This window comes from Sandaracinobacteroides sp. A072 (assembly GCF_052616365.1).
In genome coordinates this window covers 54950-110303 of sequence record NZ_JBQXGU010000002.1, presented here as the reverse complement: position 1 = coordinate 110303, position 55354 = coordinate 54950, and the positions used below count along the sequence as shown (strand labels likewise).

Annotated in this window: 52 protein-coding genes and 3 tRNA genes (2 of these 55 cut by a window edge); 29 read left to right on the top strand and 26 right to left on the bottom strand. The window is 65.3% G+C overall.

The genetic code is table 11. The annotated features are described in order from the left end of the window. The 4 genes from ACUJ46_RS06525 to glmU all read right to left on the bottom strand — a co-directional run. Nucleotides 1-498: the start of a class II 3-deoxy-7-phosphoheptulonate synthase gene (locus ACUJ46_RS06525; protein WP_445389658.1), read on the bottom strand. Its footprint begins 870 nt before the window's first position; 498 of the gene's 1368 nt are visible here — the first part of the coding sequence; its start codon is at nt 496-498; its stop codon lies beyond the left edge, outside the window. Further along, nucleotides 495-1835: a glutathione-disulfide reductase gene (gorA, locus tag ACUJ46_RS06520; protein WP_445389657.1), complete on the bottom strand. Its 1341-nt coding sequence runs from the start codon at nt 1833-1835 to the stop codon at nt 495-497. The genes ACUJ46_RS06525 and gorA overlap by 4 nt, the downstream gene beginning before the upstream one ends. Before the next feature lie 91 nt (nt 1836-1926). After that, nucleotides 1927-3750 (bottom strand): glutamine--fructose-6-phosphate transaminase (isomerizing), encoded by a 1824-nt coding sequence (gene glmS, locus ACUJ46_RS06515; protein WP_445389656.1) that lies wholly within the window; start codon nt 3748-3750, stop codon nt 1927-1929. 2 nt (nt 3751-3752) lie between these two features. Continuing rightward, nucleotides 3753-5117, bottom strand: a complete 1365-nt coding sequence (glmU, locus tag ACUJ46_RS06510; RefSeq protein ID WP_445389655.1) for a bifunctional UDP-N-acetylglucosamine diphosphorylase/glucosamine-1-phosphate N-acetyltransferase GlmU — start codon at nt 5115-5117, stop codon at nt 3753-3755. 85 nt (nt 5118-5202) lie between these two features. Between glmU and gph the strand changes: the two genes are divergently transcribed. The 4 genes from gph to ACUJ46_RS06490 all read left to right on the top strand — a co-directional run bounded on the left by gph (nt 5203) and on the right by ACUJ46_RS06490 (nt 8870). Continuing rightward, nucleotides 5203-5880, top strand: coding sequence for a phosphoglycolate phosphatase (gph, locus tag ACUJ46_RS06505; RefSeq protein ID WP_445389654.1), 678 nt, complete (start codon nt 5203-5205; stop codon nt 5878-5880). 36 nt (nt 5881-5916) lie between these two features. Then, a complete protein-coding gene (locus ACUJ46_RS06500; RefSeq protein ID WP_445389653.1) occupies nt 5917-6585 on the top strand; it encodes a LolA family protein in 669 nt (222 codons plus the stop codon). Between the two features lie 426 nt (nt 6586-7011). Continuing rightward, nucleotides 7012-7800, top strand: a complete 789-nt coding sequence (locus ACUJ46_RS06495) for an exodeoxyribonuclease III (RefSeq protein WP_445389652.1) — start codon at nt 7012-7014, stop codon at nt 7798-7800. Beyond that, nucleotides 7797-8870, top strand: a complete 1074-nt coding sequence (locus ACUJ46_RS06490) for a GTP cyclohydrolase II (protein WP_445389651.1) — start codon at nt 7797-7799, stop codon at nt 8868-8870. Before ACUJ46_RS06495 ends, ACUJ46_RS06490 begins: the two co-directional genes overlap by 4 nt. Nucleotides 8871-8898: 28 nt before the next feature. Here ACUJ46_RS06490 and ACUJ46_RS06485 read toward each other — a convergent pair whose 3' ends face one another. Next, nucleotides 8899-10971, bottom strand: coding sequence for a hypothetical protein (locus ACUJ46_RS06485; protein ID WP_445389650.1), 2073 nt, complete (start codon nt 10969-10971; stop codon nt 8899-8901). 76 nt (nt 10972-11047) lie between these two features. Between ACUJ46_RS06485 and ACUJ46_RS06480 the strand changes: the two genes are divergently transcribed. Then, complete coding sequence (locus ACUJ46_RS06480) at nt 11048-11581, top strand: L,D-transpeptidase family protein (RefSeq protein WP_445389649.1); 534 nt, start codon at nt 11048-11050, stop codon at nt 11579-11581. Nucleotides 11582-11618: 37 nt separating this feature from the next. After that, nucleotides 11619-11695 (top strand) — tRNA-Arg (locus ACUJ46_RS06475). Here ACUJ46_RS06475 and mobA read toward each other — a convergent pair. Next, complete coding sequence (gene mobA, locus ACUJ46_RS06470) at nt 11666-12298, bottom strand: molybdenum cofactor guanylyltransferase (RefSeq protein WP_445389648.1); 633 nt, start codon at nt 12296-12298, stop codon at nt 11666-11668. The two genes, ACUJ46_RS06475 and mobA, sit on opposite strands and share 30 nt — an antisense overlap. Nucleotides 12299-12418: 120 nt before the next feature. Here mobA and ACUJ46_RS06465 point away from each other — a divergent pair, with 120 nt between their 5' ends. After that, on the top strand, nt 12419-13135 hold the full coding sequence (locus ACUJ46_RS06465) for a nitroreductase (RefSeq protein WP_445389647.1): 717 nt from the start codon (nt 12419-12421) through the stop codon (nt 13133-13135). 43 nt (nt 13136-13178) lie between these two features. Here the strand turns inward: ACUJ46_RS06465 and putP are convergent, their stop codons facing one another. Both putP and ACUJ46_RS06455 read right to left on the bottom strand, forming a co-directional pair. Beyond that, complete coding sequence (gene putP / locus ACUJ46_RS06460) at nt 13179-14687, bottom strand: sodium/proline symporter PutP (RefSeq protein WP_445389646.1); 1509 nt, start codon at nt 14685-14687, stop codon at nt 13179-13181. Between the two features lie 58 nt (nt 14688-14745). After that, a complete protein-coding gene (locus tag ACUJ46_RS06455; protein WP_445389645.1) occupies nt 14746-15522 on the bottom strand; it encodes a pyrroline-5-carboxylate reductase family protein in 777 nt (258 codons plus the stop codon). Between the two features lie 269 nt (nt 15523-15791). On the opposite strand from ACUJ46_RS06455, the gene proB reads away from it, so the two are divergent. Together proB and ACUJ46_RS06445 are read left to right on the top strand one after the other, a co-directional pair. Beyond that, nucleotides 15792-16937 (top strand): glutamate 5-kinase, encoded by a 1146-nt coding sequence (gene proB, locus ACUJ46_RS06450; RefSeq protein WP_445389644.1) that lies wholly within the window; start codon nt 15792-15794, stop codon nt 16935-16937. Between the two features lie 65 nt (nt 16938-17002). Beyond that, on the top strand, nt 17003-17368 hold the full coding sequence (locus tag ACUJ46_RS06445) for a hypothetical protein (RefSeq protein ID WP_445389643.1): 366 nt from the start codon (nt 17003-17005) through the stop codon (nt 17366-17368). Here ACUJ46_RS06445 and ACUJ46_RS06440 read toward each other — a convergent pair. The 3 genes from ACUJ46_RS06440 to ACUJ46_RS06430 form a co-directional block, all read right to left on the bottom strand. After that, a complete protein-coding gene (locus ACUJ46_RS06440) occupies nt 17304-18293 on the bottom strand; it encodes a metal-dependent hydrolase (RefSeq protein ID WP_445389642.1) in 990 nt (329 codons plus the stop codon). The two genes, ACUJ46_RS06445 and ACUJ46_RS06440, sit on opposite strands and share 65 nt — an antisense overlap. Before the next feature lie 344 nt (nt 18294-18637). Further along, nucleotides 18638-19192, bottom strand: coding sequence for a cytochrome b (locus ACUJ46_RS06435; protein ID WP_445389641.1), 555 nt, complete (start codon nt 19190-19192; stop codon nt 18638-18640). Further along, the gene (locus ACUJ46_RS06430; RefSeq protein ID WP_445389640.1) at nt 19192-20244 is read right to left on the bottom strand and encodes a catalase family peroxidase; all 1053 of its coding nucleotides are present in this window, start codon (nt 20242-20244) and stop codon (nt 19192-19194) included. The genes ACUJ46_RS06435 and ACUJ46_RS06430 overlap by 1 nt, the downstream gene beginning before the upstream one ends. A 250-nt stretch (nt 20245-20494) precedes the next feature. Between ACUJ46_RS06430 and guaD the strand changes: the two genes are divergently transcribed. Together guaD and katG are read left to right on the top strand one after the other, a co-directional pair. After that, the gene (guaD, locus tag ACUJ46_RS06425; protein WP_445389639.1) at nt 20495-21829 is read left to right on the top strand and encodes a guanine deaminase; all 1335 of its coding nucleotides are present in this window, start codon (nt 20495-20497) and stop codon (nt 21827-21829) included. 114 nt (nt 21830-21943) lie between these two features. Next, nucleotides 21944-24190, top strand: a complete 2247-nt coding sequence (gene katG, locus ACUJ46_RS06420; RefSeq protein WP_445389638.1) for a catalase/peroxidase HPI — start codon at nt 21944-21946, stop codon at nt 24188-24190. Nucleotides 24191-24267: 77 nt separating this feature from the next. Here katG and ACUJ46_RS06415 read toward each other — a convergent pair whose 3' ends face one another. Next, entirely contained in the window at nt 24268-24657 is a 390-nt protein-coding gene (locus ACUJ46_RS06415) for a c-type cytochrome (protein ID WP_445389637.1), read from the bottom strand. A 175-nt stretch (nt 24658-24832) separates the two neighbouring features. Between ACUJ46_RS06415 and ACUJ46_RS06410 the strand changes: the two genes are divergently transcribed. Both ACUJ46_RS06410 and ACUJ46_RS06405 read left to right on the top strand, forming a co-directional pair. Further along, entirely contained in the window at nt 24833-25237 is a 405-nt protein-coding gene (locus tag ACUJ46_RS06410; RefSeq protein WP_445389636.1) for a c-type cytochrome, read from the top strand. A 198-nt stretch (nt 25238-25435) separates the two neighbouring features. Then, on the top strand, nt 25436-27754 hold the full coding sequence (locus ACUJ46_RS06405; RefSeq protein WP_445389635.1) for a TonB-dependent receptor: 2319 nt from the start codon (nt 25436-25438) through the stop codon (nt 27752-27754). Between the two features lie 74 nt (nt 27755-27828). Here ACUJ46_RS06405 and lptB read toward each other — a convergent pair whose 3' ends face one another. From lptB to ACUJ46_RS06370, 7 genes are all read right to left on the bottom strand, one after another. Further along, nucleotides 27829-28605 carry an LPS export ABC transporter ATP-binding protein gene (gene lptB / locus ACUJ46_RS06400; protein ID WP_445389634.1) on the bottom strand — a complete coding sequence of 259 codons (777 nt, stop codon included), beginning with the start codon at nt 28603-28605 and terminating at the stop codon, nt 27829-27831. Between the two features lie 50 nt (nt 28606-28655). Beyond that, nucleotides 28656-29156 (bottom strand): acyloxyacyl hydrolase, encoded by a 501-nt coding sequence (locus ACUJ46_RS06395; protein ID WP_445389633.1) that lies wholly within the window; start codon nt 29154-29156, stop codon nt 28656-28658. A gap of 26 nt (nt 29157-29182) precedes the next feature. After that, nucleotides 29183-30202 carry an ABC transporter ATP-binding protein gene (locus ACUJ46_RS06390; protein ID WP_445389632.1) on the bottom strand — a complete coding sequence of 340 codons (1020 nt, stop codon included), beginning with the start codon at nt 30200-30202 and terminating at the stop codon, nt 29183-29185. Between the two features lie 10 nt (nt 30203-30212). Beyond that, nucleotides 30213-31796 carry an ABC transporter permease gene (locus tag ACUJ46_RS06385; protein ID WP_445389631.1) on the bottom strand — a complete coding sequence of 528 codons (1584 nt, stop codon included), beginning with the start codon at nt 31794-31796 and terminating at the stop codon, nt 30213-30215. Then, nucleotides 31787-32872, bottom strand: coding sequence for an extracellular solute-binding protein (locus tag ACUJ46_RS06380; protein ID WP_445389630.1), 1086 nt, complete (start codon nt 32870-32872; stop codon nt 31787-31789). Before ACUJ46_RS06380 ends, ACUJ46_RS06385 begins: the two co-directional genes overlap by 10 nt. Nucleotides 32873-33039: 167 nt before the next feature. Further along, nucleotides 33040-33276: a hypothetical protein gene (locus ACUJ46_RS06375; RefSeq protein ID WP_445389629.1), complete on the bottom strand. Its 237-nt coding sequence runs from the start codon at nt 33274-33276 to the stop codon at nt 33040-33042. Between the two features lie 89 nt (nt 33277-33365). Next, nucleotides 33366-34001 (bottom strand): glutathione S-transferase family protein, encoded by a 636-nt coding sequence (locus ACUJ46_RS06370; RefSeq protein WP_445389628.1) that lies wholly within the window; start codon nt 33999-34001, stop codon nt 33366-33368. 175 nt (nt 34002-34176) lie between these two features. Between ACUJ46_RS06370 and ACUJ46_RS06365 the strand changes: the two genes are divergently transcribed. Beyond that, the gene (locus tag ACUJ46_RS06365; protein ID WP_445389627.1) at nt 34177-34578 is read left to right on the top strand and encodes a nuclear transport factor 2 family protein; all 402 of its coding nucleotides are present in this window, start codon (nt 34177-34179) and stop codon (nt 34576-34578) included. Nucleotides 34579-34669: 91 nt separating this feature from the next. Next, on the top strand, nt 34670-35206 hold the full coding sequence (locus tag ACUJ46_RS06360) for a carboxymuconolactone decarboxylase family protein (protein ID WP_445389626.1): 537 nt from the start codon (nt 34670-34672) through the stop codon (nt 35204-35206). Between the two features lie 67 nt (nt 35207-35273). On the opposite strand, the gene ACUJ46_RS06355 is transcribed toward ACUJ46_RS06360, so the two are convergent. After that, the gene (locus tag ACUJ46_RS06355) at nt 35274-36047 is read right to left on the bottom strand and encodes an EthD domain-containing protein (RefSeq protein WP_445389625.1); all 774 of its coding nucleotides are present in this window, start codon (nt 36045-36047) and stop codon (nt 35274-35276) included. A gap of 210 nt (nt 36048-36257) precedes the next feature. Between ACUJ46_RS06355 and ACUJ46_RS06350 the strand changes: the two genes are divergently transcribed. Beyond that, nucleotides 36258-38945, top strand: a complete 2688-nt coding sequence (locus tag ACUJ46_RS06350) for a TonB-dependent receptor (RefSeq protein WP_445389624.1) — start codon at nt 36258-36260, stop codon at nt 38943-38945. 9 nt (nt 38946-38954) lie between these two features. On the opposite strand, the gene ACUJ46_RS06345 is transcribed toward ACUJ46_RS06350, so the two are convergent. Both ACUJ46_RS06345 and ACUJ46_RS06340 read right to left on the bottom strand, forming a co-directional pair. Further along, a complete protein-coding gene (locus ACUJ46_RS06345) occupies nt 38955-39590 on the bottom strand; it encodes a class I SAM-dependent methyltransferase (RefSeq protein ID WP_445389623.1) in 636 nt (211 codons plus the stop codon). A gap of 62 nt (nt 39591-39652) precedes the next feature. Beyond that, nucleotides 39653-41419 (bottom strand): gamma-glutamyltransferase family protein, encoded by a 1767-nt coding sequence (locus ACUJ46_RS06340; RefSeq protein WP_445389622.1) that lies wholly within the window; start codon nt 41417-41419, stop codon nt 39653-39655. A gap of 113 nt (nt 41420-41532) precedes the next feature. On the opposite strand from ACUJ46_RS06340, the gene ACUJ46_RS06335 reads away from it, so the two are divergent. Continuing rightward, nucleotides 41533-42732, top strand: coding sequence for a class I SAM-dependent methyltransferase (locus ACUJ46_RS06335; RefSeq protein ID WP_445389621.1), 1200 nt, complete (start codon nt 41533-41535; stop codon nt 42730-42732). A gap of 18 nt (nt 42733-42750) precedes the next feature. Here ACUJ46_RS06335 and ACUJ46_RS06330 read toward each other — a convergent pair whose 3' ends face one another. After that, nucleotides 42751-43548 (bottom strand): 3-hydroxybutyrate dehydrogenase, encoded by a 798-nt coding sequence (locus tag ACUJ46_RS06330; RefSeq protein WP_445389620.1) that lies wholly within the window; start codon nt 43546-43548, stop codon nt 42751-42753. A gap of 213 nt (nt 43549-43761) precedes the next feature. Here ACUJ46_RS06330 and ACUJ46_RS06325 point away from each other — a divergent pair, with 213 nt between their 5' ends. Further along, nucleotides 43762-45072 carry a polyhydroxyalkanoate depolymerase gene (locus ACUJ46_RS06325; protein WP_445389619.1) on the top strand — a complete coding sequence of 437 codons (1311 nt, stop codon included), beginning with the start codon at nt 43762-43764 and terminating at the stop codon, nt 45070-45072. A gap of 55 nt (nt 45073-45127) precedes the next feature. On the opposite strand, the gene ACUJ46_RS06320 is transcribed toward ACUJ46_RS06325, so the two are convergent. Beyond that, nucleotides 45128-46936: an ABC-F family ATP-binding cassette domain-containing protein gene (locus ACUJ46_RS06320; protein ID WP_445390140.1), complete on the bottom strand. Its 1809-nt coding sequence runs from the start codon at nt 46934-46936 to the stop codon at nt 45128-45130. 172 nt (nt 46937-47108) lie between these two features. Between ACUJ46_RS06320 and ACUJ46_RS06315 the strand changes: the two genes are divergently transcribed. From ACUJ46_RS06315 to ACUJ46_RS06300, 4 genes are all read left to right on the top strand, one after another. Beyond that, nucleotides 47109-47636, top strand: a complete 528-nt coding sequence (locus ACUJ46_RS06315) for a PepSY domain-containing protein (RefSeq protein ID WP_445389618.1) — start codon at nt 47109-47111, stop codon at nt 47634-47636. Between the two features lie 78 nt (nt 47637-47714). Next, nucleotides 47715-48371, top strand: coding sequence for a response regulator transcription factor (locus ACUJ46_RS06310; protein ID WP_445389617.1), 657 nt, complete (start codon nt 47715-47717; stop codon nt 48369-48371). Nucleotides 48372-48423: 52 nt separating this feature from the next. Further along, entirely contained in the window at nt 48424-49815 is a 1392-nt protein-coding gene (locus ACUJ46_RS06305; protein ID WP_445390139.1) for a sensor histidine kinase, read from the top strand. An 84-nt stretch (nt 49816-49899) separates the two neighbouring features. Next, nucleotides 49900-49974, top strand: a tRNA-Thr gene (locus ACUJ46_RS06300). Between the two features lie 77 nt (nt 49975-50051). Here ACUJ46_RS06300 and ACUJ46_RS06295 read toward each other — a convergent pair. Next, nucleotides 50052-50963, bottom strand: coding sequence for a DMT family transporter (locus ACUJ46_RS06295; RefSeq protein WP_445389616.1), 912 nt, complete (start codon nt 50961-50963; stop codon nt 50052-50054). A gap of 38 nt (nt 50964-51001) precedes the next feature. After that, nucleotides 51002-51078: transfer RNA gene (locus ACUJ46_RS06290), tRNA-Pro, on the bottom strand. 127 nt (nt 51079-51205) lie between these two features. Between ACUJ46_RS06290 and ACUJ46_RS06285 the strand changes: the two genes are divergently transcribed. The 7 genes from ACUJ46_RS06285 to rimI all read left to right on the top strand — a co-directional run. Further along, nucleotides 51206-51859 carry a DUF4136 domain-containing protein gene (locus ACUJ46_RS06285; RefSeq protein ID WP_445389615.1) on the top strand — a complete coding sequence of 218 codons (654 nt, stop codon included), beginning with the start codon at nt 51206-51208 and terminating at the stop codon, nt 51857-51859. 61 nt (nt 51860-51920) lie between these two features. After that, nucleotides 51921-52928 carry a hypothetical protein gene (locus ACUJ46_RS06280; protein ID WP_445389614.1) on the top strand — a complete coding sequence of 336 codons (1008 nt, stop codon included), beginning with the start codon at nt 51921-51923 and terminating at the stop codon, nt 52926-52928. Continuing rightward, nucleotides 52925-53392: a universal stress protein gene (locus ACUJ46_RS06275; protein ID WP_445389613.1), complete on the top strand. Its 468-nt coding sequence runs from the start codon at nt 52925-52927 to the stop codon at nt 53390-53392. Before ACUJ46_RS06280 ends, ACUJ46_RS06275 begins: the two co-directional genes overlap by 4 nt. Before the next feature lie 104 nt (nt 53393-53496). Continuing rightward, nucleotides 53497-54051, top strand: a complete 555-nt coding sequence (locus ACUJ46_RS06270; RefSeq protein ID WP_445389612.1) for a NifU family protein — start codon at nt 53497-53499, stop codon at nt 54049-54051. Continuing rightward, a complete protein-coding gene (locus ACUJ46_RS06265; RefSeq protein WP_445389611.1) occupies nt 54051-54674 on the top strand; it encodes a malonic semialdehyde reductase in 624 nt (207 codons plus the stop codon). Before ACUJ46_RS06270 ends, ACUJ46_RS06265 begins: the two co-directional genes overlap by 1 nt. Further along, a complete protein-coding gene (gene tsaB, locus ACUJ46_RS06260) occupies nt 54659-55318 on the top strand; it encodes a tRNA (adenosine(37)-N6)-threonylcarbamoyltransferase complex dimerization subunit type 1 TsaB (RefSeq protein ID WP_445389610.1) in 660 nt (219 codons plus the stop codon). Before ACUJ46_RS06265 ends, tsaB begins: the two co-directional genes overlap by 16 nt. Beyond that, nucleotides 55308-55354, top strand: the start of a protein-coding gene (gene rimI / locus ACUJ46_RS06255; protein ID WP_445389609.1) for a ribosomal protein S18-alanine N-acetyltransferase. 430 nt of this gene lie beyond the right edge of the window; 47 of the gene's 477 nt are visible here — the first part of the coding sequence; it begins with the start codon at nt 55308-55310; its stop codon lies beyond the right edge, outside the window. The genes tsaB and rimI overlap by 11 nt, the downstream gene beginning before the upstream one ends.

The window sequence follows — 55354 nt, the reverse complement described above, 5'->3', positions numbered from 1 at the left end:
CAGGTTCAGCGTAGCGGCCGCCTGCATGTAGGCGCGCTTCTGGCGCTCCGGGTCCGGCATGCGGGCCGCCGCCTCGAAGTTGATGTCGTTCACGATGTCGCCGCGATAGCTGGGCAGCGACACGCCGCCCATTTCCTCGACATCGGAAGAGCGGGGCTTGGCGAACTGGCCGGCCATGCGGCCGACCTTCACCACCGGCATGTGGCTGGCGAAGGTGAGGGTGACAGCCATCTGCAGCAACACGCGGAAGGTGTCGCGGATGTTGTTCGGATGGAATTCGGCGAAGCTTTCGGCGCAGTCCCCGCCCTGGAGCAGGAAGGCGCGCCCGAAGACAACCTCGGACAGTTGGGATTTGAGTTCCCGCGCCTCTCCGGCAAAGACCAGCGGCGGAAAGCTCTTCATCTCGGCTTCGACGGCGGCCGCCTTTGCGGCATCCGGCCATGCGGGCATCTGCCGCGCTTCGGCCTGTCTCCAGCTGTCGGGTGTCCAGTTCTTCATCGCATCAAGACCAGTTCTTCGGACATGGTGGGATGCAGGGCGACCGTCTGGTCGATCTGCGCTTTGGTGAGGCCCGCCTTAACCGCAATTGCCAGCGCCTGCAAAATTTCGGGGGCGTCAGGGCCGATCATGTGCGCGCCAACGACCTGATCGGTAGCGCCATCCACCACCAATTTGTAAAGCGCGCGCTCGTTCCGGCCGGCGAGCACATTTTTCATCGGCCTGAAATCGCTGGTGAAAACCCGCACACTGCCAAGCCGTGTGCGGGCCTCGCTTTCGCTCAGGCCGACACTGGCGAGCGGCGGGTGGCTGAAGACTGCCGCCGGCACGAGATCATGATCCACCCGCCACACCGGGCCGCCGAACAGCCTGTCGGCCAGGGCATGGCCTTCGCGGATGGCGATGGGTGTCAGTTGCAGCCTGTCGGTCACGTCACCCACGGCGTGCAGCCAGGGAAGGGTGGTGGAGCTGTCGGCATCTACCGGAATCGCGCCATTGGGCTTCAGTGCCAGCCCGAGTTCCTCAAGCCCCAGGCCCCGGCTGTTGGGCGTGCGGCCGATCGCCCACAGGATAAGGTCCGCATCGAGGGCCTTGCCGTTGGTGCAGTGCATCCTCAGGCTTCCATCCTCCAGCTTCTCCACCGAGGCGGGTTCGTGGTGGAAGCGGAACTGGATGCCCTTTTCCGTGGATATCGCGACCAGCCTGTCGGCAAGCGAATTGTCCCAGCCGCGCAGCAGCGTGCCCGACCGCACCGCCAGCGTCACCTCGACGCCGAGCTGGTTCAGGATGCCGGCGAATTCATTGGCGATGAAGCCGGCGCCGACGATCAGCGCCCGTTTCGGCAGGGCGTCGAGGTGGAACATCTCGTTCGAGCTGATCCCGAGGTCCGCGCCCGGAATGTCGGGGATGGAGGGGGTTGCGCCGGTTGCCACGAGGATGTTCGCGGCGGTCACCTCCCGGTCACCCACGCGCACCCTGTTGGGGCCGGTGATCGTCGCACGGTCGAGGAAGGTCTCGACGCCATGGCTGTCGAGCGTGGTCTGATAGGCGCTGTTCAGCCGGTCGACGTCGGCCAGCACATTGTCCCTCAGCGTCTGCCAGTCGAAGCTCTTGCTGTCGATGGTCCAGCCGTAGCGGCGGGCATCTTCCAGATCCTCGGCGAAATGGGCGCCGATGACCAGCAGCTTCTTCGGAACGCAGCCGCGGATGACACAAGTGCCACCCACCCGATATTCCTCGGCGATCGCAACACGTGCGCCATGGCCTGCGGCAATGCGGGAGGATCGCACCCCGCCCGAGCCAGCGCCGATCACGAAATAATCATAGTCGAACGTCATCGCTGCCTGCCTTTCGAAGCGGCCTCTTAGGGCCGATGGACCGGCCCTGCCAATGCTCCATTCCGATGGGCGCGGGCCGTGGCCCGCCATCTCATTCCACCGTGACGGATTTCGCGAGGTTTCGGGGCTGGTCCACATCGGTGCCCTTCAGCACCGCCACATGATAGGCCAGAAGCTGGATGGGCACTGCATAGACCAGCGGGGCGATGAGCGGATGGACGCCTGGCATGCTGATCGTCGCCATGCAGCCTTCGCCGGCTTCGGCGACACCTTCGGCATCGGAAATCAGGATCACCTTGCCGCCGCGCGCGCGCACCTCCTGCATGTTCGAGACGGTCTTTTCGAACAGGGGGCCGGACGGCGCCAGCACGATGACCGGCACCTGGTCGTCGATGAGGGCGATGGGGCCATGCTTCATTTCACCAGCGGCATAGGCCTCGGCGTGGATATAGCTGATTTCCTTCAGCTTCAGCGCGCCTTCCATGGCCATCGGGAAATCCGGCCCGCGGCCGAGGTAAAGGACATCGCGCGCCGGCGCGATGAGCGGCGCGATGGCGGCCACGGCCTGCTCCAGATCGAGTGCGGCATTGAGCGCCGCCGGCGCCTCGGCCAGATGCTTCACGATCTCCTGCTCTTCAGTGGGGGAGAGCTTGCCGCGCGCTCGGGCGAGATTGGCGGCAAAGGCCGCAAGCACGGCCAGCTGGCAGGTGAAGGCCTTGGTGGAGGCAACGCCGATCTCGACGCCGGCATGGGTCGGCAGCAAAAGGTCGGCCTCGCGCGCCATCGAGCTTGTCGGAACATTGACCACGCAGGCGATCTTCTGCCCTTCGGCGCGGGCATGGCGCAACGCCGCGAGCGTGTCCGCCGTCTCTCCGGACTGGCTGATGAACAGGGCGAGCCCACCCGGCTTCAGCACCGGATCGCGGTAGCGGAATTCGGATGCGAAATCGATGTCGACGGCCACGCGCGCGAAACGCTCGATCCAGTAGCGGGCGACCATGCCGGCATAATAGCTGGTGCCGCAGGCGACGATCTGCACCCGGTCGATGCCGGCGAAATCGAAATCGGGAATGGGCAGGGCAACCTGGCCCTGCAGCGGCTTCAGATAGGATTGCAGCGTCTGGGCAACGACGAGCGGCTGCTCATAGATCTCCTTCAGCATGTAGTGGCGGTAATTGCCCTTGTCCGTCAGCTGGGCCGAAACGCCCGATTCCACCGCGGGCCGCAGGACCGGCCTGTTCTCGCGGTCGAAGATCTCGACGGAATCCCGACGCAGGACAGCCCAGTCCCCTTCATCCAGATAGGCGATGCGGCGGGTGAGGCCGGCGAGTGCGAGAGCATCGGAGCCAAGATAATTCTCGCCATCCCCGTAGCCGACTGTCAGCGGCGCGCCCAGCCGGGCGCCGATCAGGAGGTCCGGATCCTTGCGGAAGATGAGGGCAAGCGCGAAGGCGCCGTGCAGCATGGGCAGCACGGTGCGTACTGCCTCGACAGGCGTGGCGCCACCTTCCAGTTCGCGCGACACGAGATGGGCGACGACTTCGCTGTCCGTCTGAGAGAGGAAGGTGCGGCCCTCGGCCTGCAGCATGTCGCGCAGGGGTTTGAAATTCTCGATGATGCCATTGTGCACCACGGCCACATCGCCCGCGATATGGGGGTGGGCATTGTCTTCGGTGGGGGCGCCGTGGGTTGCCCAGCGGGTGTGGGCTATACCCACCCGGCCTGGCAGCGGGTCGGCTTCCAGTTTCTGCGCCAGGTTGCGCAGCTTTCCTTCGGCCCGGCGGCGGGCGAAATGCCTGTCCTGAACGGTGCAGACGCCGGCGCTGTCATAGCCGCGATATTCCAGCCGCTGCAGCCCTTCGACAAGCGCGCCGGCAACGTCAGACTTGCCGAGAATTCCAACAATGCCGCACATGGTTAGCGCCTGTCCTTTCTGGCTTTCATCCTGTCGCGGAAACGCGCCGCCCAGCCTTCGCGCCGGGACTGGTCCGCACGGGTGACTTCGAGGGCATCATCCGGCACGTCGCGCGTGATGGCGCTGCCTGCGCCCACGATCGCGCCCGCGCCGATGGTCACCGGCGCCACGAGCGAGCTGTTGGAGCCGATGAAGGCACCTTCGCCGATGATGGTGCGATATTTGAAGAAGCCGTCATAGTTGCAGGTGATGGTGCCTGCGCCGATGTTGGCGTTGGCGCCAACCTCGGCATCGCCAAGATAGGTCAGATGGTTGGCCTTGGCGCCCGGCCCGAGCACGGCCTTCTTCGTTTCCACGAAATTGCCGACCTTGGCGCCAGCGCCGAGCACCGTTCCCGGACGCAGCCGGGCAAAGGGGCCGACTTCGCAGCCATCGCCGATTTCGGCTCCCTCGATATGCGAATGGGCGCGGATCAGGACATTTTCGCCCGCCTTAACCCCGGGGCCGAACACCACGTTCGGCTCGACGAGGCAATCGCGACCGAGTTGGGTGTCATGCGAGAGGAAGACGGTTTCGGGCGCAACCATGGTGACGCCGGCGGCCATGAGTTCGCCCCGGCGGCGCTGCTGGAAGAGCGCTTCGGCCGCGGCAAGTTCGGCCCGGCTGTTGACGCCGATCATCTCGTCGGCGGAGCCTTCGAGGACGGCGGCGCGCAGCCCGGCCGCACGCGCCAGCATCACGATGTCGGGCAGATAATATTCGCCGGCCGCATTGGCGTTGCCGACCATTTTCAGAAGGTCGAACAGATGCCCGGAGCGGACTGCCATCAGGCCGGAATTGCACAGCGTCACCGCCAGTTCGGCATCTGTCGCGTCCTTTGCCTCCACCATCTTCAGGATGGCGCCCTGATCGTCCGCGATCACGCGGCCATAGGCGCCCGGCTCGTCAGGGCGGAAGGCCAGAACGGCGATGGCGGGTGCTTCCGGCCCTTCCAGGGCCTGCACGAGCCTTTCCATGGTGGCGGCTGTAAGCAGCGGCACATCGCCGAAGAGAATGAGGACAATGCCCGAAAAGCCCGAAAGCGCGCCTTCCGCCTGAAGGACGGCATGGCCAGTGCCCAGCTGCGGCGATTGCACGGCGACTGCCACGTCCTGCCCCTCGAGCGCGCGCTCGAGCTGGTCGGCCCTGTCACCCACCACCACCACCCGGCGTTGCGGAGCAAGCGTGTCGAGGCTGGCGAGCAGATGCATCAGCATCGGCCGCCCGCCGATGGGGTGAAGCACCTTGTGCTTTTCGGAGCGCATCCGCGTGCCCTTGCCGGCTGCGAGGATGACGGCTGCAATCGGTGAATGGAGTTCAACTGCCATGTTCTTGCCCTGCCACAGCTTTGCCGGCTGGAAAAGGCGGGAAGGGGCTTGCACATCGCCGGCGTCCGTCTACCTCGGGCTGGACATGGCATTCGATACAATCATTTTCGATCTCGACGGTACGCTCGTTGACACCGCCGGGGATCTGACGGCCAGCCTCAACCATGCCCTGGGCGTGCTCGGCAGGCCCACGGTGCCGCCCGAATCCGTCCGCGCGATGGTCGGTCATGGCGCGCGCAAGCTGCTGGAGCGCGGCCTGGCCGCAACCGGCGCGATGACCGCAGAGCTGGTGGAAGAGGGCGTCGCACCCTTCCTTGCGCATTATTCAGCAAACATCGCCGTTCACAGCCGCCCGTTCGATGGCGTGGAGCGGGCGCTCGACCAGCTTGAGGCGCAGGGCTATCGCCTTGGCATCTGCACCAACAAGCCCGCGCACCTTGCCGAAAGCCTTGTCGCCGAACTTGGCTGGACGCGCCGTTTCCGCGCACTTCTGGGCGCGGATTCACGCCCCTATCGCAAGCCCGACCCGCGCCACCTGACAGATACACTTTCGGAAACCGGCGGGCGTGCGGCCCTGTTCGTGGGCGATTCCCGCACCGACGCCGATACGGCGATCGCCGCCGGCGTGCCGCTCATCCTCGTGTCCTTCGGCTATTCGACCGAACCTGTCGAAGATCTCGGCGCATTGCATGTCATTGGCCATTATGATGATCTTCTGCCATCCGTTGACGCCATCCGGTCCCGTCCATTCAAGGCGGGTTAACGGCCGGATTGCGAAGCAGACCCGATGAAAAACCCGATGAAAAACCCGATCATCGCCCGCACGCTCGTCGCCGCCTCCATGGCCATGGCGATGCTGTCCGCTACGGTCGTCTTTCCGGCGCCTGCAGTGGCGAGCGCCACGGTCACCATAGCAGACGTACAGCGCGCCATGGGGCAGACCAGCAGCATGACGGCGGACTTCACCCAGCGCGCGGCGAATGGCGGCGTGGCGCAGGGCACCATGATCATGAAGCGGCCAGGCCGCATCCGTTTCGACTATGGCGACAAGGCATCCTTCCTTGTCGTGGCGGACGGACGGACGCTTTCCTTTGTGGATTACCAGGTGGCGCAGGTCTCGCAATGGCCTGTGCGCTCGACGCCGCTCGGCGTGCTGCTCGATCCCGAGGCCGATCTGGCAAGGGTTGCGCGCGTGCTGCCTGCCGACAAGTCCCCGCTTCCGGGGCAGGTGGCCGTTCTGGCGCAGGATCCCAAGCGCCCTGACATCGGCCGCATCACCTTCTTCCTGAAACCGGACGGAGCAGCGCCGGGCGGCATGCGGCTCACGGGCTGGCGTGTCGTTGATGCGCAGAACAATCTCACTGTCGTCGAACTCGCCAATGCGAAGTTCAATGTGCCAGTCGCTGATTCGGGCTTCCGTTTCCGCGATCCGCGAAAACGCGCGAGCGTTCCGGGCCGCATGCGCTAAGGCCTGCCACAGGCGCGTGTATGGCGTCATGTTGTGCGGAATTTCGCGGATTTTGCCTGTCTTGCAGCCACTATGGATCGATTCACACCCTAATCCGGCTGCGTCAGGCCGATGAAACGGGCGTTTCCATTTGACAAAATGGCCCATGAGCATGAAATGGAAGCTGTTCAGGAATGAGACAGCCTTCAAAGGCTAATTTCCTGATCAGCGAAGTGATCGCCATCCGGGATTTGCCCCCTGTTACCCGGATGAGACGAAACTTCGTTTTGCGTGACGAACGCATGAACAGGCCCCCGCTCCATGCCCCCGGAGCGGGGGCCGAATTCTTTCTGCGCCATGGCTGGCCATGCCCGGCTTCGCGCCTCGCTCAGACGCCAGTGCAATAACTGCGTGACCTCGGCCCCTTCCTTCGCCTAATCCGCCGCCATGTCTCTTCGTATCGCCAGCTGGAACATCAACAGCGTCCGCGCCCGGCCGCACCTCGTCGAACGCCTGCTCGATGAACAACGGGTCGATATCCTGTGCCTTCAGGAAACCAAGTGCGATGACAACAGCTTCCCCCTCGCGGCGTTCGGCAGGCTTGGTTTCCCGCACGCCCATCTTGCCGGGCAGCGCATGCACCATGGGGTCGCGATCCTGTCACGAATTCCGGTCGAGCCCGTCGCGCGGGAAGACTGGCAGGCCAATGGCGAGGCGCGGCACATCTCGGTGCGCCTGCCGGGCGGCATCATCCTCAACAATGTCTATGTGCCGGCCGGCGGAGACATTCCTGACCGCGACGCCAACCCGAAGTTCGGGCAGAAGCTCGATTTCCTCGCCCGCATGACGGACTGGTCAGGCAGCCTCTCCGAACCCTCCATCCTGCTTGGCGATTTCAACATCGCGCCGCATCCGGAGGATGTCTGGAACCACAAGGCGCTTCTGGATGTCGTGAGCCATACGCCGGTCGAGGTGGAGATCCTGAAAGCGCTTCAGGACAGCCATGGCTGGATGGATATCGGCCGGCATGTCGTGCCGCGCCCCGAACCGCTGTTCACCTGGTGGAGCTATCGCGCGCGGGACTGGGCCGCTTCCAACCGGGGCCGCAGGCTCGACCATGTCTGGTGCTCGCCCGATCTCGCCGGAACGGTCCGCAGCCTTGATACGCTGGTGCCGGCACGCGGGTGGGAACGCCCATCCGACCATGTGCCCCTGATCGCGGAGTTCGACCTGTGACAGCGCCCGATTCCGATCTTGCCATCGCCCGCGCCGTCGACGACCTGCGCCGTGGCGAAATCGTGCGCATTACCGATGGCGCTGCCGGTCTCGACATCCTGTCGGCTGAACTGGCTACGGTTGAAAGCCTCGCCTGCCTGGAAGCCGAAGGCCGCGCCGACCTGCTGCTGACGCCCGAGCGCGCGGCGACCCTGCATATCATGAACCAGCGTCCGGCCGCCGGTGCACAGGCCGTGGCCGTGACCCGCATGCCCTGGCTCGATCTTGTGGCGAGCATCGGCACGGCCGATCCGGCGCGCGATCTGGAGCAGCCTTTCAAGGGCCCTTTCCCCACGCGTGACCTTGGCTCGGATGCACAAGCCGCAGCTGCCGGGCTGGCGCTTGCCAAGCGCGCGATGCTGCTCCCTGCGCTGTTCGCCCGCCCTGTAGCAGGCGATGCGGCAGACCGGATCGTCGCCGATGCCGGGGCCATCCTGTCATGGCGGCGTTCCGAGCGGCTGCGCATTGTCAGCCGGGCGCGCCTTCCGCTTGAGGGCGCGGAAAACACCGAAGTCGTCGCCTTCCGGCCGAGCGATGGCGGGCCGGAGCATCTGGCGCTGCTGATCGGTGAGCCAGGGCCGGAGCCGCTGATCCGCCTGCACAGCGCCTGCCTGACGGGCGATGTGCTGGGCAGCCTGAAATGCGATTGCGGCCCGCAGCTTCGTGCCGCAGTAAAGCGCATCGCCGAAACCGGCGGAATCCTTCTCTACCTCCAGCAGGAAGGGCGGGGCATCGGCCTGCTCAACAAGCTGCGTGCCTATCAGCTGCAGGACCAGGGCTTTGATACGGTCGATGCCAATCTGCGCCTGGGCTTCGGTGCGGAGGAGCGGGATTTCGACCTTGCCGCCGCCATGCTGCGGATGCTGGGTGTAAGCCGGGTAAAGCTCTTGACGAACAACCCCGCGAAATCGGAAGCGCTGGAAGCCGGCGGCGTTACCGTGGCCGGGCTGGTGCAGCACAGCTTTGGCGAAAATCCGCACAACCTCCAGTATCTCGCCACCAAGCGGGACCGGCAGGGCCATCGGCTCTAGGCAGCGCCCCGGCTTTTCCCCTCGGCCATCAGCCCTTCGGGTCCCGCAGCCCGTGATCGGCAATGCCATTGCGGATGGCATCGAGCGCGCCGGCCGCGATCCGTTTCGTGATCGCTCGGCGCGGCCAGGCCAGAAGGCGTGACAGGGTTGCACCGAAGATGTCACGCGCGGCAATCTTCAGGATTGCGTCCACGCGCTCTTCCACAAGATGGGCAATCGAATCCGGGTTGAAGGGGCGCACCCGCTCGTCACCGGGCCAGATGGCCGATGGCTCGACGAGCGAGCGGCGAACGAAGAGCTTGCGCCGTGTCTCGTCCGCGTGCTGTCTGTCCCTGTCTGCATGGGCAAGGGTGGCCATGGCCTCCGCCTGCAACGGAGGGACGATCAGCCGTTCATGCGCGTCTCCGGCTTCGGCTGTCAGCGTCTCGAATCTTACGCGCGCCTGCCCCATGCGCCCGCTCCACCAATTTTCATCGAACAGCGGGTTGCCTGCAGGCAGGGCGAAATAGTTGCGCAGGAAATTTTCCGCGTTGCGGCGACCAAGCAGGAAATCATGATGGCGGTAGCGTCGGTCGAGGAAACCGGCAAAGCCGCCCATCGCGCCGCTTGCAATCGCCGCCTGGCCCAGCGCCGTATCCCCCAGGGCACCGGGGGCGGGCGCCGCGCGCGCCCTCAGGGGGGAAAGCATGAAGCGGCTGTATTCATCGCTGCTGGCGGCCAGTCCCAGATCGTTGGCGTCATAACGCGCCTGGTTGATCCAGGCGCGGGCCAGACGGGGCAGGGCGCCCGCCAGCCCGAGGCGGCCATTGCCGCCACGGTGGCTCTCCACCCGGCCTTCACGCACCGGGTCGGGCGGGGCGGCAGGAAAGGGATCGATGATGAGCAGCGCCTTGCGGGCAAGGTGGCCGCGGCTTTCCATTCGCCCCAGCGGGCCGGTCAGGATGGAGCGGGCGAACTGGAAGGGCTGGTTGTTCATCGTGCCGCCGTCCACCGTGTCGAAGCTGCCGGCCATGCCGCCCATCACGGTGGAAAAGCCAGCGCTCATCCGCGCCGGTTGCAGCCAGGCATCGGGATTTTCGGGCGCCAGGTCCGTGCGCTGCTTCAGGTCGAACCGATAGGCATCCGGATCCTTCCGCAGCCTGAGCGGCGCGAAGGCGACCGGGAAAGCGCCGCTGCCGACTGCGGAATCGGCAAGCGCCCGCCAGGCGGCGGCCCCGCCGGGGTTGATGCCGGCGTCAGCCGTGGGCGGTCCCGTGACGGAAAGATAGCCGCCGGGGGCTTCCTCAGGCGGCAGGGCCGGGCTTTGCGCATGCACGAGGAAGCGCAGGGCGTCGGCGTGGCGCATGGTGGCGAAGCGCGCGCCTTCCAGCCCGTCGAACCGGTAGCAGAAGGGCACGCCATCAAGGTTCGCGACACTGAGCGCGACCGGCAGCGGGTCGGCGAGATAGCGCCGGCGCGCGGGAAAACGTCGCCCTTCCGGCTGCGGGCCGGGCGTGTCGAGCGCGCTGGCGGCGGCTTCCGCCAGACGCTTGCTGTTGAGGAGCGAGGGCAGGGTGGCCAGCGTCACGTCTGCGCCGAGATCATCGGTTTCCAGCATGCCGGCAATGTCCAGCCGGTTCACCCACAGATCGTAGAAGGGGTTGTCGGTGCGGTCGGCATCGGGGCCGGCGATGTTGCCGGGCATGCCCTTTACCGGCAGGAAGCGGCGCTGCACGGCCAGCGCCAGCAGGGCCGAACAGACGCTGCCCGCCGAAGCCCCCGCCACGGCCCGGATGCGGATGGCATGCGGCGGCACCGGCCAGCGGGCGAAATCCGAGCCGAACTGGTGCGCGGCATCTTCCTTGGCCACCTCCCAGTCATCCAGCACCTCGATCAGATAATCGAGTACGCCCGCCGTGTAGGCGCCGGCGGAAATGGCGCCGGCGAGCACCAGGCCGACATCGAAACAGGGCAGGGCGACAGGGCCGTCAGGGCCGTCATAGATGGCGGGTTCCGGGTCTCCGGCTGCCGCCAGGCCGAAGCGCGCGATGTCTGCCGGATAGCCGTCACTGTCCGGGCGGGAGAGATCGACGAAACGGCTCAGCCCGTCGTCCGTGCTCATGGCTCAATGCCCCCTGATCATGGTTAACCCCGTTAACCCTCTTGCGGGAAGGCGACGCCGCGCGCAAGAAAAGCCCATGCTTCAGGCTGATATCGGGTCTTCCACCCTGCATGCCTTCGGGCGCGCCTTTCCTTGCACCCACGGCCGCGCGGGCGCCGTGCCGGCAAATGAGAAGCGCGAGGGCGATGGCGCGTCCCCCATCGGCTGCTGGCCGATCCTGGGTGCGCTTCTCCGCCCGGACCGTGTGCCGCTTTCCGCTTTCGGCGGGCAGGCCCTGAAGCTGCCCTGGCGCTGGCTGCGCCCATGGGACGGATGGAGCGACGATGTGCGCGACCCGGCCTACAACCGGCCGGTGTGCCACCCGCACCCCTTTTCGGCCGAGCGGCTGTGGCGGGAAGACCATGTCTATGACGTGATCCTTTTGCTGGGCCACAACAGCGGGCCGGTGCAGCCGGGGGCCGGCAGCGCGATCTTCTGGCACCTGTCCCGCCCCGATGGCGGGCCGACGGAAGGCTGCATCGCGATCGAGCGTGCAGCGATGCTGGGCCTTTTGCCCCGCCTGGAACCGGGCATGGCGCTGGAAATCCGCGCCGGCGCCGCCAAAGCTTGACAAGCTGCCCCCTTAGCCGTCAGTAGCGCCCTTCGTTGCACCCGTAGCTCAGCTGGATAGAGCGTTGCCCTCCGAAGGCAAAGGTCACACGTTCGAATCGTGTCGGGTGCGCCACTTTTCCCCGTTCATTGCAAGTTTTTCCGCCGCTGCCAGTTCAGCCGGCGTGTTCATGTTGGCGAACGGGTCCGTGGCTGTTTCCCGCCAGTGCACCTCCTTCACCCCCACGCGCTGCGCATAACCGCGCAGGGAATCGCCGCCTTCAGCCCTGTAGCGGGTCAGGCCCGGCAGATCTGTTCTCCAAAGGGTGGCCATGGTCTGCAGGCGCCCGCGGGAGACGGGGATGGCGGCGCCGTGATCCGCCAGTGCGGCCGAAAGAGTTGGCAGCAGCTCGTCTGGCAGGAAGGGAATGTCGCAGCCGATCAGCAGCACGGTGTCGCGGCCCCTTTCCGCGGCGAAGCGGAAGGCGCTGGCCAGGGCCTCTACCGGGCCTGCACCCTGTCGTTCATCGGCAAGGCAGGGCAGGCAGGCCGGGGCATCGGGGAAATGATCCCTTATGGCGATGGCGATTGCATCGCCATGGCGGCGTGCCCAGTCGGCCGCATGGTCGATCAGGCGCTTGCCACCCAGCAGGCGCCCGGCCTTGTGCCCGCCCATGCGCCGCCCTTCGCCCCCGGCGGCGATCACGATGGCGGGCGGGGGCTTTGCCGGCGGTTCCATCTGGTCAGCATAGGCCCGGGCGGGGCTGGCTGTGAAGCGGCTCTCACCAAAGAGCAGAGGTTGCGCCGCGCCATGGTTTCGGGCGAACCCGCTGCATCCGGAAATGACAGGGGCGGGACCATGAGCATCAGCACGGCAGACAGGCAAAATGCAGACAGGGAATGTTACGACAGGGTCGTCATCGGCCGCCGCAGCATCCGCGGCTTCAGGCCCGACCCGGTGCCGAAGGACGTCATCCGCGAACTGCTGGAAGTTGCAATGCGCGCGCCTTCCTCGCTCAACACCCAGCCGTGGAACTTCTATGTCGTCGCGGGCGAACCGCTCGACCGGATCCGCAAGGGCAATACTGAAAACAACCTCGCCGGCATACCGCCCTCGCGCGAGTTCCGTGGCCATGATGGCTATGAAGGCATCCACCGCGACCGGCAGATCGAGATCGCCAAGCAGCTGTTCGGCGCCATGGGCATCGCCCGCGAAGACAAGCCCGCCCGGCAGGACTGGGTGCTGCGCGGTTTCCGCCAGTTCGATGCGCCCGTATCGATCGTGGTGACCTATGACCGCGCCATTCAGGGCAGCGACATCGCCCCCTTCGACTGCGGCGCTGTCACCAACGCCATCGTCAACGCGGCATGGGCTAGGGGGCTGGGCTGCGTGATCAACAGCCAGGGCATCATGCAATCGCCCGTGGTGCGCGAACATGCCGGGATCAGCGATGACCAGGTCATCATGATCTGCATCGCCTTGGGCTACCCGGATGACAGCTTCCCGGCCAACGCTGTCGTCTCGCGCCGCAAGTCGGTGGACGAAGCTGCCGTCTTTGTCGGCTTCGGGGACTGAGCGGTTCGCTGACGGGCCGGTTCGGGGAAAGGCTGGCCCCTGCCTAGAGCAGGGGCTGGGGGGTTTCCTTCAGCACGCGTTCGATGCGGTGGAAATCGGCTTCCACGGCGCTGTCCCGCCGGCTTTCGCGCAGGCTGCCCATGATTGCGGCCACCAGAGCCGCGATGAAGCCAGGCACGATCTCGTAGATGATGGACGACAGGCTCTGCCCATCGACTTTGATCGGCGCATAGAGCCAGAAGAGGACGGTGGCAGCACCGGCGACCATACCGGCAAGCGCGCCGCCCGCTGTCAGCCGTGACCAGTAGAGGCTGAGCAGGATGACCGGGCCAAAGGCGGCGCCGAAACCGGCCCAGGCATTGCCGACGAGCGAGAGGATGTTGCTCGACCGGTCATGCGCCAGGGCAATGGCAACCAGCGCCACGGCAAGGACCGAGAGCCGGCCCACCATCACCAGTTCGCTCTGGCCGGCATCGCGCCGGACGAAGGTGCGGTAGAAATCCTCTGTCAGCGAACTGGAGGAGACCAGCAGCTGCGAGGAAATCGTGCTCATGATGGCGGCTAGGATGGCGGCCAGCAGAAAGCCCGCAATGAGCGGGTGGAAGAGGATCTGCGAGAGCAGGATGAAGATTGTCTCCGGGTCGGCGACGTCAAGCGCATTGGCATGGGCATAGGCTGCCCCCACGAGGCCCACGAGTACCGCGCCGATCACCGTGACGAGCATCCATCCCATGCCGATGTAGCGGGTGGTCGCCACATCCTTCAGCGAGCGCACGGCCATGAATCGCACGATGATGTGGGGCTGGCCGAAATAGCCCAGACCCCAGGCAAGGCTGGAGACGAGGCCCAGCGCCGTGACACCCGTGAACCAGCTGGTCAGTGCGGGATTGGCCGCTTCCATCGCGGCGCGGCTGCCATCCCAGCCACCCAGAACGTCGATCGCAACCAGCGGCACCAGCACCAGCGCCACGAGCATGATGCAGCCCTGCACGAAATCCGTGAGGCTGACAGCGAGGAAGCCGCCGAACAGCGTGTAGGCGACGACGACGCCGGCCGTGACATAAAGTCCGGTTTCATAATCCAGCCCGAAGGAGGCTTCGAAAAGCTTGCCCCCGGCAACAATCCCGGCCGAGGTGTAGAGAGTGAAGAAGATGACGATGACAAGCGACGACAACACCCTGAGCGCCCGCCCGCGCCCCTTGAACCGCTTGGCGAGAAAATCGGGAATGGTGATCGCATCATCGGCCATTTCCGTGAACAGGCGCAGGCGCGGCGCAACGAAACGATAGTTGAGATAGGCGCCCACCACGAGGCCCACGGCAATCCAGGCAGCCCCCAGGCCCGCGAGAAAGACCGCGCCGGGCAGGCCCATCAGCATCCATCCGCTCATGTCGGACGCGCCGGCTGAAAGTGCAGCGACTGCCGGCGGCAGTTGCCGCCCGCCCAGCATATATTCCGAAACATCGCTGGTGGACGTGCGATAGGCATAAAGTCCGATCGCCAGCATCAGGATGAAGTAAAGGCCAAGGGAAACCAGGGCTGCGGTGTGCATCGATTATTCCTGCGAAGGGGTGTCAGGCGTCCGGCACGAAGCCATGGCGCCGCAGCATTCAGCGCAATTCGATGGCGCGGGCGTAGGCTGCATTCACCGTGGCTGAAAGCCGTTCGTCAAGGCCGCCGTCTGCGTTCAGGGCCTTCAGCCCCGCTTCCGTGGTGCCATTCTTGCTGGTGACGGAATTGCGCAGCTCTTCCAGGGAAAGGTCGCTGCCCTGGGCCATGGCGATGCTGCCGGCCAGTGTCTGCAGCACCAGTTCGCGCGCGACTTCAGGGGAAAAGCCGAGTGCATTGGCAGCGGCGACATAGCTGCGCGCCAGTTCGAACACATAGCCCGGCCCGGAGCCGGCAACGGCAGTCAGCCGGTCGAGGCTGTCTTCATCCGGCACGCGGACAACCGTGCCGGCCTGGCGCATCAGCGCCTCGGCGCTGGCGCACATCGCCTCGGTCGCGTCCGCGCTGGGGCAAAGCCCGCTGACGCCCTGCCCGATGGCGGCGGGCAGGTTGGGCATCACCCGGATGACAGGCTTGCCACCGGAAAGCCCCGCCAGCCGCCCGATGCTGAACCCGGCCGCGATGGACAGGAAAAAACCGCCCGGCGCGAGCCGGCCGACATGGGCCGGCAGAACCTCTTCGATCATCTGCGGCTTGATGGCGATGACGATGATGTCGAACAACCTGTCGCCAACTGTGCTGTCATTCTTCAGCAGGGTGACGCCTTCGGGAACGGCAGGCGCGAAAGGGTCGATCACGGTGAAGTCGCCAGGCCCGCGTGCCCACTGGGAGAGCAGGGCGCCCCCCATCTTGCCGCAGCCGATAATCAAAACCTGCATATGGGTCTTCCGTGCAATTTCATCGATGAATTGCCCGCGCATCCCTCAAAGATGGCGGGTCGCCGCGACGGGATAGCAGCATAATCCAGTTTTTTGAACCCATGGACCAGAAGGCTGCTCCTGCTCCCGATCTTGCATGCGGATCATGGTCATCATGTATGGCTCAATTGCGCAGTCTTGTCCCTCAGGCCCGCGATGACACTGGTGCCGGGGTTGAATATCCGTCCTTGTCTCTTTAAATCCACGCGCATTGCATGAAAGGAAATTGAATGTCGAAGGCCAAGCGCGTTGTCGTGAAGGTCGGCTCGAGCCTGCTTGCCAATCCGGAACTGCTCACCCCCCGCTGGGGTTTCATGCAGCGCCTCCTCGAGGATATCGCCCGCCTGCGGAAAGACGGCTATCAGGTCATCCTCTGTTCTTCCGGCGCGGTTGCCCTGGGGCTCAACATGATCGGCGCCACCCCGGAAGAGGCCGGCCTTGCCGACAAGCAGGCCGCCGCCGCCTGCGGCATGCCCCTGCTGCTGAATGCCTACAAGCAGCTTGCCCGCGAATATCGCTATGACATCGCCCAGATCCTCGTGACCCTGGATGATTTCGAGGATCGTCGCCGCTTCCTCAACACCAAGAACACGGTGCAGCGGCTGCTCGATGCCGGCATCATGCCCATCGTCAACGAGAATGACACCATCACTACCGAGGAGATCCGCGTCGGCGACAATGACCGCCTTGCGGCCAAGGTGGCGCAGATGGTCGGCGCGCGGGAGCTCGTCATCCTCACCAGTGTCGATGGCCTCTATGACCGCGACCCGTCGGAAGAGGGCGCGCGGCTCGTGGAAGTGGTGGAGGACGTGAGCGAGTATCTGTCCGTCACGGCCGGAACCAGCACGCTGGGAAGCGGCGGCATGCTCACCAAGATGCAGGCTGCCAACATGGCCCAGCATGCCGGCTGCACGACCTTCATCGCCAATGGCGAAGCCGATGATCCGATCAGTTCTGTGTTGAGGGGCGATCGACTCTGCACGCGCTGCCTTGCGTTCAAGGACACGGCTTCGGACTGGGTCGTCTGGCTGACGAACAGGCTCCAGGTGGCTGGCAGCATCGTCGTGTCCAGCTCGGTTGCCGATGGGCTGGGCAGCGACGGGCGCGGCGTGCTTCGCCAGGATGTGGTCGAGGTGAACGGGCCCTATTACCGGGGCGATGTTCTTCACATCTATGACGATAGCGGCAAGGAGCTTGCCCGCGGCCTCACCGATTTCAGTTCGGAGGAAACGGGGCTTCTGGTGCGCAACCCGGAAACGTCCCCGCGGGAACTGCTGGGTTACCAGACATCCGGCGTGCTGATCAAACCGGCGAACCTGATCCTTCTGGATGAACGCCACATCGCCTGGGACATGCCGGAATCAACCGACCGCTAGAGCTGGACGCAGGCCGGCGCGATCTGGCTGTCGCGCTGGCCTCGGCTTGCTGCTAGGCTTTTTTCATGAAGATCCTTGTGCTTGCCACGCCACCGCTTGCCCTTCTTCTTGCAGGCGGCGAATTCGCCCGCTGGTGGGGCGACCCGCGAATCGTGCCCATGGCGTTCGATGAACTGGCCGTTGCCCTTGCCCTGCTGGCGGCGAGCTTCGCGCCCCATGGCTGGCGGCCCCCGGTGCTGACGGCTGCGTGGGCCTTGTATACGGGCCTCATGCTGGGGCTTCTGGTGCCTACGCTCGATCATCTGCTGCATGGCCCGCCGAAAGAAAGCGCGGTCTTCTATGCCGTCATCCTGTCGGTGATGCTGCTCATCGGGGTGCTGGCGACGGCGCTTGGCCTTCGGGCCTGCCGGGCACGACAGCGCGGACGGTAAACGGCGGGTCTTCCGGCCTGCGGCTGTAGCGCGCATCGCCAAGGATCACTTCAGTTGCGCCGGCATCTTCCTTCACGCGGGCGAAGGGAAAGCGCGACCAGATGAGGAAATCCGCCATCTCCTTGTTCGTTTCCGCCGCGCGCGCGATGGCCGGGTGGTCCATACCGGTCGGGATGGGCGTGCCTTGCAGGCTGAGGCGGGGAAGGGGGGACCAGCGCACCTCGCCGAAGCCGTAGCTGCCCTGCAGTTCATAGAGGATTTCACGCCGGAACGGGTCAACCGGGACAGGGCTGGCCAGAACCCGTTGCGGCGTTCCAAGGCCCTGCGCGCTGATCGCGGCGGTTGCATGCTGTTCGGCCCAGCGCCCGGCCATGGCCATGGCGCCGGTGTAGGCCGTGATCGCCGCAAGCGCGAGGATCGCCGGGCGGCGCACGCCCGGCCTGTCGCGCCGTTCGCGCCGCCGCGACAGCCAGACACCGATTGCCAATACGCTCCACATCCACACATCGACGATGAAGAGCACGTCGCCATAGAACCAGCGTTCGGAGAAGGGCATCAGGCAGCGGATGCCATAGACGTTCAGATAATCGAGCAGCGGGTGCGAGAGGATGCCGATATAGGCAAGCGCCAGAACCCAGCCGAAACGGACGGGCAGGCGGCCGGGCGGGCGCGTGCCACGGCGTGTCTGCCAGCGATCGAAGAGCTGAATGGCAAGTGCAAGCAGGACCGGCAGGATCACGAGGGCCAGTGGCCCATGTGTCCACCCGCGCCGCCAGGCGAGATTTTCCCCGATGAAAAGGCCCAGCACGTCGATGTCGGGCAGGTTGGCCGCGATCATCAGCGTCGCCATGCCAAGGCCTGTCTTGCGTTTCAGCCCGGCCTGGCCAAGGGCAGCGCCCGCCAGCGTATGTGCCAGATTATCCATGCCAGTCTTTCTGTCCGGACCTCCGGCCTGGCGTTCAGCCAGCCCGGGCGGCCTTCATGGCAGCAGCAGCCAGATGCTGAAACCTGACCATATCAGCGTAGTGCATTGGAGCCATGCATTGTTCGCACTTGCACAAAAACCCTGCCGATATATCTAGGTCCTGTTGCTGCCTTGCAGCGCACTTCGGCGCTCCTCTCTCTCCTCCCCTGGAACGCCGGAGGGTCAACCGCCACTCTCCTCCCTCCCTCGGGGGTTGACCGGAATTCGGGCCAGGGTCGAGCTTGCTCCCCTGGCCCTTTTTTTGCCCCGATCCTGGCCTTTGGAATGAATACGGCCCTTGGCCTTCAGCGCCCGCGTCTTCCCAGCATGCTGCCGAGCACATTGTCCCCACGCACCAGCCCATGGTGGAGGGCCGCGGAAAGATGAATGAGGACAAGGCCGAACAGGCCCCAGGCGAAAAGCCCGTGCAGATCGCGGAACAGGCCGTAAAGCGCGATACCCTCCGGCGCGATCGCGGGAAGCGTGAAGAGCCCGAAGGGCCGGACGGCAAGCCCAGCCGCCCCCTGCATGGCCCAGCCCGAAAGCGGAACGGCAAGCATCAGGCCATAAAGCAGCCAGTGCGTGGCCCGTGCCGCAAGTTTCTGCGCCCCGGAAAGGCCGGCGGGCAGGGCAGGGGCCTTGAAGCGGACCCTGTTGGCAAGCCGCAGGATGACAAGCAGCAGGGCCAGGGCGCCAAAGGACTTGTGGAGGCCGATTGCCGCAGTTCGCCATTCGGCAAGGCTCGACACCATTGCAACGCCCAGAAAGAGCATCGAGAGGATGAGGGCCGCCATCGCCCAGTGCAGAAGCCGGGCGGATGCAGGATAGACCTGTGCGATGCTTTCAGTCTGTGCCCGCATCATTCTGCTCCTGCCAGCTGTTCGCGCGCCCGGCGCCGTTGCGATTCCGCATAGGCGGCACCGCGGGCATGAAGGATCGGGTCATGGCCCGGCTTTATCCCGTCCGGCAGGACCACCGGGTCGAAATTGAGCCCACCGCATGCGCCGCCCGCCTGCGGTTCCCAGCCCCCTATCTCGATGGTTCCGGCAACCACGGTCTGCCTGTCGGCGGGCCACAGTGCCGTCACATCATCGACAGGATCTCCGGAGCCGGCAAAGGTGAAGACGAGATCATAGACCACCGGGCCGCTATCAAGGCGGGTGGCGAATTCGCGTTGCAGGGCATCGGGGTGCGGATCCTGCAGCGGCGGGCCGGCAGGCGCCTGCGGGGCCGCCGCCCAGCGCACGGCGCGCTCGCGGCCGCTGTCGTTCACGAGGTGGAAGATGTTGATGCTGTGATATCGTTCTGTCGCGAGGCTTCCTGTCGGCTTGTAGCCGGCCTGCCAGGCAAGGAAGTTTGCGCTTTCCGGGTGGGATTTCATGAACGCCATGATACGCGCCATGTCCGGCTTGCCGGTCGCCGGGTCCGGCTGCATCGCCGCAAGCTGGGCGTGGAAGGCTTCAGGTGTCCGAACCGGCAGCACTGGCGGCGTGTTCATGGCTGTCCGCCATTGCTGGCCCCCGGGCAGGCTGAAGGCGAGCGCAAGGCTCCTGACCGGGGATTGGAGATCGGGTGCGGTGGGGTTGTTGCCGCCAGTCGAATAGCGGCCGATGAAGGCCGTGGCGCCGGGTTTGAAGATTGCAGCACTGCTGTAGGGCTGAAGCGCACCGGTCGAACGGAACTGGCCCGACACGCAGAACCCCTTGGCATGGGCGCGCCGGAACCCTTCATGCGGTTCGGGGCCTTGCATCAGGTCGATGATGTCGGCGGGTTTCAGCCGCCCGGGCCCGATGCGGCCGGACGCGACAAGGAAGGCGACCAGAAGGGCGCCTGCCAGGATGGCGATGAAGGCGTAGGCGGGAAAAGTCTTCCGTGCCGGCCGCGCGCCCGCATGTGGGTCTGTGTCTTGCATGGACGGAAGCTGCGGCGGGCGTAACGGACCGTCCAGCCCCTTCGATGAAGAGGGTGGGGCAGCGTGGATTCCGCCTGGCGCGATGCCGTGCGGTGCGTCTTCGGCGCCTTCCCGGCCGGAGGGCTTGAAAGAAGTATCAATCAAGGCAAGAACATGGCTTGCCAGTCGCGGGCGGTGACAGCCAGCCAGGCCGTCGCCCCGTCGGGGATGGAGGCGCGGTGCGAACCGAACAATCGGAAGGTGCAGCAAAATGTCACAGCAGGCCATGCCCGCACCGGAGCATCGGCTTTCCGCCGTTCGCGGGCGCCTGCTCTGGCTGCGCCACGATCCTTTCCTCGATGATCCGGGAACCGCTCTTGCCGAAGAGGAGGATGGCCTCATCCTCATGGCGGGCGGGAAAATCCAGGACGTGGGGTCGCATGCCGCCCTTGTGTCGCGTCTTCCGCCCGGCACGCCCGTGGATCACCATTCCGGCAAGCTGATCGTCCCGGGTTTCATCGACCTTCATGTTCATTATTCCCAGGTTGGCATCATCGGCGCAGCCGGACACCGGCTGCTCGACTGGCTTGGACAGACGACCTTTCCGGCCGAAATGGCGTTTGTCGATCCTGCCCACGCCCGGGCGGTCGCAGCCTTCTTCTGCGATCAGCTCATCCGGCACGGAACGACCACCGCGCTTGTCTTCACCACGGTCCACCCGCACGCGACCGATGCGCTGTTCGAGGCGGCCATGGCGCGCTCTATGCGGATGGTCGCGGGCAAGGTGATGATGGACAGGAACGCGCCCGCTTCGCTTCTCGATACCGCCCGCATGGCCCATGACGACAGCCTGGCCCTCATCGACCGGTGGGACGGCATGGGCAGGCTGCACTATGCCATCACGCCACGCTTCGCGCCCACCAGCACGCCTGAGCAACTGGAGGCGGCGGGCGCGCTCAGGAAGCGCTTTCCGCATCTTCATGTTCATACGCATCTGGCCGAAACGCTGGACGAGACAGCGTGGGTCCGCAGCCTGTTTCCCGACAGGGCGTGCTATCTCGATGTCTATGACCATTACGGCCTTGTCGGGCCACGCTCGGTCTTTGCCCATGGCATCCATCTCGACGAGGGCGAATTCCGGCGGCTTTTCGAAAGCGGGGCGGCTGTAGCCCATTGCCCCACATCGAACCTGTTTCTAGGCAGTGGCATCTTCCGCCTTGCCGCTGCCCGGGCGCGCAACCGCCCGGTCCAGGTCGGCCTCGGCACGGACGTGGGGGCGGGCACCAGCCTTTCCATGCTCGCCACCGCTGGCGAAGCCTATAAGGTGGCCCAGCTTGCCGGCCATCTGCTCAGCCCTGCCGAGGCCCTCTATCTCGCTACCCTCGGGCCAGCCCGCGCACTGGGCCTCGATGATCGAATCGGTCGCCTCGCACCCGGCCACGATGCCGATTTCGTCGTGCTCAACCCGGCGGCAACGCCCCTTTTGGCCATGCGCTGCCAGCAGGCCGGAAGCAGCGCTGATCTTCTCTCGGCGCTGTTCACGCTTGGCGATGATCGCGCCATCGCGGCGACCTATGTGGCCGGCAGCAGAATGGCTCCTTCATGAGCAGGATCAATAACCCTGAACGATAAAATTGCTTTCCATGGCAAAAGGGGTGCAAGCTATCGGCAAGCAAGAAACTCCCGGGACTTCACCGGATTGATCATGAGGAGGGTGTTTATGCACAACAAGAGACTGATGCTCGTGGCGCTGCTTGCAAGCGCGCTCACGCCGCTGGCACTGGCTGCGCCGGCTGCTGCCGAAACCACGATGACGGATGGTTCGGGATCTGCCGCCCGCACCATGACCAACCAGGACTGGTGGCCGGAACGCCTCGACCTGCGCCCGCTGCGCCAGCATGCACCGGCATCCAACCCCTATGGCGCCGATTTCGACTATGCCGAGGCCTTCTCCAAGCTCGATCTTGCGGCTGTGAAGAAGGACATCGAAGCCCTGATGACCACCTCGCAGGACTGGTGGCCGGCAGATTATGGGCATTACGGCCCCTTCTTCATCCGCATGGCCTGGCACAGTGCCGGCACCTACCGCACGGCTGACGGCCGGGGCGGCGGCGATGGCGGACAGCAGCGCTTCGAGCCGCTCAACAGCTGGCCCGACAACGTCAGCCTCGACAAGGCGCGCCGCCTGCTGTGGCCCATCAAGCAGAAATATGGCCGCAGCATTTCCTGGGCCGATCTCATCGCGCTGACCGGCAATGTCGCGCTTGAATCCATGGGCTTCAAGACCTTCGGGTTCGCCGGTGGCCGCGTGGACGACTGGGAAGCCGACATGGTCTACTGGGGCCCGGAAACCAAGTGGCTGGAAGACAAGCGCTACAGCGGTGACCGCAAGCTCGAGAACCCGCTGGCTGCCGTGCAGATGGGCCTCATCTACGTGAACCCGGAAGGCCCGAACGGCAACCCGGACCCGATCGCAGCCGCGAAGGATATCCGCGAAACCTTCGGCCGCATGGCCATGAACGACGAGGAAACGGTCGCGCTGATCGCGGGCGGTCACACCTTCGGCAAGGCGCATGGCGCCCACAAGCCCGATGACTGCCTTGGCGCGGACCCGGCGTCCAGCGGCGTCGAGGCGCAAGGCCTTGGCTGGGCGAACAAGTGCGGCAAGGGCAATGCCGAAGACACGATCACCAGCGGCCTCGAAGGCGCCTGGTCGGCAAACCCGATCGCCTGGACCACCCAGTATCTCGACAATCTCTTCGCCTTCGACTGGGTGCAGACACGCAGCCCGGCCGGTGCGATACAGTGGGTGCCGAGCGACCCCAATGCAGCCAACATGGTGCCCGACGCGCACCTGGCCGACAAGCGCCACGCCCCCATCATGTTCACGACCGACCTGTCGATGAAGATGGACCCGGCCTATCGCAAGATCTCGGAGCGCTTCCGCGACAACCCCGAGGAATTCGCTGATGCGTTCGCCCGCGCCTGGTTCAAGCTGATCCACCGCGACATGGGCCCGCGTGCCCGCTACCTCGGTGCCGAAGCGCCAGGGGAAGACCTGATCTGGCAGGATCCTATCCCTACCGTCGATCATGAGCTGGTGAACGCGCAGGATGTGGCGACACTCAAGTCCCGTATCCTGGCATCCGGCCTCACCGGCCCTGAACTGGTGCGGGCGGCCTGGGCTTCGGCTGCCAGCTTCCGTGGCACCGACATGCGTGGCGGCTCCAACGGCGGGCGCGTCGCCCTGTCGCCGCAGAAGGACTGGGCCGTGAACGACCCGGCCGAATTGCAGAAGGTGCTGAAGCGGCTCGAGACCGTCCAGCGGGACTTCAACCGCGCCCAGTCGGGCGGCAAGAAGATCTCCATGGCCGACCTCATCGTGCTTGGCGGTGCCGCCGCCATCGAGCAGGCCGCGAAGAAGGCCGGGCATGATGTCACCGTGCCGTTCACGCCGGGCCGCATGGATGCGTCGCAGGCGCAGACCGATGTCGCTTCCTTCGAGCCGCTCGAGCCGGTCGCCGACGGGTTCCGCAATTATTTCGGCAAGGAAAACCGTCTTTCACCGGCGGAAATGCTGGTCGAGCGGGCAAGCCTGCTGACCCTGACCGTGCCGGAAATGACGGTGCTGGTGGGCGGGATGCGGGCGCTTGACGCCAATGCCGGCAAGGCGGCCCATGGCGTCTTCACCAGCCGCCCCGGCACGCTGAGCAATGACTTCTTCGTCAACCTGCTCGACATGTCGACCAAATGGTCGAAGTCTGCGAAGGCCGAAGGAGTCTATGAAGGCATTGACCGCAAGACGGGCAAGCTGAAGTGGACGGCGACCCCGGTCGACCTCGTGTTCGGTTCCAACTCGGAACTGCGCGCCGTGTCGGAAGTCTATGGCGCCGTCGATGGCCAGGAGAAGTTCGTGAAGGACTTCGTGAACGCCTGGACGAAGGTCATGAACCTCGGCCGCTACTGATCCCGACCCGGGGCCGGCGACGGCCTGATAGAGAAAGGGCGGCGCACGATGCGCCGCCCTTTTTCCTTCTGGGCCGCTTATTTCAGCGTCATCAGATAGTCGATGACCTGCTTGCGGCGTTCGGGGTCGGCGATGCCGCCAAAGGGCATGCGCGTTCCGGGAACCAGTTTCGCCGGCCCGCTCAGCCATTGATCCAGTGTGCCGGCATCCCAGGTCAGGCCGGAATCGGTCAGTGCCTTGCTGTATTTGTAATCGGGCAGGCTCGCGGCCTTGCGGCCGGCAACAGTGGCAAGGCTGGGGCCGAAGGCATTGCGCCCCTGTTCGACCGTGTGGCAGGCAAGACACTGTGCGAATGCGGCAGGGCGGGCAGGGGCCTTGGCACTCTCGTCATTGGCAAGAGCGGGCATGCCACCCATCAGTCCCGCCGCCATCACGCCGGGCAGCAGGGTTCTCTTCACGGATTGCATCGACAAACTCTCCATCATCCCGGATTCATATTGTGGCCGGACTTTAGGGGTGCTGAACAACCGCCGCCACTTGTCCGTGCGCGGGTATGAGGGGAAAGCGACCCGACGGGCCGGGACTGCGGCTATTGGCCACGCAGTGACTTGGAGGCTAGGGTAGCCCTGAAAGGAAAGCCTCTTGAAAAGCCTGTCCGCCGGGCATCTTGCCGCCATGGCGCTCATCATGATTTCAGCAACACCCGGCATGGCAACGGACGAGGGTGTCGCAGAATCCGCGCTGATCGATGCCGGAAAGCGCCATTTCATCCGCTGCGTCGCCTGCCACACGATGAAGGCCGATGCGCCGCCCATGACCGGGCCGCATCTGGAGGGCATCGTCGGCCGCAGGGTTGCCTCGGTGGAAGGCTTTGCCTATACGGAACAACTGCGTGCGCTCGATTTCAATTGGACGGAAGAGCAGCTCGACCAGTGGCTGGAAAAGCCGCACGACCTTGTGCCCGGCATGTGCATGCCCTTCATGGGCCTGCGGAAACCCGAGGACCGGAAGGCCTTCATCGCCTGGCTGAAGTCCGGCCAGCCCTGAAGCGCCCACCGGCGCGAATTTCACCGTTTCGGACGCTTTGCTGCCTGACTGACGTGGCATGTTGACGCAAATTTTAGATTGGTGCGTCCCATGAGCAACAGCTGTTGCTTTTACGTTTGACATGAAATGGCTTCTTCGCCACCTGCCGGCGCAATTGCACGTTCCGTTGCAATAACACATCAACCTTGGGAGAAACTGATGCGTTCCGTCAGCCTTTCGTCGCGCGATCTCGTACGCGCGCTTCTTGCCTCCGCCGCCGTCGTGGCGACTGCACCGCTTCAGGCGCAGGGTGCTCAGGAGGCCGTTTCGACCGGCCTTGGCGACATTGTCGTGACCGCCCAGCGCCGCGCGGAAAACCTGCAGGACGTCCCTGTCGCCATCACGGCCGCAACGGCCGAAACCCTCGCGTCCGCCCGCGTCGAGAACATCTCGAACATCCAGAACATCTCGCCCAGCATCCAGTTCCGGGTCACCAACATCTCGACCTCCTCGGCGAACGTGATGATCCGCGGCCTTGGCACCACCGGCAACAGCCGCAGCTTCGAAGGCGCCGTCGGCATCTTCATCGATGGCGTCTATCGCACCCGCGCCGCCGCCGCGCTCCAGAACTTCGTCGATATCGACAGCCTGCAGGTTCTGCGCGGCCCGCAGGGCACGCTGTTCGGCAAGAACACCTCTGCCGGTGCGGTCATCCTCACCTCCACGGCGCCGTCGCTGCTCGACACCGAAGGCAATTTCGAGATCGGCTACGGCAATTACGACACCTTCACGGCCAAGGGCGCCGTCAGCGTTCCGCTCGCCGATACGGCAGCCCTGCGCGTTTCGGGCCTCTATTCCAAGCGTGACGGTTTCTACACCGACGCGCAGACCGGAAACAGCCTGAACAATGACGAAACCTATGCCTTCAAGGGCCAGCTTCTCGTCGAGCCTGCCGATGGCGTTTCCGTCCGCCTGATCGGGGACTTCTCGCGCGGTGAAGGCAATTGCTGCTACGCCACCTCCAACTACATCGATGGCCCGACCCAGCCGCTCGTCGATGCACTGACCCAGGCCCTCGGCCTGAAGCTCCCGTCGACCAAGCTCTCCGATTTCGAGCAGACGCTCAACCGTGAAGGCAACCAGATCATCAAGGACTATGGCGGGACGCTTCTCGTCGATGTCGAGATCGGTGGCGACACGCTGAAGTCGGTGACGGCGCTTCGCGAATTCAGCGTCGGCCAGTATGATGTCGATCCGGATTTCTCGGGCGCCGACATCTTCACCCTGAGCGAGAGCTTCCAAAGCCGCTTCTTCTCGCAGGAACTGACCTACAACGGCCGCATCGAATCCATCGACGCCAACTATGTTCTCGGTGCCTTCTTCTCCGACGAGAAGCTGGACATGACCCGCGATCTCGGCTGGAAATCGCAGGGCCAGGCCTATTGGGATGCTGTGCTGAGCGCCCAGGGCATTCCGGCGGGCGCGCTTGACGCCTCCGAAGGTCCGACCGCGAACGAAGTCATGGGCGGCAAGGCCCGTTCCTATGCGGGCTTCGCCCACATCAACGCCAACCTGACGGAACAGTGGAGCGTGATTGCCGGTATCCGCTATTCCATCGAGGAAAAGAGCGGCTTCTTCCGCAACAGCTTCTATCGCCCGGCACCGAACGAGGTGTTCAAGGCGCTCGGCATCCAGCCGGGGCCGGCCTATTCCGCCAAGCAGACCGACCGCGCGCTGAGCGGAACCCTTGGTGTCCAGTATCGCCCGACCGACGAGTCGATGGTCTACCTGACCTACAACCGCGGCTTCAAGGCGGGCGGGGTCAACATCGACGCCAACGCCGGCGGGACCGTGGCGAACAACCCGGCGCTGACTCCGGGCGCCGTGCCGCTCGATCCGCGCTATGCTCCGGAAACGGTCAACGCCTTCGAGCTTGGCGCCAAGGTCGACTATCTCGATGGTCGTGCACGCACCAACGTCGCCGTCTTCTACAACGACATCTCGGACCTGCAGGTGGCGCAGTTCGTCGGCCTGCAGTTCACCGTTCTGAATGCGAAGTCGGCTTCGACCTACGGCCTTGAGCTGGAAAACCTGTTCCAGCTGACCGACAGCCTGACGCTGGGCCTTGACGGCACCTGGCTGCCGCATGCCCGCTACGACGAAGATGCGCAGCTGGCAGCGGTTCTGTCGGACTCGCGCTTCCGCTACGCGCCGAAGTTCGCAGGCAACGCCACGCTGAACCTCGATCAGCCGCTCGACGACGACCTCACCCTCAATGCCCGTGCGCAATATCAGTTCAGCACCTCGCAGCTGATCGACAATGCGTCCATGGCGGACCGGGGCGATGTCGGCATCGTCAACGCGAACCTTGGCCTGAAGTCGGAGCGTCTTGGCCTCCACCTCGAAGCCTGGGTGCAGAACCTGTTCGACAAGACCTATGCGAACGTGGCCTTCGCCACTCCGCTGCAGACGGGTGACAGCAACGCCTATCTGGCGCCGCCGCGGACCTTCGGCGTCACGCTGCGTGGCCGCTTCTGAGGAAGCAGCGCTTTCGCGAAACGGGAAAGGGGGGCTTCGGCCCCCCTTTTTTGTGCCCGGCCTCCGGTGCGGCGTCAGTCCTCGAACATTTCGCCGAGGTAGAGGTCATGCACACGGCTGTCGGCCAGCATTTCCGGGCCTGTCCCCTCGAAGATCAGCACGCCTTCGGAAAGGACATAGGCGCGGTCGATGATCTGCAGCATCTCGTGGACATTCTGATCGGCGATGAGCACGCCGACCCCCAGGTCGCGCAGCGTGGCAACCATGGTGCGGGTGGTGATGATCGAAAGCGGATCAATGCCGGCGAAAGGCTCGTCCAGCAGGACGAAGGATGGCGAGACGGCCATGGCGCGCGCGATTTCGCAGCGCCGGCGCTCTCCGCCGGAAAGGCGCGGAGCAGGAGTGTCGCGCAGGTGATCGATGCGGAATTGCTGCATCAGCGTCTCGAGCCGCGTTGCGCGTTTTTCAGGGTCCGGCTCGTGCAGTTCCAGCACCATGGCGATGTTGCCGGCAACAGTCAGTCCCTGGAAGATGGAAGTTTCCTGCGGCAGAAGCGTGACGCCCAGGCGCGCGCGTTCAGCCGGCATGCGGCCCGTTATGTCCGCGCCGTTCAGTTCGACATGGCCGCTGTCCAGCGAGAGCATGCCCATCAGGGCACGGAAGCAATGGGTCTTGCCGGCGCCGCTGCGCCCGAACAGGCCGACGATCTCGCCGGGCCGCAGGTGCATTGTCACCGATTGCAGAACACGCTGCCGCCCATAGGCCTTGCACAGGCAAGTCGCCTGCAGGCCTCTGTTCAGGCCGCCCGAAATGGCGGGCGCGGCATTGCCCGGGTACGGTCTGCTGGCCATGCCATGTCCTTAAAGCCATTCGCCCCTCCAGGCGAGTGGAGGTCCCCGATTCAGTTCCTCGCCTTCGGCCGCCACAGGATGCGCAGGCCCCAGCTGTCCAGCCCCCGGTTCTGGCTGCTGAACAGCGTGGCATGGCTGAGGTGGATCCAGGACGCCTCGACCGCAAAGGTGTCGGAAAGTCGCCAGCCGAAAGCCAGTTCCGGTTCGAAGAGCACGCGCGAGCCAAGGTCGACGCGCAAATTTTCGCGCGTGGCGTAGGACGGCCCGTTGTGGATGGCGATGCCGATCCCCGGGCGCGCATAGAGTGTGCGCCCGAAGGTCCAGTTGAGGCCAGCGGCGGCATAATCCGTCTGCCCCTGAAGGCCGACGGACAGCAGAAGATGCGGCGACGGGCTGCCAACGGCGGATAGGGCCTGTATGGGCCGTCCTATCCAGCCCGCCTTCAGATCCTGCCCCTTTTCGAACCCGGTCTGGGCAAGCACGATGTCATGCTCGTAAAGGCCGATCCAGACCTGTTCGGCTGACAGGGGCGCCGGGAATGCAAGCAGCATGACGAGCATTGCAGGCGCCAGGGGCCTCATGCCGGCACCACCGTCACCAGTTCCGGATCCATTGCGATGCGTACTTCGCCATCGCGCGTTTCCGGCGCGGTGGCACTCCACATTTCAAAGCTTGTGCCGCCGGCTTCGAGATGGACGAGATGGTGCGGCCCGAGAAAGCGCACGGAAAGAATGCGCGCCGCCCCGCCTTCGGCTGACTGGCGAAGGCCCTGCGGCCTGATCACGGCCACGGCGGGGCCATCGGCAAGGCCGGGGGCTGCCAGCCGGCCAAAGGGCGTTTCCGCCGTCCCGTTGCGGACGATGACGGGCAGGGCGTTCACTTCCCCGGTGAGGCGGGCAGCGGTGAGGGAGACGGGGGCGCGATAACAGTCTTCGGCCGGGCCTTGCTGCAGGATCCGCCCGCCTGCCATCAGCACCAGATGATCGCCGATCAGCATCGCTTCCTGCGGATCATGGGTCACGACAAGGACCGCCGCACCCGCATCGGCAACGACGGACAGCACGGTTGCACGGATATCGGAGCGCAGATGACGGTCAAGGCCGGAAAAGGGCTCGTCCATCAGCACCACGGCCGGCTGCCGGGCGAGGGCGCGCGCTATGGCGACGCGCTGCTGTTCGCCGCCGGAAAGCGTGTGCGGAAAAGCGCGCGCCCTGTGACCAAGGCGGAAATGCTCCAGCAGGCCGGCGACGCGCGCATCCCGGTCCGGCCTTTCCAGCCCCTTGAGGCCGAAGCCGATGTTGGAAACGACATCCAGGTGGGGAAAGAGGGCGTAATCCTGAAAGACAAGGCCGATGCCGCGTGCTTCCGGGGGAATCCGGAAACCCGGTGCCGAAAGCCTGTCTTCGCCAAGGGCGATCTCGCCCGCATCTGGCTGTTCCAGCCCCGAGATCAGCCTGAGAAGCGTGCTCTTGCCGCAACCGGATGGACCAAGCAGGCAGGTGACGGTGCCCGGCTGCAGCGTGAAGCTCGCGGACTCGACGGCGCGGGTAGCGCCATAGGCCTTGGTGACGGAGCGGACGGTAAGGCTGGGCAGCATCGGCAGTGGCTTAGGAGCCGGGCCTCGAGAGTGCAATCTCGCGGGTGAGCCACATGACCGCTGGCAGCGACAGGCAGAGGATCAGCAAGGATGGCCAGCCAGCCTGGGCAAGCCTTTCATCCAGCGCATAGTTGCTGGCGATGACAGCGAGCGTGTCGAAGTTGAAGGGCCTGAGGATGAGGGTGGCGGGCAGTTCCTTCAGTATGTCGATGAAGACTATGAGACCGGCGGTCAGCATGGTGCCGCGCGCCACGGGTAGTTGCACGGCAAGCGCCGCCCCGCTTTCGCCACGGCCAAGACTGCGGGCAGCATTCAGCATCGAGGGGGAGACCTTGGCCAGCCCTGCGTCGATCGGTTCGAGGGCGGCTGCCATCAGCCGTGCGGCATAGGCATAGACGAGAAGGACGATACCGCCCACAAGCCCGGAGCCGCCGGACCAGACAAGGGTGGCGGGCGCAAGCAGTCCGATCGCCATGGCAGCGCCGGGTGTCGCATAGCCAAGGCTTGAAAGACGCGAGGCAAGCGGGAAGCCGCGCGCGCCAAGGGCCAGCACCGTTGCAAGCGCCACGGTTACGATCGACCCTACCATTCCCAGCGCAAGCGAGTTCAGCCCCGCGCGCACCAGCCTCTGCATTTCCGGCACCACATCGAGAGAAGACAGGAAAAGCCAGCCCACCGGCAGAAGCAGCCCCATCGTCACGAGCGCAAGGCAGAAGAAGGCGGCTGCAAGGCCGGGCAGAAGCGAAAGGCGTGTCACGGGAAGGGGGCGCCAGCGGGCCTTGCCGCCTTCGTGGCTGCTGCCGCGCCGCCCCTGCCGTTCGATCCAGAGGAGCAGGGCGGCGGCTGCCAGAAGCGGCAGGGCAAAACGGGCGGCGCTGGCGGTGGAACCGAAGACCGACCATGCCCGTACGACCCCTGTCGTCAATGTCTGGACTGAAAGGAACTGGACCGCGCCATAATCGGCCAGCGTTTCCATGACCACCAGCGCAACGCCGGCCGCAAGCGCCGGCCGGGCCACGGGCAAGGCCACCGTGCGAAAGGCCCGCCAGCGCGAGGCACCCAGCATGCGGGCGGCTTCCAGCGCATCGACCGACTGGTTGAGGAAGGCCGCGCGCATGGCGAGATAGACATAGGGGTAAAAGGCCGCCCCCAGAACGAACACCGCGCCCGGCATGCCATGCATGTTGAACGGAAGGTCGAAGCCGGCGCGCGCCCTGAGCGCCATGCGCAGATCGCCGGCGACATCGAAGAGATCGGCATAGGCATAGGCCAGAACGAAGGCGGGCGCTGCCAGCGGCATGGCCAGCGCCCAGGAAAAGACCCTGCGGCCGGGAAATTCATGCATCACCACAAGCCAGGCGGCCATGGTGCCAAGAACCATGGTGACCATGCCGACGAGCAGCGCCAGCACGGCCGATGTTCCGGCATAGCGCAGCACATCGGCGTAGGGGATCGCAGCGGCACCGGGCGACAGCCCCGCCAGCACGAGGCCCAGAAGCGGCGCAATCGCAATGAGGGCGGCCGCCCCCGCAAGGATCGGGAGCGGCCGCAGATTGCCAGACGCGAAAGCGGGCGCGCTTGCGGTCAGCGCCACCCGGCCTTGCTCATCATCGACTGGGCTTCGGGCTGGCGCGCGGCGAAGGCCGCCGCCGACATCGGATGCGCGGTGAAAGCCGCATAGGCGTCGACCGGTGGCGGCGGGGGCACATCCGGCGAAACCGGGAATTCATTGTTCGATGCCGCCACATGGGTCTGGGATTCCGGCGAGGCAAGGAATTCCAGAAGCCGGATGGCATTGGCCTTGTTGGGCGCATTGGCGGCAACCCCGCCGCCCGAAATGTTCACATGCGCGCCCTTGCCATCGAGGCTGGGGAAGGCGAGCGAAACCTTCGTGGTGACGGCCTTGTCCGATTCATTGTCGCCGCTTGCCATGCGGATGAAATAATAGCTGTTCGTGATCGCCACTTCGCACACGCCGGCAGCAACGGCGCGGATCTGGTCGCGGTCTCCGCCCTGCGGCGGGCGCGCCATGTTGGCGACGATGCCGCGCACCCAGGTGTCGGCCTTTTCCGGCCCCCAGGCCTCGATCAGCGCACCGACCAGCGAGAGGTTGTAGACGCTGTCGGACGAGCGGACGCACAGCCTGCCCTTGAAACGGGGGCCGGCAAGTTTCTCGTAGCTGTCCACATCCTCGGGTTTCACCTTGGCGCTGTCATAGGCGACGATGCGTGCCCGGCGGGAAAGGCCATACCATTTGCCCGAAGGCTCGCGCAGGTTTTCCGGGATGCGCGCATCCAGCACGGCCGACTGGACAGGCAGGAAAAGGCCAGCCTGATCGGCACGCCACAGGGCGCCGGCATCTGCCGCGATGAAGACATCGGCCGGGCTGTTCGCGCCCTCGCTGCGCATGCGGGCGACCAGTTCGTCGGGCTTGCCCTCGATCCGGTTGATGCGGATGCCCGTTTCCTGCGTGAAGCGTTCGTAAAGCGGCAGGTCACTGTCATAGTGGCGCGCGGTGTAGAGATTGACCACGCCAGTTTCGGTCGTTGCCGCATCCGCACCATCGCTCTTGTCGCTGCCTGCCCCCTGGCCGGAGCAGGCAGAAAGCAGGCCAAACGCCGCAACGCCTGCAAGCATGGATATGATCCGCATCGCCCTGGTTTCCGTCACAGGCCTTCTCCTTCGCAGGCCGCCAGTTCACTTGCTCGCGCCTGATAATGGTTCGCAACAGCGTCTCTCTAGACGAAGGCTGCTGCGCCGGTCCAGCCCTGATTTGGGCCGGACCGGGGAAGGGCGGCTATTCTTCCCGGCAGGGCGCCGGAAAAGGCACGGCAGGCTCAGACGGCCTTTGTCAGCTTCCGGTAGGCGGCCTTCAGTTCATCGGCCAGAATATCAAGGGTGGCGCGGATATTCTCCTCGCTTTCCTTCAGGCCTGCGCGGGCGGAGAAATTCTCCCACTTCTGCTCGAGCTTGTCCCACTCTTCCCGCGCTTCCATGCTGCCCAGATGCGCCTTGACCTTTGCCTCGTCCCGCAGGCGTTCCAGTTCGGCGCGAAGTTCGTCAAGGCTGCTCATGAACGTCTCTCCATCTGCAAGCGTGATGTGGCGCATGCATTGCCACATCCCGCAGGCTCGCACGGCTTTGCCCGGCCGGCAACCCCTGCTCAGTCGAGTAGGAGCTTCATGCCAGGATCGCCCTTTTCCATCGCGCGGCGATAGGCCGGCCGCGCGGCGACACGCCGGAGATAGGCGCGGATATTGGGATAGGGCGTGAAATCGCGCGGGATGAAGTTGCGCATTGTCGTCAGCGCAAAGACCATCATGATGTCGGCCGCGCTGAATGTCTCGCCCGCGAACCAGGGCGCCTCGCCCAGCCGTTTTTCCACCAGCGCATGCGCCCTGTCGCTGCGCGCGCGCACGAGCGGCATGGCGGCATCGCCGGCGCCAAGGATGCCGGCAATCAGTTCGCCCATGCCGCTGGCCACCATCGAGGCGTTGGAAAAATGGAACCAGAAGAGATAATCCGGAAAGGCCGGATCATCCTGCCCGACCCGCAGGCGGCCATCACCATGGCGCGCGATGATATATTCGACGATGGCCCCCGATTCCGCGAGGCAGATATCGCCATCGGTGATGATGGGGGCCGTTTCCAGCGGGTGGAGGGCCTTGTAGTCCGCCGGTGCAAGCCGCGTGACCGGATCGCGTTCATAATGCTTCAGCGCATAGTCGATCCCCAGTTCCTCGCACAGCCAGACGATGCGTTCGGACGCGGAAACGCCAAGATGGTGAACCGTGAGCATGGCTTCTTCCCCCTTCCGGCCCGACACGGTGCCGCGCCGCTTGCATCTTACCGGCTAGCCGCATTTGCGGGCCGCCGCATGCCCCCAATGCTCGCAGGGGGGCAGGGGCGTGCGGCCGGGCTAGACTTGGCGAAAGGCCGATATCGTCGCATTCGAGGAAAGGGAGAACCGCGTGATGACAAACCCCAATCTGGAACGCTGGCATGCGTTCATGAAAAGCCATGACAAACAGGCCCTGTGGGACATGCTGCACCCCGATGCCGTGTTCGAAAGCCCGGTCGTGCACACGCCGCAGCGCGGCCGCGAGATCGTCTTCAAATATCTCACCAGCGCCGGGAATGTGCTGGGCGGGGAAGGTTTCCGCTATGTGGGCGAATGGCATGGCGACAACAGCGCCATCCTGGAGTTCGTGCAGGAAATCGAGGGGATCAGCGTCAACGGCATCGACATGATCACCTGGAACGACGCAGGGCAGATCACGAATTTCAAGGTCATGGTCCGCCCGCTGAAGGCGATCAACCTCGTGCACCGACTGATGGGGGAAATGCTGCAGAAGGCGGCCGCTTCACCGGGCTGATCCTGCCGCTCTTGCGAGCCTCTTGCATTGAGGGGGTGGCAGGGCATTGCGGACAAGGCAGTCTGAAACCTCAAGAGGAGGGAGAAACGCCATGTCCCGCATGCCACTCGTAGAGCCTGAAGCCTTGCCGCCCTATCTGAAGGCTATCCATGACGCGACGCCAGAAGACAATTGGCTTGCCCGCAACTTCGCCCGCGCCTTCGGGCCGAACCCGGCGCTGGTGGAATCCTACCAGTCCTTCTACCTGCCCTGGCATACGGGCGGGGCCGGCGTGGTTGAACCGCGGCTGAAGGAACTGGTGCGTCTGCGCATCGCAACGCTGAATGGCTGCGTGCTGTGCAAGTCCGTCCGCATGGCGCCCGAAACGGTTACGGAAAGCGAAGCCGCCAGCGGTGTCGACCATCCGGAAGCCGCGAATTTCACGCCGCGTGAGCGGGCCGCCATCCGCTTTGCGGAAAAGATGGCGGTCGATCATCATAATATCGGCGATGATGATGTGGCCGAAATGCGCCGCCATTTTTCCGATGCCGAATTTCTGGAACTGGCGATGATGGCTGGCCAGTATATCGGCTTCGGCCGGGTGCTCGCCCTGCTGCAACTGGAAGTGGCGAGCTGCCCGATCGACTGATGTGACGCACTGATGTGACGCCATGTGCCGTGCCGGCCGCGCCTTGCCCAGGCGCGGCCGGAAGGCATCATTTCACATGATCGAAGACCAGATGCTCGCGCGTCAGGAAGCAGTGCGAGCGGCCCATGTCGACAAAGCGGCGCTCATCTTCCACCAGCTCCATGGCGGCTGCCTGCTGCTCCGCCGTGTGGCCGCTGGCTTCGAGATCGGCCAGCGACCTGACCCACACCTCGGTTATTCCGTCGAATGGCTGGATATAGCCGCCGGCCTGGCGGAAGCCTTCGTTCACATCGGGCGCGATTGCGTGGCTTTGCACATAGCGGGCCATCAGCAGCCTTTCCGCGTGGCTTTTGACCAGCGGGCCATGATCCTTCAGCCAGGTGGCGTGGCATTGCGCCACGGACATCTCCGGCCGGCGGGCAAGCAGATAGGTGACCTTCACAGCCTCCGGCCCCGGTCCCTTTCCACCCGTGCGGTCGAAGATCTCATGCTCTTCCGTCAGAAACACGCTCGATCCTGAAAAATCGATGAAGCGCTCCTCGTCCGCGCGCAATATCTGCCCCGCCTCGGCCCCTTCGGGCGTTGCATAGGCCGCCTGCATCGCTTCGAGGGAATCCCACCAGACTTCGGTGACGCCATCCACCGGCGGCAGCATGCCGCGAACGGCGCGCATCGCCTCGTTGGCGGGATGGTCGATCGGGTGGCTCTGCACATAGCGCCGGGCGGCGATGGCGCTGGCCTGCTTCGCCACCAGCGGGCCGTGGGTATCGCGCCAATAGGTCGCGAAATCCTCCGCAGAAAGCCCCTGCCGGCGCCGGATCACATAGACGAGCTTTATCATGCCTTCTCCCCATTCTTTCCTTTCCGGCAAGTCTCGGCCAGAGGGGGCGGCCTTGCCAGCTGGAAGATGAAGCAGGTGAGGATGCGTGACATGTGGTGAAGGTCTTGCGCCGAGGCTCTTGCGCCGAGGGATTTCATCGGCTTGTCGCGTAAAGATGCCATGGCCCCGGGGGGAACCCGGATCGAACCACCCCGGTCGAGAGGATGAAGGATGCGGCGACTGTCTCTTGCAGCCCTGCTGGCAACTGCCAGTGTGCCGGTACTGGCTGCTGGCGGGCAGGATTCTGCACCCGTTCCGCCTGTCGAGGATGAAGCGCTGGGAGCGGAAATCATCGTGCTCGGCGGGCGGCCGCGCGGCGCCGTCATCGGCGCGATCGAACCCGAGCTCCAGCTGGACGAGGCGGATATCGAGGCGACCGGCGCGTCGAGCCTCGCCGATCTTCTGGGCGAGCTCGCGCCGCAGACACGAAGCGGGCGCGGGCGCGGCGGGGAGGCGCCTGTCGTTCTGGTCAACGGCAAGCGTGTGTCCGGCTTTTCCGAAATACGAACCATTCCGCCCGAGGCTGTCGAGCGGGTGGACATCCTGCCCGAGGAAGTCTCCCTCAGCTATGGCTACCGGGCCGACCAGCGTGTGATCAACTTCGTGCTGAAGGAGCGGTTCCGCTCGGTCACGGCGGAAATCGAAGGCGGCGGCCCGACGGCCGGGGGCAGGGGAGAGGCCGAGTTCGATCTCAACCTGCTGCGCCTTGCCGGCGACAGCCGCATCCTGGTCGATGCAAGCCATGTCCGCCGCTCGCAGCTTCTGGAAAGCGCACGCAACATCACGCAGGCGCAACCATCCCGACCCTATGCGCTGGCTGGCAACATCATTGCCGCGACCGATGGCGCCGAGATCGACCCGGCGCTCAGCGCGCTTGCCGGAACGCCGGTGCTGGTCGCTGCCGTCCCGGCAACGGCGGCAGCGGGCGCGCCGGCGCTTGTGGATTTCCTGGCCGGCGCCAACAACCCCGCCCTTGCCGATACCGGCCTCTGGCGCACCCTGCTGCCGGAGCAACGCGAAACGTCGCTGGGCGCCAATGTCAGCACCGCGCTCACCGAGTCCATACAGGCCAGTTTCAGCGCGCGGCTCGAGTGGACGGAAAGCGACCGCAGGCTGGGCCTTGCCGGCGTCACCCTCGACCTGCCGGCGGCAAACCCCTTTTCCCCCTTCGCAGGCAATGTGCAGTTGCTTCGCCATTCGGAAGCTGCAGGCGCGCTCATGGGCAGGAGCCGGAACATGAGCCTCGACCTTGCTGCAACCGTCAATGGCGACATCTCGATCGGCGACGGGCTGTGGCGCTGGATCGCGACCGGCGGCCACAACCGCAGCGTTGCGCGATCGACGACGGATCGCAGGCTCGACGTAACGGCCTCGCAGGCACGAATCCTTGCGGGCGACCCGCTCTTCAACCCCTTCGATCCCGATGCCGTGGCAGGCGAGATCGGGCAGGACCGGGCGCGTTCGGTCAGGGATTTCAGCCGCATCGAGCTGGTGGCGAACGGGCAGTTGCTGGAGCTGCCGGCCGGGCCGGTCGCGATGAGCGTGCAGGCCGGGGCGGACAGGCAGGGCTTCGACAGCGACACTTTCATTGCCGGTGTCGCGCGTGAAGTCTCGCTCGAACGGAACCGGCTGAGCGGGCAGGCCAGTCTCGACCTGCCGGTTGCGAGCCGCCGGCGCGATGTCCTGCCCTATCTCGGCGAGCTGGCACTCAATCTCAACGCATCCGTGAACGAACTGTCCGACTTCGGGACGCTTTCCAGCCTGGGCGGCGGCGTCAGCTGGCGGCCCGTCGATGCGCTGCGGCTGAGCGCCAATGTAACGGTCGAGGATGGGGCGCCGAGCGTTCAGCAACTGGGCAACCCCACGATCATCACGCCCAATGTGCGGGTGTTCGATTTCCTGCGCGGCGAAACGGTCGACATCAGCCGGCTCGATGGCGGCAACCCTGGCCTGATGGCAGACAGGCGCCGTGTCTTGAAACTGGGCGCGAACCTCAAGCCTCTGCCGGAAAAAGATCTCAGCCTGTCGGCCGACTATGTCGACAGTCGGATCACCGGCCCGATTGCGGCCTTCCCGACGGCGACTGCGGAACTGGAGGCCGCGTTTCCCGAGCGATTCCTGCGCGATGCCGATGGCAGGCTGGTGCAGATCGACAACCGCCCTGTCAATTTCGAACGCTCCGACAGGCGCGAACTGCGCTGGGGCCTCAGCTATTCCGGGCAACTGAAGCCGAGCCGGGCCGAGCAGGCCGCGATGGAACGCCGCCGAGCGGCAGCGGCAGCCGGCAATGGCGGCGGGGAAACGGCCGGCCGCCCGTCCGGCCCGCCCCCGGGCGCGCGCGGAAGTCGCGGGGGTGGCAGGTCATCCGGCCGGGCCACGCTTTCCCTGTTTCACACCGTAAAGCTTGCCGAGACCATCCTCATCCGTGACTCTGTTCCGAAGCTTGATCTCCTCGGCGGGTCGGCGACGGGCAGCAGCGGTGGCGTCAGCCGCCACGAGGTCGAGATGCGGGCCGGCCTGTTTCGCAATGGTGTGGGCGGCAGGCTTTCCGCGAACTGGAAAAGCGCGACGGACGTCCGTGTTGATCCGCGCGGCGCGCCATCGCCCGATGATCTGCGCTTCTCGGACCTTGCCACCTTCAACCTGCGGCTGTTCGCCAACCTTGGCCAGCAGCAGAGCCTGGTTGCAAAGGCCCCCTGGCTGAAGGGCGCCCGCATTTCCATCGGCATCGACAATCTGTTCGACAGCCGGCAGGACGTGCGCGACAGGCTCGGCAATGTGCCGATCGGCTATCAGGCGGACCTTCTTGACCCGGTCGGACGCCGCATCGAGATCAGCTTCCGCAAGATCTTCCTCTAGGCAGCCAGCTCAGGCCCGCGCGCCCGGCGTCGCCACGCCCCATTCCACCCAGCCGGCAAAGCGGGGGGATTTTTCCATGAACTGGCCATGGCGTTCGGCAACCCTGAACCCTGCCGCTTCCACGGCATCGGTCACGGGGCGGGAAAGATGGCAGCCGCCGGCAATGCGCTTCCAGACAGGCTCGATCCGCCGCTGCCAGCGCTGCACGGCGGCATCGGGCGCGAGGCCATGCTCCAGGAACAGCAGCCGCCCGTCGGGCTTGAGCACGCGCGCGGCTTCCTTCAGCGCCTGCTGCTGGTCCTGCACGGAGCAGAGGGTGAAAGTGGTGACCACGGTATCGAAGCTGCCGCTGGCAAAGGGCAGTTCCTCCGCACGGCCGCGCTCCAGTCTCACAAAGGTCCTGTCCGCCTCGGACTGATGCGCGCGCGCCTCGGCGATCATCTCCTCGGACGGGTCGATGCCGGTAACGGATTCGACCTTGCCGCGATCGTAGAAGGGCAGGTTGATGCCGCCACCGGCGCCCAGTTCGAGCACCTTGCCGCTGGCGTCAGGCACCACGAATGACCGGCATTTCATGATCGGCGGCTGCGTGCAGGCATAGCCCAGCAGCTTCGGCACCACATGCCTGTCCCACCAGTTGCTCATTGTCCCTCCCTCGTTTGTGACGGAGCATGCACCGGAGCCGCCTGGTCCTCAATAGCCCGTAATCAATAGCCCAACGCCATGCCGTCCTTCCGGGCTTCGGTCGCGCCCCACCAGATGCGGTTCGCGCTGTCCCACATCACGGCCTGATAGCCGCCGACATCCTGATGGGTTTCGAGGATCTGATGGCCTCGGGCACGCAAGGCGGCGCGGGTTTCGGCCCCGATATGGCTTTCAAGGAAGATGCCGGGGGTGGTTTCGCGGCCTTCGCCCGGATCGGGGCTGCCGAGATGGCGCACGCGCGGCGCGTCGCCTGCCGCCTGCAGGTTGAGGCCGAGATCGACGAGATTGACCATGACCTGCACCTGACCCTGCGGCTGCATGGTGCCGCCCATCACGCCGAACGCGAGGAATGGCTCATCCCCCCTGGTGATCATGCCGGGAATGATGGTGTGGAAGGGGCGCTTGCCCGGTTCGATCCGGTTCGCGGCCTTCGGGTCAAGGGAGAATTGCGCGCCACGGTTCTGGAGCATGAAGCCCCAGGTTCCGCGGCCATTCTCCACCGGGTCCTTGCGCGGAATTACCACGCCCGAGCCCATGCCGCGATAGTTGGACTGGATGAGGGACACCATCATGCCTCTCGAATCCGCCGTCGCGAGATAGGTGGTGTCGCTATGCTCTTCCGGGTCTCCGGGCGGCACGTCATCCGGAAGGGCGCGGTCCATGTCGATCATGGCGGCGCGGCGGGCGATATAGGCATCATCCAGCAGCGCCCCGACAGGCACCTTCACGCGGCGCGGATCGGCCAGATAGCGGGCGCGGTCAGCGAAGGCGAGCTTCTTGGCCTCCACCAGCACATGCAGCCGGTCAGCCTCCAACAGGTCGGCCATCGGGAAGCGCTCGACAAGGCGGGCAATCTGCAACGTCGCGAGTCCCTGCGTGGCGGGCGGAATCTGCCACAGGCGCACATCGCGATAGGGGGCGGAAATCGGTTCGACCCATTCGGCCTTCATGGCGGCGAGATCGCCTGCCGAAAGGGTGCGGCCATGGCTGCGGAAATGGCCTTCCAGATCACGCGCGAAGGCCCCGCGGTAAAAAGCCCCGGCGCCACCCGTGGCAATAGCCTCCAGCGTGGCGGCAAGGTCGGGGTTGGTGAAAATCTGGCCTTCGCGCGGCGCCGAGCCGGAAGGCGCATAGAGGCTGAAGGCGTGGCCGGCGGCCTGGATGGCCGCGCGGTTTTCCTCGAACCGGCGGACATTGCCGGCCCAGCCGCGTGCAATCACCGGCGTCAGCGGGAAGCCTTCGCGCGCAATACGGATCGCCGGTTCCAGCACCTTTGAAAGCGGAAGCCTGCCGTAGCGGCTGTGCAGGGCCTCCCATCCGGCGACTGCGCCCGGAACGGTCACGGCATCCATGCCCCAGGGGTTCATCAGCCCGCCCGGGTTGCGCTTTCTCAAGGCCTTCACGTCAAGCCGGGCTGGTGCGAAGCCCGAGGCATCGAGACCGACGACCTTGCGCGTTCCAGGATCCCAGACAAGGGCGAAGAGATCGCCGCCGATTCCATTGCCCGTCGGCTCGACCAGGCCAAGAACGGCATTGGCGGCGATTGCCGCATCGACGGCCGAACCGCCGGCGCGCAGGATGTCGACGGCAGCCTGTGTCGCCAGTGGCTGGGCGGTGGCCGCCATCCCGTTGCGGGCGGGAACGGCCGACCGGCCCTGATAGGCTGGATCGCCCGGCCGGTCGGCGGCAAGTGCTGCAGACGGCATGCCGAGGGCGGGCAGGCAAAGGGCTATCAGGCTGGCGGCAAGGAAGCGGGCAGGGCGTTTCATCGGGCAGGGTCCTCCTCTGGTTTACCTGAAGCATGTTCCGGCGCGGGGGAAAACGGGAAAGCCATGATGGGCTTGCGATTTCTTGCCCACATGCGACAATCGCGCCCATGCACATGCTCGACAGACTTCTCAGCCGTGCCGTCACGAAGGGCGCGCTCGAAATCACCGAGGCCAATGGCAAGGTGCACAGATATGGCGATATGGCGGCTGAGCCTGTCCGCGTGCGCCTGAAGGATGCAGCGACGGCGCGCAGGATCGGCGCGAACCCGGGCCTCGGGGCAGGCGAGGCTTATATGGATGGCCGGCTGACGGTCGAAGGCGGGGACATTCTCGACCTGCTCGACATCGTGACGGGCAATCTCCGCTGGGACCGCTCGAACAGCCTCAGAGTCAGCCTGTGGGGGCAGGCGCGCATCGCGGCAAAACTGAGCGAACTGAACGAGCGCCGGCGGGCGAAGCGCAACGTCGCCCATCATTATGACCTGGACGATCGCCTCTACGATCTCTTCCTCGACCCGGAGCGCCAGTATAGCTGCGCCTATTTCCGCCCCGGAAACGATGGGCCGGATTCCGACCTCGATCAGGCCCAGCGCGACAAGCTGGACCACATCACCCGCAAGCTCGACCTGAAGCCTGGCATGCGCGTGCTCGACATCGGCTGCGGCTGGGGCGGGCTGGCGCGCCATATCCACCGCGTCTCGGGTGCGGATGTGCTGGGGATCACGCTGTCGGAAGAGCAGCTGGCCTATGCACGCCGCAAGGCTGCGGAACTGGGCATGGAGGGCAAGGTCCGGCACGAGCTGACCGATTACCGCGACGTGACCGGACGGTTCGACCGCATCGTGTCCGTCGGCATGTTCGAGCATGTCGGCCGCCCGAATTATCGAACCTATTTCGACTGCGTTGCCGATCTGCTGACCGAGGACGGGCTGGCCCTCATCCACAGCATCGGCCGCATGGGCGGGCCGGGCGCGACCGACCCGTGGACCGCGAAATACATCTTTCCCGGCGGCTATACGCCGGCGCTGTCCGAGATCATGCCCCATATCGAGCGCGCCTTCCTGTGGACGACGGACATCGAGGTCTGGCGGCTGCACTACATGAAGACGCTGGAACACTGGCTTGCCCGATGCCGCGCCCGCCGCGACGAGATCGTCGCCCTTTATGACGAGCGCTTCTTCCGCATGTGGGAATACTACCTCGGCGCTTCGATCATGGCCTTCCGGAACGACGATCATGCCGTCTTCCAGATCCAGCTGGCGCGCCGCCGGGACGGCGCGCCGCTGACACGGGAGTATCTCTACTGCAGCTGAGGGCTGCCGGGCAGTGGCTCAGCGCGCCGTCCAGCCGCCATCGATCGACAGGGCGGAGCCAGTGACGCTGCCGCCGGCTTCAGAGCAGAGGAAGAGCACCAGTTCGCCGACATGGGCAGGCTGGACGAAGCGCCTGGAGGGCTGGGCCGCAAGGATGATGTTGCGGACGACATCCTCCTCGCTCATGTCGTTCACGCGGGCCTGATCGGCGATCTGGCCCTTCACCAGCGGTGTCTCGACATAGCCGGGGCAGATGGCGTTCGCGGTGATCCCGGTTTCGGCAAGCTCGAGCGCGACCGATTTCGTCATGCCGACGACCCCGTGCTTGGCCGCGACATAGGCGGACTTGAAGGGCGAGGCGACGAGGCCGTGCGCCGAGGCGATGTTGATGATGCGCCCCCAGCCTGTTGCCTTCATCGACGGGAGGGCTGCCTTGATGGTGTGGAAATTGCTGTTGAGGTTGATGGCGATGATCGCGTCCCAGCGGTCCTCGGGGAATTCGTCGATCGCGGCGACATGCTGGATTCCAGCGTTGTTGACCAATATGTCGAGCCCGCCAAGACCGGCCTGCACATCATGGACGAAAGCCTGCGCCGCCTTGCCGTCGGCAAGATCGGCGCCGGCGAAGATCGCGCGCGCGCCATGGGCGGAAACTGCTTCGAGTGCCGGCCCATGGTCTCCGAAGCCGTTGATGGCGACATCCGCGCCGGCACGGGCCAGCGCTTCGGCAATGGCCAGCCCGATCCCGCTGGTAGACCCGGTAACGGCGGCCCGGCGGCCCGCAAGAGGCCTGCTGGAGGTGGAATCGGCGGTCATGGGCAATCTCCTGTGCTTCCGGGAGCATCATAGGGCCTGGCGGGCGGCCGGGAAGAAGGCCGTTACACCGCAGTGCAAAAAAATATGGACAAGGCGCAATCCGGTTCTAGCGTTGCACTGCACAAGATGCGCGCGACGACGCCCGCCACCCCGTGTCAACGTGACGGGTATCGCCGCTGCAAGAAAAATGAAACATGCGCAAAGGCTTCCTAGATGCTGTATACCACCTATGAAATGACAAGGGGATGGCTGGCTGGTGCGAGTGCGGCCGCGCGACTCGGTTCTGAATGGGTTGGTGCCATGGCTGGCCCACTTTCCTACATAGGCCTGGGCGAAAAGGCCGCCGCCGCCCTCGATGTCTTCTCGCATGCAACCGCGCCTTACGGAAAACCCGCCTTCGGCCTGTCGGCCACAGTGATCGACGGCAAGCTTGTTCCCGTTCACGAGGAAATCGTTTCCCGCAAGCCGTTCGGCCAGCTGAAGCGTTTCGTGCGCGAAGGCGCTTCCCCGACAGATCCGCGCCTGCTGATCGTGGCCCCGATGTCAGGTCATTATGCAACCCTGCTGCGCGGTACGGTCGAGCGGATGCTGCCGAACCATGATGTCTACATCACCGACTGGCGGGACGCGCGGCAGGCCCCGCTTTCGGAAGGGCAATTCAACCTCGAGGATTATGTCGACTATGTGATCGACTGGCTGCGCGCCCTCACGCCCGAAGGTGGCGAACGGGTGCATGTGCTGGCGGTGTGCCAGCCTTCGGTGCCCGTCTATGCGGCAGCGGCCCTGATGTCTGCCCGGATGGATCCAGCCCGTCCGGCAACGCTCACCATGATGGGTGGCCCGATCGACACGCGCCGCGCGCCGACGGTTGTGAACCAACTGGCCATGGAGCGTCCGCACGCATGGTATGAGCATATGGTGATCGCGACCGTGCCGCACTATTATCCGGGCGCCGGTCGCCGGGTCTATCCGGGCTTCCTGCAGCTTTCGGGCTTCATGTCGATGAACCTTGGCAACCACATGATGAGCCACTGGCGCATGTTCCGGCATCTGGTGGAGGGCGACGGCGAAAGCGCTGATGCAACCAAGACCTTCTACGAGGAATATCGGGCCGTCTGCGACATGACCGCCGAATTCTATCTGCAGACGGTCGACTGGGTGTTCCAGCGCCATCTGCTGCCGAAGGGTGAAATGCACATCCGGGGCGAGCGGGTGGACCCCGGCGCCATCACCGACATCGACATTTTCGCAATCGAGGGCGAGCGGGACGATATTTCCGGCATCGGCCAGACGAAGGCGGCGCTTGATCTCGCGGGGAACCTGGATGCCGCGCGCAAGCATTATTTCCTTGTTCCCGGCGTCGGCCATTACGGCATCTTCAACGGCCGCAAATGGCGCGAGGTGATCGCGCCTGAAGTCGAGCATTTCATCCGCGAGCGCTGCCCCTCGGCCAGGATGCACGGCGAAGGCCTGCACCTGCCGCATGTGGACATGGAGCCGGCCGAAGGCGTGGAATTCGCCTGAGGGCAGGGAAGGGGCGAGCGCCGCAGGGCGCCTGCCCCTTCCTTCCCCGTCCGGTTCAGCTGTCGAGGGCCTCGGCCTTTTCGGCGACTTCGAGCCAGCGCTCCTCGGTTTTTGCCAATTCGCTGCGCAGTGTGTCGAGTTCGGCCGTCCGCCTGTCGAAGCGGGCCTTGTCGCGCGTGTAAAGGGCCGGGTCCGCCAGTTCGGCTTCGGCAGCGGCGATCTCTGCCTCAAGTCGCGCGATTTCGCCGGGCAGGCGATCGAGGTCATGCTGGTCCTTGAAGCTCAGCTTGCGGGCCGCGCGCGCCGGTAAGGTTTTTTCGGCCGCTGGCGCGGGCTTGCGTTCCTGCGCTCGCGCCTGCGTGCGGGACCGTGATTGGGCCCTTGCCCGGCGCAGCTCTTCCAGTTCGCGGTATCCGCCTGCCACGATGTCCACATGGCCGCTTCCGTCGAGGCCCAGTGTCATGGTGGTGGTGCGGTCGAGAAAGTCGCGATCGTGGCTCACGATGAGCACGGTGCCGTCATAGTCGGAGATCACTTCCTGCAGCAGGTCCAGCGTCTCCAGGTCCAGGTCGTTGGTTGGTTCGTCCAGAACCAGCAGGTTGGATTCCCGGGCGAATTCCCGCGCCAGAAGCAGCCTTGAGCGTTCGCCCCCTGAAAAGGTTCCGATCCGTGCGTCGGCAACGCCGGGCGAAAAGAGAAACTCCTTCAGATAGCCCTGCACATGCTTTTTCGTGCCGCGCACCGTGACCCAGTCACCGCCGTCGGCCAGCACGTCGCGCACGCGCTTTGCCGGGTCCATCAGCTTTCGCTGCTGGTCGATGGTGATGCCGTTCAGGGTCTTCGCGCGCGTGATCCTGCCGGAATCCGGCTCCAGTTCCCCTGTCAGCAGCTTCAGAAGGGTGGTCTTGCCGGCACCATTGGGGCCGACGATGCCGATCCTGTCCCCGCGCTGGATGCGGATGGAAAAATCGCGGATGATCGCCCTGTCACCGAAGCTTTTCGAAATGGCTTCCGCTTCGATCACCATCTTCGATTTCACATCGTCGGTGGCGATGGCGAGCTTTGCCGTGCCCTGCACGCCCAGCATGGCGCGGCGTTCCGCGCGCATCTGGCCCAGACGCTCAAGCCGGCCCTGGTTGCGTCGTCGTCGCGCCGTCACGCCACGCTGCAGCCAGTGCAGTTCCTGCGCGATCCTGGTGTCGAGCTTTTCGGTGGCGCGGGTTTCCTCTGCAAGCACCTGTTCCATCCAGGCCTCGAAGCCGCCGAAGCCGATTTCCTGCCGGCGCACGCTGCCACGATCCAGCCAGAGGCAGGCGCGCGTGAGCCGGGTGAGGAAGGTGCGGTCGTGGCTGATGACGATGAAGGCGCCGGTATAGCGGTTGAGCCAGGATTCCAGCCAGTCGATGGCTTCGAGATCGAGGTGGTTCGTCGGCTCATCGAGAAGCAGCAGGTCGGGCTCGGATGCCAGCGCCCGCGCGAGGGCGGCGCGGCGGCGCTCCCCGCCGGATGCCGTTTCGGCCGTGATCGACAGGTCGAGGCCAAGCTGGCTTGCGATGGCCTCCACTTCGTGCCGGGGTGGGGCATCCGGGCCGGAAAGGGCGAAATCGAGGAGGGTTTCATATCCGGCAACGGGCGGATCCTGCGGCAGCAGCACGATGCGCGCACCCGGCTGGGCCGAGCGACGCCCGCGATCCTGTTCGAGGGTGCCGGCAATCAGGCGCAGAAGCGTTGTCTTGCCGGCGCCGTTACGGCCGATCAGGGCGATTCTGTCCTTCTGGCCGATGAAGAGCGAAAGCCCTTCGAACAGCCATCCGTCACCTTGCCTTAGGGCGATGTCTTCGAGAGAAACCAGTGGTGCAGCCATGGTGGAAGCGCTTGCCATGGCGCCGGATGCGAGGCAACGGAATGGAATAAGGAAAAAGATCAAAGGCCCGTCATGCCTGGCATGATCGGGCAGGAACGGGCGCAGACATGACCGGCATCGATGTTCAGAACGCGTTCACGGCCACGAGGCTAATTCCTCGCCTGAAGGCAGCATGATGAACCATAGCAACAGGATATCCAGCCCACGCGGCACAGCAGCCAGCCGGATCGCGGCCCTCGCGATCCTGATTGCATCGGCGCTGCCCCTGTCGGCGACCATTGCCGCGCCGATGGCGGGCCAGGTGAATGCCGCTCTTCAGGATGACGGCCAGCTTTGGCTGGGCAACGCGCGGACGGATGGTTTCAATGCGGTCCCACCGGGCTGGCAGGGCGATGTGTTCGCGCAGGCGCGCATGTCTGGTGACGAGCGCGCGGAGCGGCGCCAGCGCATGCCCCGGACCCACCAGCCACGCCCGGTTTCCGATCAGGAACATGCCTGGCAGCGCCGCGAATCCGGGCAGAATCTTCCCTTCAGCGAACTCATGCGCCGTGCCCATGCAGTCGGCCGTGGTGAATATCTGGGCTCCGAGCCGGACATTTCCAGCAACCTCTACCGCTTCAAGTTCATGCGCCCGGGCGGCAATGTCGTCTGGGTCGATGTGGACGGCCGCACCGGCCGCGTCCTTGCCGAGCGTGACTGACACCCGCCTGTGGCAAGACCGATCGGCCAAACCGAAACGGCCCATTGATACCTGTCTGACGAGGAGGTTCCCGATACAATGCGTATTCTGATCGTCGAGGATGAGCCGAACCTTTCCCGCCAGCTTCGACAGACGCTGGAAGGCGCAGGCTATGCCGTGGACAGTGCCGCCGACGGCGAGGAAGGGCAGTTCCTTGGCGAGACGGAAAGCTATGACGCCGTGATCCTTGACCTCGGCCTTCCCGAAGTGGATGGCCTTACGGTGCTCGACCGGTGGCGCAAGGCGGGGCACAAGATGCCGGTGCTGGTGCTGACCGCGCGCGACAGCTGGTCCGACAAGGTTGCCGGCCTCGATGCAGGCGCCGATGATTATCTGGCCAAGCCCTTCCAGTCGGAAGAGCTGATCGCACGGCTTCGCGCGCTCATCCGCCGGGCAAGCGGCAATGCCACTTCGGAACTGATGGCAGGCGATGTCCGGCTCGATACGCGTTCGGGCCGCGTGACCCTGGCCGGAGAGCCGGTGAAGCTCACGGCGCAGGAATACAAGCTCTTGTCCTATCTGATGCACCACAAGGGCAAGGTAGTATCGCGCACCGAGCTTATCGAGCATATCTACGATCAGGATTTCGATCGCGATTCGAACACGATCGAGGTCTTCATCACGCGTATCCGGAAAAAGCTCGGTGCAGACCTCATCACCACCATCCGCGGACTCGGATACAGCCTCGAAGGCTGACGTGGTGGCACGCCCCGCGCGGGGGCTGCGCGTGCCGGCCACAAGGCTGCTGATGCCGGGCTCGATCACGAACCGCATCCTGGCGCTCGCGGTGCTGTGGATCGCGGCCCTTCTGCTTCTTGGAGGCATAGCGCTGGACAGGATCGTGACTGGCACCATCCAGCGCAATTTCGATGAGCAGCTCGCCACGACCCTGCCGGCCATGATCGGGGCAGCCGAGCTCGACCCCTTCGGCGAAGTGCGCTTCAATCGCGCCCCCGTGGATCCCCGCTTCAACGAGCCCTATTCCGGCTTCTACTGGCAGGTGAGTGCGCGCGGCCACATGGATTTCCGCTCGCGCTCCCTCTGGGACAGGCAGCTGCCGCTCGATCTCGACCGTTCCTGCATCGAGCCATGCCTTTCCAGGCTTTCCGCCTACCCGCAGGAAACCCTGCGCCTGATCGAGCGGGACGTGCGCATTCCAGGCTCGCCCGGCGTGTGGCGCTTTGCCGCCGCCCAGACGACCGGGCAACTCGACGCCCAGATCCGGACTGTGCGCACCACGCTCTGGTGGTCGCTTGGCGCACTTGGCGCGGGGCTGTTTGCTCTGGCCGTTCTGCAGGCGACCTTCGGGCTGATGCCGCTGAAACGCATGTCTTCGGCGATGGCGGCGATCCGCGCGGGCACGGCCACGCGTGCGCCGACGGAAAATGTGCCGCCGGAAATCGCGCCACTGGTGCAGGAACTGAACGCGCTGCTCGATCATAATGAGGAGGCCGCCGAATCCGCCCGCATGCATGCCGGAAACCTTGCCCATGCGCTGAAGACGCCGATGAGCGTGCTGATGAACGAGGCGGCGGCGAACAGCCCCGATCTTGCGAAGACGGTGGTGCGCGAACTGTCGACCATGCGCCGCCATGTGGACCACCATCTGGCCCGCGCCCGCGCCATGGGGCGGCGCACGCAGGCAACCGCCCGGGCAGACGTGTTCCCGGCACTGGAGCGGCTGGTGTCCGCCATCGAGCGTATCTATGCCGACCGCCCCGTGGTGATCGACCTTGCCGGTGACCGCAGCGTGGTTTTCCGGGGCGAGCGGCAGGATCTGGAGGAAATGGCCGGCAATCTCATCGACAATGCCGCGAAATATGGCGGCGGCCGCGTCTTCGTGACCGTGGCGCGCGGGGAGGGCGCCAAAGACGGCATGCTGACCATCACCGTCGAAGACGACGGCAGCGGCATTCCGGCCCGGCTGCGGGAAGGGCTGTTCGAGCGCGGCGCCCGCCTCGATACGGAAAAGCCCGGCACCGGCCTTGGCCTTGCCATCGTGCGCGACGTTGCCGCCATCTATGGCGGCTCCGTCAGCATGGCCGAAAGCGAGGATCTGGGCGGGCTGATGGCGATACTGACCCTTCCGGCCTGCCCCATGGATGCATCCCCCGCTGCAACTTCGCGCCGCAACGCTTGACTTCGACGCCCGGCTGATGCATCCGCGCCGCCACCGCAGCGGACGCCCCCCGGGCAGCCAGGCTTGCGGGCATTGTCATGGTGTGCTGCCGTAGCTCAGTGGTAGAGCGCATCCTTGGTAAGGCTGAGGTCGGGAGTTCAATCCTCCCCGGCAGCACCATGACACTCCCCCGATTTCCAGATGCTGATTTTATATGGCTCACATGCGCCACGGGTGGGAAGATCCGCGCGCCCTTGTCAGCCGCGCATGGTCTTCCGCACAGCCAGTGCCGTCAGCGCGATTCCACCCATGATCAAGGCCATGCCCGTGGCGTGGTGCGTTTCCAGCCTTTCACCCAGGACGGTCGCGGCAAGAAAGGCCCCCAGGAGCGGCATGAGGCTGATCGTCTGCCCCGCCGGGCCGGGCCCGATGCGGGCAACGGCCGCATTGTAGAGAAAATAGGCAAGGACCGAGGGAAAGACCGCGACATAGCCGAAGGCGAGCAGCGTGCCGGGCTTCCAGATGATGGCCTTGCCGGACAGGGCCTCGGCCATGGCCAGTGGCGCCATGGCGACAGCCCCGATCAGGAAGGTGGTGAACAGAAAGGCCAGCGGATGGACCGGCGGGGTCTTGCGCAGGAAACTGGTATAGAGCGCCCAGGCCATGCAACCGGCCAGAACCAGCCCGTCTCCCTGGCCGAATCGCAGCCCGGCAAGGGCTGACAGATCCCCCCGGAAGAGGATGACGGCAACGCCCGCCATCGACAGCAGGACCCCGAGGATCTGGGCGACGGGCGCCCTGTCCCGGAAGAAGATGGCGCCGAATGCCAGCACCAGCGGCGGGATGAGGGCCTGGAGCAGAAGCCCGTTGGTGGCGCTGGTGTGCTGAAGGCCGGAATAGAGCAGGGCATTGAAGGCCGCGACACCGACAAGCCCGAGGAAAAGCAGCGGCCGCCAGCCAGCCTTCAGTGCCACCAGATCGGCCTTCACATGACGCAGGGCCAGCGGCGCGAGGATGAGAAGCGCGCCAGCCCAGCGGACAAAGGCGAGGGTGAAGGGCGGGATGTCATCGCGCACGGCGCGCCCGACAAGGGCATTTCCCGACCAGAAGAGCATCACGATCGCCAGCATGGCAAAGGCGCGTGCGCTGCTATCGGGGCGAAGGGGCATCCGGCTACTCCGGGCCGGCACGGGAGCCGGGCTTCATTTGGTCGGGGAGACAGGATTCGAACCTGCGACCCTCTGCTCCCAAAGCAGATGCGCTACCAGGCTGCGCCACTCCCCGATGTGGCGGCGCATAGACGCAGGAGACGCAAACGGCAAGCGCGCGGATGCCGGGCCGGTGAAATCGAAAGCTGCGGTTCACGAACTTCATGCTAGGATGAGACGTTAATTCAGCAGGAAGCCCGTAAATGCGTCGACTCATCCAGACTGGCACTCCTTCCCGCACGGTGAAGATCATGGCGGCCTTTGCCAGCCTTTCGCTTCTCGCTGCCTGCGCCACGCCGTTCGAGGCGCGGGTGCAAAGCTTTCAGCAGATGCCGCCGATCCAGGGGCAGAGCTTCGTGGTGCAGCCGGCCGATGAAAGCCGCGCGGGCAGCCTGGAGTTCCAGTCCTATGCCGGGCTTGTGTCGGAAGAATTGCGGCGCATCGGCTTTCAGCCTGCGGCAAGTGCTGCGGGCGCTCAGCTTCAGGTCATGATCGATTACGGGTCTGGCCCGGGCCGCGAGCGCCTTGCCACACGACCGGGTACGTCATCCTGGGGCTGGTATGGCCGGGGCTGGTACAGTCGTAACCCGCTGTGGTGGGGCAGCTTCTACGATCCTTTCTGGGGCTCGGCCTGGGATCGGCAGGAAGTCTACAGCTTCACCGTCTTCCCCGCCTATCTGGAGGTGGACATATTGCGTGCGCAAGACAAGCTGCCCCTGTTCGAGGGGCGGGCCGAAACCACGACGCGCGTGAATGATCTGCCGGCGACCATGCCGAAGCTGGTGCGCGCGCTGTTCACCGATTTCCCCGGCGGCACCTCGCGCAGCCGCGTCGTGCAGGTGCCCGCGGAGAAATAGCCAGCGCAGATGCGCCCTATCGCAACTGGACCATGCAGGCAGGGCCGTCTAAGCCATCTGCATGGGAATTGACCGATTCCGGCGCGGCATGATGCCCTCCGCCAGCACGCCGGGCAGCGGAGCGGGGCAGAATGGCGGCCAGCCTTCAGTGCAGGACGATGCGGCAGGCCCCCGGCCCGGCGCGGGCGGCCAGCCCGTCCCTGCGCGCCTGTCTGGCCTGCCTCCGCCGATCCGGCTACTCCTCGTCCTGCTGGCGCTTCTGTTCTGCTGGTATGCCGTGCTTGGCGGCATTCTGGGCGGCATTCATGCCAACAGCGGGTTGAGGCCTTCGGGGCAGCAATTACCGACCGGCGGATCGGTCAGCATCGGCATGGCGGCCGCACTTTTGCAGAACCAGGTGGAAGAGCGGTCCTTCACCCCCAATGATCCCATCTTCTATCCCACCGGTCTGGCGCGGCGCACGCCCGCCTTCCAGTCCGCCATCATCGAGACGGTGGGCGCAGCGGTTGTGGCAATCAACAGCCAGGGGGATGCGCCCGCACTGAGGGAAGCGACGCATCAGCTTGGCACACCGGTCGACCAGTGGTGGCTGCGGCCGGGCTGGCCCCCGGCGGGCTTGCCGGCTGAACATCATTACCGCACGGCCCGCCGGGCGCTCGAGCTTCACAACGCGGCCATTGCGTCCGCTCCGCGCGTTCCGGCCACCCAGCGCCTGGCGCCTGCCTCGCGCGAGGCCCTTGGCGCGCTTCTCGACAGGATCGAAGCCGAAGCCGAAAGGGGCGACCTCGTGATCAAGGCGCAAGGTGGCGAACGGCCGGCTGTCCGCCTTGCAGCAGCCCGTGGCACGGCCCATGCCGCGGCCATGCTTCTGCGCGGCATCCGCGAGGACAATGCACTTGCCGTGCGGCAATCGGGCAGAGCGGCCCGCTGGGGTGCCGCGCTCGATGCGCTGGATACGGCCGCTGCCCTCGACCCTTTGCTGAGCGGGCGGGATGACCTCATCGTGATGGGCTATCAGCTGCTCATCGCGTCACAGGCCCTTAGGGACATTCTGGGGGAACAGGCATGAACGGCAATGCGGAAACATTCCTCGTCGTGATTGACGATACGCCTGAATGCGCCAAGGCCGTGCGCTTTGCGGCCCTGCGCGCTCAACGCACCGGTGCCCGTGTCGAGCTTCTGCATGTGCTGAAGCCGACCCAGTTTCAGCAATGGGGCGGCGTCCAGGACGCCATGGACGCCGAAGCCGAGGAACTGGCGCGCACCCTGCTGCGTGAGCGCGCGGACGAAGTTGAAAGCATGACGGGCCAGCGCCCCTCGTGCCGGCTGGTGAAGGGCAAGGGCCCGGATGCCGTGCTGGAGGTGGTGCAGAATGACCGCTCGATCCGGGCGCTGGTGCTTGCCGCTGCGGCAAAGGGGCGGCCGGGGCCGCTGGTCAGCTTCTTCGCCGGGGAGCAGGCCGGCAGCCTGCCTTGCATGGTGATGATCGTGCCCGGCGGCATCAGCGATGCCGATCTCGACCGCCTGACCTGAGCTGCTTGACCGGCCACCAGACCTGAGACCGGGCTTGAAATTCGACTTGTGCGGTCTTGATTGCATCGCGCGCAAAGGCCATGTCGCCCAGCAAGGAGTAAGCCATGCTGATCGAGACTGAACGCACACCCAATCCCGCCACGCTGAAATTCCTGCCCGGCCGGCCGGTTCTGCCGGGCGAGGGCGCCGATTTCGAGTCCCCCGAAGAAGCGGTACGCTCCCCGCTCGCCCGCGCGCTCTTTTCCATTGGCGATGTCGAGCGGGTCTATTTCGGATCGGATTTCGTGAGCGTCACCAAGGCGCCCGGCAGCGCCGACTGGGTCGACCTCAAGGCGGATGTTCTCGGCATCATCATGGATCATTTCGCAAGCGGCGCACCCATTCTGCTTTCGGATGCCGGCGAAAGCGAAACCTTCGACGACCCGGCTGATGCCGAGATCGTGGCGCAGATCCGCGAGCTGATCGACACGCGGGTCAGGCCGGCCGTCGCCAATGACGGCGGCGATATCGTCTATCGCGGCTTTCAGCAGGGCATCGTCTATCTCCACATGCGCGGAAGCTGCGCGGGCTGCCCCTCGTCCACGGCGACGCTGAAGGGCGGGATCGAGAATCTGCTTCGCCACTATGTGCCGGAAGTTTCTGAAGTGAGGGCAATCTGATGACTGGTGAAGCAACCGAAGGGCAGGGCGTGGCCGGGCAGTCGCTCGAAGAGGGCGCGCTGCGCCAGATGTTCACCGATGCCCGGACCCATTATGACTGGCACGAGGAGCCTCTGCCCGAAGCGCTGCTGCGCCGGCTTTATGATCTGCTGAAATTCGGCCCGACATCAGCCAACGCATCGCCCGCGCGCTTCATCTTCTGTTCCAGCGCCGAAGCCCGTGCCCGGCTTGCCGACTGCGTGTCGGAAGGGAACAGGCCCAAGGTGCTGCAGGCGCCTGTCACGGTCATCATCGGCATGGACATGGCGTTTCACGACCATCTGCCGAAGCTGTTTCCACATGACGACGCCAAAAGCTGGTTCGAGGGCAATCCGGAGCTGATCCAGTCCACCGCAATGCGTAATTCCACCCTTCAGGGGGCCTGGCTGATCATGGCCGCGCGCGCCCTCGGCCTCGATACCGGCCCCATGTCCGGCTTCGACAAGGCGAAAGTGGATGCCGCCTTCTGGAGCGGAACGAAGACCGAGACGAACTTCATCTGCTCGCTCGGGTATGGAACGGGCAAGAAGCTGTTTCCGCGCCTGCCGCGCTTCACCTTCGATGAAACATGCCGGATCGCCTGAAGGGGCGCGTCCTCGTCGTTGCGACAGGGCATGACCTGTCGCTGGCGCTTCTGGATGGCGGCACGGCCGTGGCGGAAAGGCATGTGCCCGTGGATCGCGGCCATGCCGAACTGCTTATGCCAACCCTGGCCGCCATGCTGGACCCTTTTGGTGGCGCAGACTTCCGGCCTGATGCGATCCTGGTTGAAACCGGCCCCGGCAGCTTCACCGGCCTGCGGATCGGGCTTGCTGCCGCACGTGCGCTGGGCCTTGCCTGGGGCGTGCCGGTCATGGGCGTGCGATCGACCCAGATCGTCGCCGCAATGGCGCGGGAACAAGGGGCCAGCGGGCCACTTGCCGTGGTGCTGGCAGCGCCGCGCGGGCAGATCTGGTTCGAGCGTTTTGGCGCTGCCGGTGGAGAAGCGGGCAACGGCCCGGAAAGCGGGCTGGAAAGCCGCGGCCCGCCATTGGCCGCCGCCGCCGCGGACATGGGCCATAGGCTTCATGCCGATGAAAGGCCGGTTGGCAGCGGGCGCCGGCTGATGGGGCTGGAGGGTGACATGTTCGTGCCACGGGCTGCTGCCGCCGGGCTGGTGCCGCCGCAGCTGATTGGCGAGGCGGACCTGCTGTATGTCCGGGCGGCGGAGAGCGGCCTTGGCGCCTGAAGCATACGACCTTGTCTGGAGCCTCGGGCGCCCGAA

Bases quoted from the DNA above. Each gene is read 5' to 3' on its own strand.
- ACUJ46_RS06320 (WP_445390140.1), bottom strand. From the start codon at position 46,936: ATGGCTGCACCACTGGTTTCTCTCGAAGACATCGCCCTAAGGCAAGGT.
- ACUJ46_RS06360 (WP_445389626.1), top strand. From the start codon at position 34,670: ATGTCCCGCATGCCACTCGTAGAGCCTGAAGCCTTGCCGCCCTATCTG.
- ACUJ46_RS06265 (WP_445389611.1), top strand. From the start codon at position 54,051: ATGACTGGTGAAGCAACCGAAGGGCAGGGCGTGGCCGGGCAGTCGCTC.
- putP (WP_445389646.1), bottom strand. From the start codon at position 14,687: ATGCACACCGCAGCCCTGGTTTCCCTTGGCCTTTACTTCATCCTGATG.
- ACUJ46_RS06315 (WP_445389618.1), top strand. From the start codon at position 47,109: ATGATGAACCATAGCAACAGGATATCCAGCCCACGCGGCACAGCAGCC.
- ACUJ46_RS06480 (WP_445389649.1), top strand. From the start codon at position 11,048: ATGCTTCAGGCTGATATCGGGTCTTCCACCCTGCATGCCTTCGGGCGC.
- gorA (WP_445389657.1), bottom strand. From the start codon at position 1,835: ATGACGTTCGACTATGATTATTTCGTGATCGGCGCTGGCTCGGGCGGG.
- ACUJ46_RS06455 (WP_445389645.1), bottom strand. From the start codon at position 15,522: ATGCAGGTTTTGATTATCGGCTGCGGCAAGATGGGGGGCGCCCTGCTC.
- ACUJ46_RS06310 (WP_445389617.1), top strand. From the start codon at position 47,715: ATGCGTATTCTGATCGTCGAGGATGAGCCGAACCTTTCCCGCCAGCTT.
- ACUJ46_RS06405 (WP_445389635.1), top strand. From the start codon at position 25,436: ATGCGTTCCGTCAGCCTTTCGTCGCGCGATCTCGTACGCGCGCTTCTT.
- tsaB (WP_445389610.1), top strand. From the start codon at position 54,659: ATGCCGGATCGCCTGAAGGGGCGCGTCCTCGTCGTTGCGACAGGGCAT.
- glmU (WP_445389655.1), bottom strand. From the start codon at position 5,117: ATGGCAGTTGAACTCCATTCACCGATTGCAGCCGTCATCCTCGCAGCC.
- gph (WP_445389654.1), top strand. From the start codon at position 5,203: ATGGCATTCGATACAATCATTTTCGATCTCGACGGTACGCTCGTTGAC.
- proB (WP_445389644.1), top strand. From the start codon at position 15,792: ATGTCGAAGGCCAAGCGCGTTGTCGTGAAGGTCGGCTCGAGCCTGCTT.
- ACUJ46_RS06305 (WP_445390139.1), top strand. From the start codon at position 48,424: ATGCCGGGCTCGATCACGAACCGCATCCTGGCGCTCGCGGTGCTGTGG.
- ACUJ46_RS06275 (WP_445389613.1), top strand. From the start codon at position 52,925: ATGAACGGCAATGCGGAAACATTCCTCGTCGTGATTGACGATACGCCT.
- lptB (WP_445389634.1), bottom strand. From the start codon at position 28,605: ATGGCCAGCAGACCGTACCCGGGCAATGCCGCGCCCGCCATTTCGGGC.
- ACUJ46_RS06270 (WP_445389612.1), top strand. From the start codon at position 53,497: ATGCTGATCGAGACTGAACGCACACCCAATCCCGCCACGCTGAAATTC.
- ACUJ46_RS06445 (WP_445389643.1), top strand. From the start codon at position 17,003: ATGAAGATCCTTGTGCTTGCCACGCCACCGCTTGCCCTTCTTCTTGCA.
- guaD (WP_445389639.1), top strand. From the start codon at position 20,495: ATGTCACAGCAGGCCATGCCCGCACCGGAGCATCGGCTTTCCGCCGTT.
- ACUJ46_RS06345 (WP_445389623.1), bottom strand. From the start codon at position 39,590: ATGAGCAACTGGTGGGACAGGCATGTGGTGCCGAAGCTGCTGGGCTAT.
- katG (WP_445389638.1), top strand. From the start codon at position 21,944: ATGCACAACAAGAGACTGATGCTCGTGGCGCTGCTTGCAAGCGCGCTC.
- ACUJ46_RS06365 (WP_445389627.1), top strand. From the start codon at position 34,177: ATGACAAACCCCAATCTGGAACGCTGGCATGCGTTCATGAAAAGCCAT.
- ACUJ46_RS06325 (WP_445389619.1), top strand. From the start codon at position 43,762: ATGCTGTATACCACCTATGAAATGACAAGGGGATGGCTGGCTGGTGCG.
- ACUJ46_RS06430 (WP_445389640.1), bottom strand. From the start codon at position 20,244: ATGCAAGACACAGACCCACATGCGGGCGCGCGGCCGGCACGGAAGACT.
- ACUJ46_RS06395 (WP_445389633.1), bottom strand. From the start codon at position 29,156: ATGCTGCTTGCATTCCCGGCGCCCCTGTCAGCCGAACAGGTCTGGATC.
- ACUJ46_RS06495 (WP_445389652.1), top strand. From the start codon at position 7,012: ATGTCTCTTCGTATCGCCAGCTGGAACATCAACAGCGTCCGCGCCCGG.
- ACUJ46_RS06295 (WP_445389616.1), bottom strand. From the start codon at position 50,963: ATGCCCCTTCGCCCCGATAGCAGCGCACGCGCCTTTGCCATGCTGGCG.
- ACUJ46_RS06415 (WP_445389637.1), bottom strand. From the start codon at position 24,657: ATGCAATCCGTGAAGAGAACCCTGCTGCCCGGCGTGATGGCGGCGGGA.
- ACUJ46_RS06370 (WP_445389628.1), bottom strand. From the start codon at position 34,001: ATGCTCACGGTTCACCATCTTGGCGTTTCCGCGTCCGAACGCATCGTC.
- ACUJ46_RS06440 (WP_445389642.1), bottom strand. From the start codon at position 18,293: ATGGATAATCTGGCACATACGCTGGCGGGCGCTGCCCTTGGCCAGGCC.
- ACUJ46_RS06500 (WP_445389653.1), top strand. From the start codon at position 5,917: ATGAAAAACCCGATCATCGCCCGCACGCTCGTCGCCGCCTCCATGGCC.
- ACUJ46_RS06350 (WP_445389624.1), top strand. From the start codon at position 36,258: ATGCGGCGACTGTCTCTTGCAGCCCTGCTGGCAACTGCCAGTGTGCCG.
- ACUJ46_RS06280 (WP_445389614.1), top strand. From the start codon at position 51,921: ATGGGAATTGACCGATTCCGGCGCGGCATGATGCCCTCCGCCAGCACG.
- ACUJ46_RS06465 (WP_445389647.1), top strand. From the start codon at position 12,419: ATGAGCATCAGCACGGCAGACAGGCAAAATGCAGACAGGGAATGTTAC.
- ACUJ46_RS06435 (WP_445389641.1), bottom strand. From the start codon at position 19,192: ATGCGGGCACAGACTGAAAGCATCGCACAGGTCTATCCTGCATCCGCC.
- ACUJ46_RS06340 (WP_445389622.1), bottom strand. From the start codon at position 41,419: ATGAAACGCCCTGCCCGCTTCCTTGCCGCCAGCCTGATAGCCCTTTGC.
- glmS (WP_445389656.1), bottom strand. From the start codon at position 3,750: ATGTGCGGCATTGTTGGAATTCTCGGCAAGTCTGACGTTGCCGGCGCG.
- ACUJ46_RS06355 (WP_445389625.1), bottom strand. From the start codon at position 36,047: ATGATAAAGCTCGTCTATGTGATCCGGCGCCGGCAGGGGCTTTCTGCG.
- ACUJ46_RS06335 (WP_445389621.1), top strand. From the start codon at position 41,533: ATGCTCGACAGACTTCTCAGCCGTGCCGTCACGAAGGGCGCGCTCGAA.
- mobA (WP_445389648.1), bottom strand. From the start codon at position 12,298: ATGGAACCGCCGGCAAAGCCCCCGCCCGCCATCGTGATCGCCGCCGGG.
- ACUJ46_RS06330 (WP_445389620.1), bottom strand. From the start codon at position 43,548: ATGACCGCCGATTCCACCTCCAGCAGGCCTCTTGCGGGCCGCCGGGCC.
- ACUJ46_RS06285 (WP_445389615.1), top strand. From the start codon at position 51,206: ATGCGTCGACTCATCCAGACTGGCACTCCTTCCCGCACGGTGAAGATC.
- ACUJ46_RS06485 (WP_445389650.1), bottom strand. From the start codon at position 10,971: ATGAGCACGGACGACGGGCTGAGCCGTTTCGTCGATCTCTCCCGCCCG.
- ACUJ46_RS06375 (WP_445389629.1), bottom strand. From the start codon at position 33,276: ATGAGCAGCCTTGACGAACTTCGCGCCGAACTGGAACGCCTGCGGGAC.
- ACUJ46_RS06390 (WP_445389632.1), bottom strand. From the start codon at position 30,202: ATGCTGCCCAGCCTTACCGTCCGCTCCGTCACCAAGGCCTATGGCGCT.